Here is a 55,127-nt window from a genome sequence, read left to right on the forward strand (position 1 = left end):
AGAACGATTATTGAGTCATCCTTTTATAACGACGCAAAGAACGTGGTATTAGTTGGGAATTCAGGTACAGGTAAAACGCATTTAGCGATAGCGATTAGCTATAGTGTCGCAATTAAACGTAATAGTGGTTGAGGTCACTCAAGCACTGCGCTACTAATTAACGAACAATAATTTTGACTAAATTTATCAAGTTTATGCCCAGCCTCAATTACCCTAATACAGGCGATGCAACTTAAAGGGCGCTGATGAACACATTTAACCCCTGCACATAAGTATTACGAGATTGGGAAAGACTTTAATGATTTTTCCCAGTCTTTTTTGTGTTTATGATGCGATTAACTAGTGGATAATAGGCACTGTGTTTTAACAAGCGCTACTCGTATTGTAGGTGATTACAACGGATGGATAGCTTATCCTATTAAGCATACCAAGGAAAAATTCGTACTCATTTACTCCTTCGTCATATCGCTAAGATATATTCTCCATAATGCACAAGGGTTTTCATGCGAAAAATGGTACTAAATTTGTTACAATAGAAATTGTGAAATAAGCGTTTACTAAGGAGGAATAAAATGGAACAAACTAAAAAATGGTGGCAAGGGGTTGTCATCTATCAAGTCTATCCAAGAAGTTTTTATGATACCGATGGTGATGGCATTGGTGATATTAATGGTATCACTGAAAAATTAGATTATTTAAACGAATTAGAGATTGGTGCGATTTGGTTATCACCAGTTTATCAATCACCTAATGATGATAATGGTTATGATATTTCGGATTATGAAGCGATTATGGAAGAATTCGGTACGATGGAAGATATGGATCGTTTAATTGCAGAAGCGAATCAACGTGATATTAAGATTGTGATGGACTTAGTAGTCAACCATACTTCAGATGAACATCGTTGGTTTATCGAAGCGAAAAAAGGTAAAGACAATCCCTACCGTGATTATTATGTTTGGGCGGATCCAAATGAAGATGGTAGTGCACCGAATGATTTACGCTCAAACTTTTCTGGCTCTGCTTGGCAATTTGATGAGGCGAGTGGTCAATATTACTTACATTTATTCAGTAAGAAACAACCGGATTTAAACTGGGAAAATGAAAAAATGCGTCAAGAAGTTTATGACATGATGAATTTCTGGATTGATAAAGGCATTGGTGGTTTCCGTATGGACGTGATTGATTTAATCGGGAAATTACCAATGGAAGGTTTAACGGTTGATGGACCAAACTTACATCCTTATTTACAAGAAATGAACCAAGTAACGTTTGGAAAACATGATTTATTAACGGTAGGAGAGACATGGAGTGCGACTCCTGAAACAGCCAAATTATATTCCGGTGCTGACCGTAATGAATTATCAATGGTCTTTCAATTTGAACATATTTTATTAGATCAACAAGACGGTAAAGAGAAATGGGATTTAGCACCCTTACAAATTAATGATTTGAAACGCGTCTTTGAAAAATGGCAAGTTGAATTAAAAGACGAAGGTTGGAATTCATTATTTTGGGAAAACCATGACTTACCGCGCGTGATTTCACGTTGGGGTAATGATGCTGAATATCGTGAGCGCAGTGCTAAATTATTTGCGATTCTCTTACATATGTTGAAAGGCACACCGTATATTTATCAAGGTGAAGAAATTGGCATGATTAATACGCCTATTAGCGATATTAGTGAAGCTGATGATATTGAATCCGTGAACTTATATCATGAACGAATTGCAGCAGGTTATGATAAGGAAGACATTTTAACGTCGATTAATACGAAAGGACGTGACAATGCTCGTCGTCCAGTTGCTTGGACCTCAGCGGACAATGGAGGCTTCACTACCGGCACACCTTGGTTAGCATTAAATCCTAACTATACTGAAATTAACGTAGAAGATACCTTAAAAGATAAAAACTCAATCTTCTATACTTATCAAAAATTAATCCAATTACGTAAAGACAATCCAATCGTCGTTTGGGGCGACTTTAAATTATTGGACACAGCGGATGATGTCTTCAGTTATTACCGTGAGTATGAAGGCAAAAAATGGTTAGTGGTAGCGAATATGAGTAATGAAGAGAACTCATTTAGTACCAACGACACTATTAAAGAAGTGATTATCCAAAATATGGAGCATGACTATACAAGTCTACAAGACCTAACCTTAGCTCCATGGGAAGCTTTTGTAGTGGAGATTGCATAATAATTGAATCGATACTAAATAACAGCCACCAGTTGGTCTCGAAAGAGAATGAACTGGGGCTGCTTTTTTAGTTATAAAAAAAGTTATGGCGGTGGGAGGGGAAGTTGAATACTAATATATTGCTTGGGATTTTTGAAACTAATAGCGAACACAGAATAGAACAGTGTTAAAATTAATGATCCATATTTGAAAAAAATTTTGAATATTTAAGAAAATTGTAATAAAAACTAAAAGCAATCTAAAAACGCTATTGATCCATAATGAAAAATGTGATCTAATTGAAGTTAAAGAATATGTTGAAGGGGTTAATACAATGGAGGAAAACTTATTTCAGTTTTCGAAGATTGATCATTTAGAAAATTTTATGTTTGATCAATCTTTAGAGGAATTTCGAAGTACTGTTGTGCAAGATGGTGGTATTTCAGAAAGAACGATTCGAGAAATTATTCAAAATTCGATGGATGCTAAAAATGACCAAATTAACGAACCGGTGATTGTTAACTTATCAATTTCAAAAGTCGCTAAAAAAGATCTTCCAGGAATAGATGAACTTTTTTCTAGAATAAAAGAATTAAAGCCAGGTAATTCTTATTCAAAAGAAACAGTAGATCACATGAAGTTACAGGAGTATCTTAAGGAAGTATTGGTTTTGACTGCCTCTGATTCCAATACCAAAGGTTTAAGTGGTGTTGACACCATTGACGGAGGCACTTACGCCATATATGCCTATAACAAAGGAGTACATGGAAAAGTTGAAAATACTCAACTAGAAGATACTCGAGGAGGTTCTCATGGAGTAGGGAAAATAGCTAACAATGCAGCTTCAGATATACACCTCATGTATTTTGCGAATACTGATGAAAAAGGTAACAAAAATATCGGAGGATCTATACAATTATTTGATCATCATTATAAAGGGGCAAATTATAGAGGCACTGGTTACTATGCCAAAATGGATCATCAAAGTAGATTTGTCCCTTATATTAATGAAGAGAGTATTGATATCTTTAAGAAACCGGATAGAGGGTTAAAAATAATTATTCCTTATCTTCGGGAAGATATTAACAATGAAGAAGATATTATTAAATCAGTATGTAATAACTTTTTTATTGCCTTATTAGAAAAAAGATTAGTTGTTTATCTCGAAATGAACAACAAATTAATCATAATTAATAATGAAACCCTCGAAGATTTGATTGCTAAGTATTATGAACAAGATGTTGCACAAATGAAAAAAGAATTTTTACCACTTTATTATCGCACCTATACTACAGTCGAACCTGAAATATTAGAGTTGACTAATAGTAATAATCAAAAAGAACCCTTTTCTTTTAAGCTTTACTTTTTTGATGAGGATGAAAATATTCCAACTGGAAGAGTGGCAATTGTGAGAAGCATGGGAATGAAGATTGAGGACAGAAAAATCCCTAATAATGTCAGACAGCCATTTAATGCTGTATTAATAGGGGGACCGAAAGAAGATAGATATTTAAAGACATTAGAAAATCAATCTCACACAGCTCTTTCTGCAGATGCTATTCGAAATATTGATGAAAGTAAAAAAGCAAAAAAATTCCTTAGAAATCTAGACAATTCGATTAAAAAAATTATTGAAGAGCGAATTAAAGAAAAGTATCAGACAGATGGTTTAGTCGATACTTCTGATTTAATAACTGATTTTCAGTGGGAATTTAATGATATAGTACAAAAGAAAAAAGGGAAAGTTCAACTAGCAGATGGAAAAAATTTATCAATTGATAATAAAATCGAAGAAAGAAAAGGTAAAAATGCAAATGGAAGTGGAAAACCAGATAAAAATGAAGGTAAACCAAGAAAACCAAGAAGACCAAGGAAAACACAACCTAAAAAGGAAAGAGAAAGTGAAATTGTTGAATATTTAATACCTTCTGATGTCGTAGATAGAATCTATATTGGAGAAAAGGAAATGGTTGAATTTAATTTTAATGAGCTTGAGGAAGGAAGAAAATGGAACAAGATAAATTTAGCGATAAAATTAATCACCGGGGATGGCGAAGAAATCGATAATGGCATAAAAATGAATGAATTTTACTATAATGTCAAAGAACTATTGACTAATACTGATAACTTGACAATTAGTGAAAATAAAATTGAGAACATCCCTGTTACGAATGGAAAATTAAGATTACTGTTAAATACAAGAAAGAATTTTAACGCAAAACTTAAATATATTTATAAAGTGGAGTTAATATCATGATATATTCTAAAGATGCTTCCTTTGCTTACCCTTTATTTGCAAATAACAACCATAGTTACAAAGACAATGGTTTTTTATTCAAATCCAAGAAGTAGTGGATTCTCAGGATTCTTATATTATTAAATATAATTTAACAATAGAATCTGAATTTATTAGTCATTTAATTCGAGAACATAAGGCTCAGTTAATATTGATTATAAAATCTAAAGACAACTCAATTTAGATGATACACAATTAGTTATTCCAAAATCAAGAATTAGTTTTTCTGAAAAAACAAATCTGCAAGTACATATTCAAGCATTACAGGATATATATTTTTATAATTGTAATGAATTGAATGATTTCTATCAGATGTTCAAAAACCAAATAATCATTCCAAAAAATAATTTAATAGGTTATTCAAATGTTTCGACCATTCGAAATACCGGAAAAAATCAAATTCAGTTATTTAAATTTGCTACTGATGAGACCTCAAAGTCTGATTTTAAAGTTGATTTTGATGAAGATTCAATTATTCTAATTTTTAAAAATGATGATTATAGACTAGAGGGAATGGTAAATAATATTAATATCATGAATGTATATTTTTATCAAGGCTTATATAGAGCGATATTTAGATTTATACAGCAAAATATAGGAATTACCGGTAATATTGAAGAAGAGAGTTTGTTTTTGAGTGATGTTGAATCTTACGAACTGGATAACTTAAACTCAGTTCTATATGATCTGTTTGAAACAAAAGGTGTTGAAGAACTAAGTTACGATACGATTGATGACATCATCCAAGCAATCTCGCCAGAAATTTTAGACAGATTCAATACAACAATTAAGAGGTTAAAGGAAAATGGAAATTAAGTTATTAAATAAAGGCTATAAAAAAAACGAACAAATTTACCATGATTTCATTAATAATCAAATTGATTTTGATGCTTCATATTTTTCAAATAAAGTAATAGAACTGCCTGAAGCACCTGATTTTCCAATCTATATGAATGTGCATAACCCACAGGAAAAAGTTTAAAGAAGCAATATTTATTTTAAAAGATTACTATATCCAAATAAATCGTGATATTCATTTCGATGGTCTTTTTTGGCATTCATTGTTATTAACCAAAAGGGATTATATTATGAATGAATATGGTGACCAAATCGATTCATATAAAAGCTTTAAAAATATTGTATTTAAAAAATTTGATTGGGAAAATTATATTTATAAATCAGTGCTGATTGCAGAATACGCATTTGATTATTTAGATGAACATGAAGGTGATGTAGAAGAATATATTGAGCTATTTGTAAATAATTTGGATTTATTTATCTATATTATTAAGTATGAGTTATTTAGAAATAGAGAATTCATCGTTAAATTTTTTGTTGCATCTGAAGAACTAGGAATTATGAATCTGTTGAAGAAAAAGGTTCCAGGCAGACCCGATTTAGGTAAGGATGAAAGATATGGAAGATTGGTTTTTAAAGAATTAAATAATATATATCCAGTTGTCATGGTTCCTTTGCTCCCGATAGAATCGTTAAAAACAGAAATAATGAATGCACTATCACTCTATGTGGATATGAATGAATATTTTTTAGCTAATAAGAATTAAGATATCTATGCTATAATTTAAGAAATATAACAGTTAATATCTTCTAGGAGGTATTCTATGTCACTTTCAATCATTCATCAAGACATCTCTCAATTATCAGTTGATGCCATTGTTAATGCAGCCAATACCGAACTCTTGGCTGGCGGTGGAGTCTGTGGTGCAATCTTTAAAGGGGCAGGGTATGATGCGATGACAGAAGCTTGTCGTCCTTTAGCACCGATTAAAACAGGTGAGGCTGTGATGACACCGGGCTTCAATTTATCGGCTAAGCACGTGATTCATGCAGTTGGCCCTATTTATAGCCAGTATACACCAGAGGAAGCAAAGCGTTTATTAGCTCAAACCTATACAGCTTCATTACAAGTGGCGGTTGATCATCAACTAAATTCAATTGCTTTTCCGTTAATTTCGAGTGGGATTTATGGTTATCCAAAAGAAGCAGCTTACCAAGTCGCAGTCGAGATTATTGAAGCTTTCTTAGCCGAGCATGAATTAGATGTTTATTTAGTTTTGTTTCCATAGCATTAACGCACCTCTTTTATGAGGTGTTTTTTTATTTAATAACTTAATTAGTATACATAACCTAATGAGTAAAAGTATTTTTAGTATAGGTTAAATAACAATATTTAGATGTTTCGAATGTCAATATTGATTGAGTATTTTAAAATGTTGTACATACAAATTTTTAAAAAACAGAAAGAAGTGTTGACAAATACCAAATAAAGTTTATAATTATATTGTAAGCGCATACCTATGAAAGAATATATTCTTCTATAAATGTTTATGTTGAAGAAGACGGCTCAATTTTTTAATGTCAGTTTTATTGTACTATTCAACAATAATTAAAATTAGAGGTGTAAAAAATGAAATTAAGTAAATTTATCAAAAAAGCAGGATTGATGATTACGGGTCTTGCATTAGTTTCTAGTTTAGCAGCGTGTAGTCCAACCTCACGTGGAGGAGAAAACGTTACAGGTTCTCTTAAGGAAGGTGATTTGATTGGTATTTCAATGCCAACAAAAGCTGACCAACGATGGAATGTTGATGGTGGAAATTTGGTTAAAGAATTAGAAGCAGCTGGTTTTAAAACTCAACTAGCATATGCAAATAATTCACCTTCTCAACAATCAACTGATATTAACAATTTAGTTTCTTCAGGTGCAAAAGCTGTAATTGTAGCTTCAGTAGACGGTACTGCAGTAGGACCAGCTGTTCAACAAGCTAAAGATGGAGGAGCAACTGTAATTGCATATGACCGTCTTATTATGAATACAGAAGCTGTAGATTATTATGTAACATTTGATCTTGAACGTACGGGTATTTTAGAAGCTCAAACAATTATCGAAAAACTTGATTTAGAAAATGGTGGAGGAAAAGATACGCCATATAATATAGCATTATTTGCAGGATCTGATGATGATAACAATGCACCTTATTTCTTTAAAGGAGCATGGGATTTACTTCAACCATACTTTGAATCAGGTCAACTTGTTGATCCATCAGGAATTGTTACAAAAGATTTTAAAGTAGAAGATTGGAAAAAAATCTCTGTTCATGCATGGGATCAAACTCAAGCACAAAAACAAATGGATGCGATTATGACGAAGCTAGGAGATCAACCTCTAGCAGCAGTTCTTTCACCGTATGATGCTATTTCACTTGGTGTTATGAAATCCATCAAAAATGCGCGTCCAGATATGTCTCCTTCGATTCCTTTTGATGCAACAAATCCTACAAACAAATCAGCATGGCCAGTGATTACAGGACAAGATGGTATGGATATTGCTATTACAAATATTTACTACGGCGCTCAAGCCCAAACGGTATATAAAAATGTATCATTACTTGCTGAGCAAACAACAAATATAATTAAAGAAATTTCAGAAGGAAAAACTCCTACTTCAGATAAGGAATCAATGAATAATGGTAAAAAAGATGTTCCAACTTGGTTAATGCAATCTGATGAATTGGTTAAAGATCCAACTGGAGACCAAAAAGGACTAGATTATGTTGTCGAAACTGGTTTTATAACAGAGGAACAATATCAAAAGAATATTAAGGCTCCGATTATTGAATAAAAATGTTTTTAGGGCTAGTTTGTATATTTTCATTGCATTCTGGCCCCTAATCTTATAATTCTGTTAAAGTTATAAGTTAGATTGACTTATAGTAAAGTAGGTGTATAAATAATGAATAAAAATGAAAATATTCAAGAATCTAATTATATTTTACAAATGCAAAATATTACCAAAACATTTGGTCCTGTTAAAGCACTTTCTGATGTAAATTTAAATATTAAACGTGGTGAAATTCATGGTATTTGTGGTGAAAATGGTGCAGGTAAATCCACTTTGATGAACGTACTGTCTGGAGTTTATCCACATGGAACGTATTCTGGAAATATCATATACGAAGGAAAAGAATGTACATTTAAAAATATAACAGATTCAGAAGAGTTAGGGATTGTAGTTATTCAACAAGAGCTAGCATTAAGTCCTTATTTATCAATTGCTGAAAATATTTTCATGGGAAATGAGAAACAACATAATGGCATTGTTGATTGGATGCGTACACGATCAGATGCAATAAAAGTGATGGGAAGAGTTGGCTTAATGGAGAGTCCAGAGACCAAAATTATGGATATTGGAGTAGGTAAGCAACAGTTGGTTGAAATTGCAAAGGCATTATCCAAAAACGTTAAATTATTAGTATTAGATGAACCAACCGCTGCTCTTAACGATGAAGACTCTGCTCATTTATTGGATATTCTTAGAGATTTACGTGACAATCATGATGTGACTTCTGTTATTATCTCTCATAAACTAAATGAAATTAAAGAAATAACTGATAATGTTACAATTATCCGTGATGGTTCGACGGTTGGTTATATGCCTAATACAGAAACTGAACCACTAAATCAAGATCGTTTAATTGCTGCAATGGTTGGCCGCGAATTAACCAATTTATATCCTGACCATATTTCAAATCTAGGAGAAGAAATTTTTAGGGTTGAAAACTGGACAGTTCATCATCCTTTAGATAAACAACGTATTATTGTTGATGATGTAAGTATCAAGGTTAGCTCAGGAGAGATTGTTGGAATTGCTGGTCTTATGGGGGCTGGCCGTACTGAATTAGCAATGAGCATTTTTGGTAAGACATATGGTTCTAATATTTCAGGTAAAGTATTTATTCATGGTAAGGAAACTGATACTTCCACAGTTGAAAAAGCGATTGCTGCTGGATTGGCCTATGCTACTGAGGATCGTAAAGGATATGGTCTCAATTTATTACAAAATATTCGAGAAAATGCTATTCTTGCTTCTCTAAAAGAACATTCTAAAAATGGTGTTATGGATTTTAATATTGAACGTGTTGTGGCTGAACGTTTTAGAAAAGAATTCCGTATAAAAACACCATCTATTGAAGAAAAAGTATCAAATTTATCAGGTGGTAATCAGCAAAAAGTAGTATTATCTAAATGGGTTATTTCTAATCCAGAGATTCTTATTTTGGATGAACCAACACGTGGAATTGATGTTGGTGCAAAGTATGAAATTTATGAAATTATTAACAAATTAGCAGATGAAGGAAAAGGAATTATTGTCATCTCATCTGAATTACCTGAATTAATTGGTATTTGTGATCGAATCTATACAGTTAGTCAAGGTGTTGTTACGGATGATGTACCAAAAGAGAAATTTACTCAAGAATATCTCATGAAAGGTATGACTAAAGAAAAACTAAAGGTGGATGCATAAAATGAGAACTAAAACAAACTCAGCTGTTGAATCAGCAAATGGACATAAAAAAGGATTTTTAGAGGCTCTATTAACAAATAGCCGTCAATATGGTATTGTGGGAGCATTAATAGTTATTATAGTAGTTTTTCAAGTGTTAACAGGTGGATTATTGCTACATCCAAATACTGTAGTACAACTAGTTCAACAAAATGCTTATGTTGTAATTTTAGCAATTGGTATGGTAATGGTAATAATAGCAACTCATATCGATTTATCTGTAGGTTCTTTAGTAGGTTTTATCGGTGGTTGTGTCGCATTATTGATGCAAGACATGCATGTAAATTGGTTTGTATCGATACTAATTGGTATTTTAATCGGTTTATTAATAGGTGTTTGGCAAGGATTTTGGGTAGCTTATGTGGGTATTCCAGGTTTTATTACGACTTTAGCAGGTATGTTGGTGTTCCGTGGATTGGCAACTACTATGATTAATGCATCAATTCCAGTGAATGATTCATCTTTTAATGCTATTGCAGCAAATTATTTGCCGAATATTTTTGGTTTTTGGGGACCGTTTGATGGTTTAACTATAGTCGTGGGAATTTTATTAATCCTATTTTATGCCTATAAGCAATTTAGAAATCGTAAAAAAGCATTTTTAGTTGGATTAGACGTAGAACCTTTATCTGCAACCTACACCAAAATTGGAATAACTGCTGTTATTATCGGGGCTTTAACTTATTTATTTGCTTCCTCAGGTAATGCTGTACAAGGTGGTATTCCTATCATGTTAGTTATTGTTGGAGTATTAGTAGTATTGTATAACTTTATTTTAAATAATACCGTTTTTGGACGTCATGTTTATGCAGTTGGTGGAAATCGTCGTGCAGCGATGTTATCAGGGATTAATACAAAGAAAGTCGATTTTCTATTGTATGTACATATGGGATTCTTATCATCAATCGCAGCTGTTGCGATGCTTTCACGTTTAAGTTCTGCTTCTGCTGCAACCGGTAACTCATTTGAAATGGATGCTATCGCAGCCTGTTTCGTAGGAGGTACTGCGGTAACAGGAGGTGTGGGGACTGTTCCAGGGGTAGTAATAGGTGCAGCTGTAATTGGTGTTATTAACCAAGGTTTGTCAATTATGGGGGTAGACTCTGCATTAATTCAAACAATTAAAGGATTGGTTCTTTTACTTGCTGTTGCAATAGATATTTATACCAAAAAGACAAAAAGCTAATCTTTTTTTACAACAAAAGGAGTGGATAAGAAATGGGAAAAGAATTAAATGAAACATCTAAAAGTCGTCTGTATGGATTGACAGCAATATTTTGTTCATTATGGCTAATACAAAGTATTTATGATACTATCCAAGCTCAACAGAAGGTATTTACATGGTTAAATATAATTTTTTATCTATCTCTTTTTTTAGTGATTGTTTATAATGCTTACTCTGCCTATGAAATAAAAAAGACTTTTAAAAAAGAAAAATAGAAGTTATCAGTTGTTAAATAGATTATTATAAATAGTATGCTAATCGTTGTCATCAATTTACTTTTTACGTTAATTGGTGATAACGATGTTTTTATTCTTGAAAAGTTTATTTAAATTGGATAATTCCCTTAAAGTTTTCGTCTAATGTAACCAACGCATTGATTATGATGAAATCACTAGAAAAAAGCTAGGCAGAAACTTTAAAAAAATCTATCTGTTACTTTTATGCGCAGTGGTTGAGTGGTCTTAACCTTGCGGGGGTGAACAGACGAAGCGAAAATTATTCAATTTTCTACTTCTGGTCAATCACTTTCTTTTATTATTGTGAAACCCACAAATTTTCTTATCCCCACTTCATTATCTTTTTTCTTTTTATTTACTTGTTAATTGCGGATCATTTTGAAACCAAAATCAGCCATGTTGAATCGATTTTCGATAATTTTTTTATTTGTATGTAAACAAAGCATAAGTGATTCAAAATTGACAGGCTAGGCACTTTATCCCTAGGAATCAGGCATTTAATGAATACAACATTAGACTCATATCATAATATTTTAATCCTCAATAAGCTAGATATGACACGCTTTAAGCACTTCACTTTTCTTTAAGAATACTTTATTCACTATGTATTCCCAATTGAATCTTTGTGACAGCACTCAAATCATTCCCATTGAGTTTATTTTGAATCATTACTTAAAGTATTGAATAAAGTCTTAAAATTAGCTACTATTAAGATATGAAAGCGATTAATATTTTATAGATGGGAGTGTTGATGATGGGGAGACAAGTATATACTTTAACGCAACAACAATTAAAAGTCGTAGATCAAGCACTACAAAATAAACAGACTGCGATTAAAGGGCCCGCCGGTAGTGGTAAGACTTTAGTGGCGATTAGTATTGCCAATCGTTTGGCTGAGGAAGATGAATTAGCACTCCCACTGGACGGCGAACGTCTACCGATTGTTTTAACAACTTTTACCAATGCCTTGGTCAATCATATCCGTCAGGATTATTATTTGGATGATATTAAAGTGATGACCGTTCACCGTGTATTGAGTGACTTTATTCGCAAAAATGGTGGGAAAGTGAAGTTTGCTTCGCGAAAGTTAAGAGCCTTTTTAGAAAGTCATCTCGATACCAATCGTTATAGTGTCAGGTTTATGGAAGCTGAATTTGCTTTTATTTATGGCAATGGCTTGAAGAAGCGTGCGGATTATTTACAAGCAGTCCGAATAGGACGCGGGCGAGGTAATCTTGACCGAGAGTATGTGTTTGACTTATTTGAACAGTACCAGGCACTACTCGCTAAAAACAATGAGTATGATTTCTCAGATATTGGTAACGTAGTTTTAGAATTTATTGCAGAAAATGAGACCTCTCCAACCGTAAAGCATCTTATTTTAGATGAGGTGCAAGATATGCCGAAGACTTGGATTCGCGCGCTACAACAGATTACCCAAGACAAAGTAGTGTATATTGGCGACGTGGCGCAATCCATTTATGGCAAACGGTTCACTTGGGTGGGCGTGGTCGGTTCTACATTTAGACCGTTAGAACTACAACGTAATTTTAGAAATACCAGACAAATATTTGAAGCAGCCGATTCGATTTTAAAATTTGAATATGTGATCAATGATGCATCACGTCAAGAATTTTCGCAAGATATAACCGAGACCCAAGATGAAGGCAATCGACCGCAACTCTTCTTATTACGCAATGAACAAAGTCAGTTGGAACATATTATTTTAAAGATTAAAGAGATTCTGTCTGATTATCCTAATGAACGGATTTGCATCGGGTTTCGCAAGACGACGCCTTTTAAATTTCGAGTATTAAAGGCATTGAGTAAAGCTGGCATTGCGTATGAAACCAATCTGAGTAAAGATACAGGGAAGACACCAGTAGTCGTTTCGAGTTTCCATTCGATGAAGGGACTCTCGTTTGATCACGTGATTTTAGCGGAGATGGATGATGCCATCTTTGCGGATGCGATTGAAGAAACGGATACTGATGTTGAGCGACGTTTAGTCTTTGTGGCGATGACGCGTGCTCGTAAGACCTTGAGTTTATTTGTTGGTAGTGACCAACCGGTTCGGTATTTAAGTGAGATTTCTCCAACTAAGATTTTACCGATTGTCTGGAATCCGACGGCTTTTGATACTTTATTTAAAGAGCAGATTCAACGATTGACTATTCGTCGTAACATTTTGCGTGAGGAGTTTCAACGCTATACGCATCGGATTGCTGAATTAGAAAGCGAGTTAGAACAAGCGCAAGCTGAATTAGCCAAAATGCTCGATCAACCGATTAGTCAGGTAGGCTTTGGTAATGAGAAAATATCAAAATTAACCGTTGATATTGAAAATGAGAAGCAACATCAATTAGCAGTTGAAGCAAAATTAATGGAAACCAAAGTGCAAGACCAATTGGCGCATAATCAATTAGATTTAGAGTTAGCGACATATTATTTTAGTGATAATGCGAAACTACTCATATTAGGTGGCGATGGAGGTTTCCGTGAGAAGCATTTACCAGGGCTCTTAAAAGAATACGGACTAGCCAGAGATGCTTATGAATGGATTCCCTATGATGAAATGAAACATTTTGATATTACCACTTGTTATTATTCAACAAAATATTCAGATTTAATCGTCGGGGCTACGCCACATAGTACAAAGGGCATTGGCAACAGTTCGAGCTTAATTCAATTTATTCGTGATCATCAAGCGGAATTACCTAAAGCACATATTTTAGAACAAAATGGCATCCCGGTTAAATTATCAAAAGAAGATTTTAGAAAGTTGCTTCCTAATACAGCCTTGTATGCTGCATTAAAAGGCATTTAATCGATTAAAGTCTCACTTGATTTGGCAATTAAGCGGTGAGGCTCAATGTATTGTTAGATAGGAATGCATGGCTTGAGGCTCAATGTATTGTTAGACAGGGACGAATCACGAGAGGTTCTATGTATTATTAGCCAGAGACGAATCCGACGATTATAATCAAAATGTCTATTTAAACAGACAATTTATATTTTGTCTATTATAACAGACAAAAAGAGGTGAGGTCATGCAATATATCTCAATGATTGGCGATGTCATTGAGTCAAAGTCCATTAAGAAACGTCATCAATCACAAGATCAATTAAATAAGATTATGAAGCAATTAAATGAACAGTATCAAACAACGATTGTTTCCAATTTTACGATTACAACCGGTGATGAAATATCCAGGATTAATAACTCAATTTTAACACCAATCCCACTTATCCTTACTTTCTTTATAGGTGCCTGGCTAGATATTTAATACTTAGTGAAGTTAATAGATACTCAAAAACCCGCCAGCAGAAATCTGCTAGCGAGTTTCTTCATTATATTTAATTAAATTCGACTGCTACTCCAAAGTGATCGCTCACGATGGGTTCTTTTTTGCCATCAAAAACAACTCGATAACTTTTAACCTCTCCCGGGTAATCCGTAAAGATATAATCGATTCTTTTTTCATCCGTATGGCCTTCCCATCCGTCAATATCACTTAAAACGGTTGCAGATCCAATCTTTTCTTCTGCCTGAACATAGGCATCTTTTAATTGAGGAGCCGTAGTTTTGATATAGTCATAGCCCTCGTCTCTAAGCTCTGCCTTATTGTTGAAATCACCCATAAAAAGGTGAGTCTTCTGACTCACTTTTTCAATATGAGGAAGCGTATTATCCCATTCATACTTGAATAAGTGATCACCTGATGGATCTAACCACCAAGAGTAGTGGCATGAAAAGACTACCCATTCTTTACCTTCAAGGCTTACATTACCTTTTAGAATTCTTCTGGTGTAGTGATTCGCATAATCCGATATTTCAGACACTAAGAAACTTTCTGGACTGAAAGGTGTTTTGGATAAAATAGCCACACCTTCATCGTACACATCATAGCCAATATGATTGGCTGTCCAACTCCAATAGTAATGAAGTCCACGCTCTTTTAGCAACTGAACGATGAGATATGCAAAGTTATCTTCCTTTATAGCAACAGGATTCATTTCTCCAGAAGCTTGGATAAATAAATCGTCCACAATTTCTTTCGCTTCCATTGTTTGATTAATTTCCTGAAGAGCGATAATTTGAAAATCTTCTTTGGCAATATAATCAACGATTTGTCTTAATTTTAATTCTGGATCCTTTTCCATCCATGAATGAGTATTCAGTGTTAAAACGTTCAATTTATTTCTCCATTCTAACCAATGTTTCTTTCATTCACTCGACCAATCTCTGTATCTTCGGAGATATCGTGCGTTTGAATGAACTCAAAGTCTTGATTTTCTGTCAAGTTCGTAAAAACAACCATGATAGTGGTTTCTTTTCCTGCTTTTTTAATCGAAGCCAAGTCCATTTCAGCTATTTTATCTCCAGCAATTACTTCTTGACCTTCTTCAACAAAGATTTCAAAACCTTCACCTTTTAATGCAACTGTATCTATTCCTAAATGAATAAGTACGTCAATTCCACTTGCTGTTTTAATACCAATTGCATGTTTGGTTGGGAAGACACTTTGAATTGTACCATCTACTGGAGAGATTACTGTATTTGTTGAAGGGTTTACTGCATAACCATCACCCATCATTTTCTGAGAAAATACTTCATCATTTACTTCAGTAATCGGAAGTACGTCACCTTTTGCTACTGGGAAAATTACTGTTGTGAGTCCTTTAGAACCTGTAGCCACTACTTCCTTTTCATCCATTTCAGGTGTTTCATCAAGTTTAGGTTCTGGAATAGCTGCATTAGAGCTCAATACATCCAAAATATCAGATTTTAAGACATCTGCTTTTGGTCCATAAACTGCTTGAACTCCATTATCTTTCTTCACAAGCCCCATTGCGCCTGCTTTTTTCCAAGCATTTTCGTCTCCAACAGAATCAACATCCTTAACAGAAACACGTAAGCGAGTCATACAAGCATCTACATCTGTAATGTTTTCTTTACCACCTAATAAGTGAATAATATCATACACTTGTTGTGTAGCATCTACAGGCTCTCCATTTTCAGATGCTACTTCTCCACCTTCGTAATTTCCATTACGTCCTGGAGTTGCAAAATTGAATTTCTTAATTAAGAAGTTTGCAATAAAGTAAGTCAATATTCCGAATAGAAGGGTTACCCAAACAAAGTTAATTAAATCCATACCTAGTCCCGCACGAATCGCTAATGGCGTACGTGTAAGCAATTCAATGTTACCAAACGAGTGAACACGTAAGTTTACGATATCAGCCATCGCAAATGCTGCTCCTTGGATTACCGCATAAACGATATACAAAGGCATAGCTGCGAACATAAACATAAACTCAAGTGGTTCTGTAACACCTGTTAAAAATACAGCTAAAGCAGCTGATACATACATTGATTTATGTGTTTTTAGTTTGTCTTTATCGACATTTTTATACATGGCATAAGATAGACCCATTAATATACCTGATGATCCAATCATTTGTCCGACTTTAAAACGAGCAGGAACTACGTTATTTAATAACCATTGGTACGTAGCAGTATCACCAGCAGCGTCTAAGTTAATTAAATCTCTTACCCATGCTAACCAAAGTGGGTCTTGACCGAATACCATAGCACCCTGTTGTGCACCAGTTAATACTTCATAGGTTCCTCCAAGAGGTGTGTAGTTAATTGGAATAGTTAATATGTGGTGTAAACCAAATGGTAATAATAAACGCTCTAATGTACCAAATAAGAATGGAGCTAAGACTGGAGCTGATTCTTGTGATTGAGCAATCCATACACCGAAACTATTAATACCACTTTGAATAAATGGCCAAACAATAGCTAATACAATTGAAGCAATTAAAGACCATAAGATAATAACAAACGGTACAAATCTTTTTCCGTTAAAGAAGGATAAAGCATCGGGTAGTTTTCTAAAATTATAATATTTATTGTAAGCAACAGCTCCCATAAATCCTGCAATAATACCGACGAAAACCCCCATATTTAAAGCTGGTGCCTCTAAAACACTAACAAAATAACCATCAATTGGTATTTCTGCTCCAAATAATGTTTGTGTTACTGCATTTGGGTCAGCTAACATTTCACTGGTTACGCCAAAAATCGCTCCTGTAATTCGGTTAATTAGAATAAAACTGAGCCCGGCAGCGAAGGCACCCCCAGCTCTATCTTTTGCCCAACTTCCACCGATTGCTAATGCAAATAAGACGTGTAAGTTTCCAATAATTGCCCAACCAATATTCTCAATCACACTTCCAACTGAAATCAAAGCTTGCATATCTGGATTAATTAGAGGAAGTGATCCACCAATACTAATCATTAATCCTGCAGCTGGCATAACAGCAATAACGCCCATTAACGCTTTCCCGAATTTTTGCCAAAATTCAAAATTAAATATTTTTTTCAATTTTCTTCTCCCTGTCTTCTTTTATTTTTATATTTCTAAAAAATTGTGAATCTGGTATTGTCACCTCCATCTTATTCATTTATTCCCATCATAATGACTACTACACTATAAACAGTAAAAACGATCTAAATTTATTATACTTTTTTAGACAACCGCTCTCATAAAATAGTTCATTTTAGTAGTAATGCATAAAACTTATAGCGTAAGATAAATGATGGGTTCTTCTTAGATCTATTCAGGATACTAATAGTTTTAATTTATCATATAACCACAATGTTGTAAAGAATGATACTATTTTGTAAACGTTTAGCAACACTCTTTATGACTTTGAAATATAAAATGTTGAGATGATGAACGCTGACTAATTTAAACTTGAAATTTATCAAACCAAAGTCCAAGACCAATTGGCTCACAATCAATTAGATTTAGCACAACCAACGTATTATTTTAGTGATAATGCGAAATTACTCATCTTGGGAGGCGATGGCGGTTTCTGTGAGAAGCATTTACCAGGACTCTTAAAAGTATATGGATTGGTGAGAGATGCTTATGAATGGATCCTTTATGATGAAATGAAGAATTTTGATATTTCCACTTGTTATTATTCAACGAAATATTTAGACTTAATCGTTGGTGCTACGCCACTTAGTACAAAAGGCATTGGTAATAGTTCTAGCTTGATTCAGTTTATTTGTGAGCATCAATCCGAACTACCCAAAGTGTATATTTTAGAAAAAGCTGGTATACCGGTTAAAATTACCATAGAAGATTTTAGAAAGGTGCTTCCTAATACAGCCCTGTATGCTGCTATGAAAGGCATTTAAACTTTTATAGTCTCTCCTGAGATTGAGATAAAGCGGGTGAGGCTCACTGTTTTTGTTAGAGAGAGACGAATCACTTTGGTGTAATCAAAAAATGTCTATTATAATAGAAAAAAAGGGGTGAGGTTATGCAATATATCGCAATGATTGGCGATGTCATTGAGTCAAAATCAATTAAGGAACGTCAACAATCACAAGAACAATTCAATAAGATTATGAAGCAAATGAATGAGCATTATCAAGCGTATATCGTCTCAAATTTCACCATTACAACAGGTGATGAATTTCAAGCCTTACTGACATCTAATGCACCATTTTTAAGGATTATGGATGAAATTTTAATGGCTTTTCGACCTAATCGGGTGCGCTTTGGCTTTGGTTTAGGCGAGATGATAACTGAAATCAATAATGAAATCAGTATCGGGGCAGATGGGCCTGCTTATTGGCATGCGCGCGCCGCTATAGAATATATTCACGAAAAAAATGACTATGGCATGACGCAAGCACGAATTGGTCATGAGAACACTGAAGTGGTCGAAAGTTTAAATCATTATCTAGCGTTAACCGAATATATTCGTAGTAGTTGGGTGACGACTCAAAATGATTTATTAGCAGTTTTATTAGCTAACGATATTTATCAAGAAGACTTTGAGCATCAAATCATTGCTGGACAACTTAATATTAACCCCAGTGCCCTTAGTAAGCGATTAAAGGGGAGTGGCATTAAAGTCTATTTAAGAGGACGCAATACCATTACTGACGCGGTGCATCAATTATTAAAGGAGGAAAAATAAACGATGGTGGTACCAGGATTCAATGCTTATTTTAATCAAAATCCTCTGTTAGTATTGTACTTAGTTGTTCATTTTCTAGTCGATTTTCATTTTCAATCACCGACAATGGCGAACAAAAAAAAGACAGATATCCGTTATGTTAGTTATCATTTGCTGGTGGTAACACTTGGCTTTGGTGCTCTATTGGTTTTCTGGCCAACATTATTGTCTAGTGTGCTATTAATTATTATTGCTCATGCTCTAATTGATATGACAAAGTAGTTTTTTACACATCGTTTAAACTTAACCAATAATCAAAACTTAAGTCTTTTTGTAGGTGATCAATTACTTCACATATTGAGTATGGTAAAGATTAACGCGGTAGCAGGGAGCACGGTAACGTTAACGATGCCGACGCCTTTTTTATTATTATTCTTATTTTGTGTGTTAGTAACAAAGCCGGTTAATATATTATTCAAATTAGCATTTAGTCGGTTCCAATCACCGGCCGTTAGTTCAGAAGAAACGGTTACAGGCGCAGGCGCGATGGTAGGAAACCTAGAACGCATTGCAATGGGGATCTTGATGTTACTAGGCCAATTTGCTTCGGTTGGCTTAGTATTTACGGCCAAGTCGATTGCCCGCTATAATAAAATTTCCGATAGCCCTTCGTTTGCGGAGTACTATTTAATAGGTTCACTATATAGTATTATTGCGGTCTTAATTTGTTATTGGTTATTATTTTACTAAGCGGAATTGGGTGTTAAAAGTCAGAGAAACAACCAAATAAAATTCCAGTATCTTTAATCAGTCGGCAATGAATTATCCGATGAAACTACTCAACTGTTATGGGTGGGCTGACGAAGCGAAAATCATTCATTTTCTATATCTATCCCACACTATTATGTTACTCCCGTTTTCTTTGATAGAATAAATTAGTCTGACTTTTTATACATCTTTCATTCTTTTCGAAAATCAATCACAACACCCCTTATTTTTGAAATGTTTCAAAAATATTTTTATCATCTCAAAAGGCTCTAAAACCTTATGATAGCAAGGTTTTAAAACCCTATTCCTTTTATCGTTTTTCATACAAAATCAGGCGATTTTTAACTTCATCATTCACAAATTTATCATAATTGATTATAATGATGGTAAATGGATGTCATGGGTTAGTTCGATCAATGAAAACTGGTTGGAGGCAACAATTGAAATTTTCAGTAATATTGTGAACTAACCTCGACATTCAAAAATCGATGAGGAGTGATACCATGTATGGTGCATTAGAAGCAGGTGGCACAAAATGCGTTTGTGCTATGTTTGATAACGAAGGACAAATTATTGAGCGAGTTAGTATTCCTACTGAAACGCCCGATATTTCTGTACCAAAAATGATTGCTTTCTTTAAAAAATATCCTGAAATGAAAGCGTTAGGGATTGGTTCATTCGGTCCTTTAGGTGATAATGAAGAGTTGCCTTCTTACGGTTATATTACCACTACTCCTAAAAAAGGCTGGAATAACTATAATTTCTTAGGTGCTTTTAAAGCAGAATTTAATGTACCCATGGCGTGGACTACCGATGTGAATGCGGCGGCTTATGGTGAAATGAAAAAAGGTGCAGCCAAAGGATTGGATAATGTTATTTATTTAACTGTTGGAACAGGTGTTGGCGGCGGTGTCGTCGTAGATGGTCATGTCGTCAGTGGTTATGGACACCCTGAAACAGGGCATATATTAGTAAGACGTCATCCAGAAGACCATTATGAAGGTAAGTGTCCTTATCACGGGGACTGTTTAGAAGGGATGGCTGCTGGTCCAGCAATTGAAGAACGTTGGGGCCAAAAAGGTTTTGATTTAGGTGAAGATCACCAAGCTTGGGAAATGGAAGCTTATTATATTGCGCAAGGATTATATAATTACTATACTGTTTTAGGCTGCGAGCGATTCATTTTAGGTGGAGGCGTGATGAAACAACGTCAATTATTCCCATTAATTCGTGAGAATTTCAAAAAGTTCAATAATGGTTATTTAGAAACACCAGAATTAGAAGGCTTTATCGTGCCACCAGCATTAGAAGACGATGCCGGTATTACAGGATGTTATGAATTAGCGCGTGAATTATTATCTTAATATCGTGTGCACGTTAAATTCTGTGAATGAGTTGAGTCATGTAATCGACAATGAATTCAAATAAAAATGAGTGGTCATGACGAGGCGGGAAGATTAACTTGTATTTCGTCTGCCACTCTCAATATTAACGATGGCTAGCGGATGCCTTAATTTGATAGTCATCGTAATTAAATTTTAAGTAAAGTGAGGTGAAATAAATGGCAACAATGAAAGATGTCGCAGAATTAGCGGGTGTTAGTTTAGGGACCGTCTCAAGAGTCATTAATAAAGCACAAGGCATTAAGCCCCAAACACTTGAAAAAGTGAATGCAGCGATTGAAAAATTAAATTATGTACCTGACCAATATGCGCGTGGTATGAAATTAAATCGTACCAATACCGTTGCTTTAATCGTGCCGACGATATGGCATCCGTTTTTCGGTGAATTTGCTTATCATGTCGAGCAAGAATTGAGTCGATTAGATTATAAGATGCTTCTATGTAACAGCGCTGGTCCGGAAAAGGAAGCAGAATATATTAAAATGTTACAACAAAATAAAGTAGATGGGATTATTGCGATTACCTATAGTTCGATTGAGGAGTTTTTATCTTCAGGCATCCCCTTTGTCAGTTTTGACCGTGTCTTTCCAGGTATGGATATTGCTTATGTTGCGTCTGATAACAAGGTAGGTGCTGAAATAGCGGCGAAGACACTCATTGAGAAAGGGTGTACGCATTTTGGCTTTGTTGGAGCGCATAATGAGACGGAGAACGAGACGAAAAAGCGCCGTCAATATTTTGAAAAAGCCATTATAGAAGCAGGATATCAACTTTCAATTTTAGATGAAGTGGAGCCTGTTCCTAACTTAAAGGAAAAGATTCGCGAGTTTTTAATTGAAAATCCTACAATTAATGGTATCTTTACGATTAATGACTTTGCTGCGCTTGATGTTATTGAAGTTGCGGAAGATTTGGGAATTAAAGTTCCAGAGGATCTACAAATAATTGGCTATGATGGAATAAGAATGGCAATTGAGCGACAATATGTCGTGTCAACAATTAAACAACCATTGGAAGAAATGTCAAAAAAAGCTGTGGAACTAATTTTAGATATTATTGATGATAAAGAACATACACGTCAATATTTAATTCCGGGATACTATGTTGAAGGAAAAACTACTAAAAAATAAAAAAAGAAAAAATACCTATTGACAAAAAACGCTTTCTTTTATAAACTAAGATTGTAGTTAGTTACGAAGTATTTTTTTTATATTATTATTGAAACGTTTCAATATAAATAAAAATTAAAACAAAATCAGAATGTGCTGTTAAGCAAAGCAGCACTGATTATTTCTAAAAGTTTTGAAACGTTTCAAAAAGGAGGAGGAAATAGATGTCAACTGTCATAAAGAAAGAGTTGAGTACATGGGAGAAAATAAAAAAACAAAAAGTATTATTTTTAATGTTAATTCCGGGTTTATTACTGACGTTCGTATTTAAATATATTCCGATGTATGGTGTATTAATTGCCTTTAAAGATTACAATCCATTACGAGGAATATTAGGAAGTGATTGGGTTGGTTTTAAGGAATTTGCGAAGTTTTTATCGGCACCGAATTTGGGATTATTAGTCGGGAACACCTTAAAGTTGAGTGTTTATGGATTATTATGGGGGTTTTTGCCACCGATTATTTTAGCCATCATGTTAAATCAATTAGCAAGTCCAAGGTTAAAAAGACAAATTCAGTTAATCTTATATGCTCCTAATTTTATTTCTGTCGTTGTTATTGTCGGTATGATTTTTTTATTTTTCTCTATTGAAGGACCAGTCAACCGCATTTTAGAGTTCATGGGCATGAATGTTAATTTTATGACCAACCCTAATTATTTTAGAACTTTATATATCGGTAGTGGTATTTGGCAAGGAATGGGTTGGGCTTCTACCTTGTATACAGCCACCTTGGTTAACGTCGATCCGTCGTTAGTTGAAGCAGCAAAATTGGATGGTGCTAATATTTTACAAAGAATATGGCATATTGACTTACCGACCTTAAAACCTGTGATGGTCATTCAATTCATCTTAGCAGCGGGTAACATTATGAGCGTCGGTTATGAGAAAGCCTACTTAATGCAAACATCTTTAAACTTAACCGCGTCTGAGATTATTTCGACCTATGTTTATAAACAAGGTTTAGTTTCGGGTAATTATTCATATTCAACAGCTGTTGGTTTAATCAATACCGTGATTAACGTGGTATTACTAATAATAGTTAATAAAACAGTAAAACACTTAAATGATGGCGAAGGATTATAGGAGGTAAATAATGAATTCAGCAATGCAAACAGATTTTGACCGTCGAATTTTATTGATTAATAAAATCATGATTGGTCTGATTGTTTTAATTACATTTGTACCACTTGTCTATATTTTAATTGCATCCTTCATGGATCCAACGACTTTACTAGCAAAAGGAATTAGTTTTAATCCTAAAGACTGGACATTACAAGGCTACCAACGAGTATTTGCTGATTCTTCGATTGTTAGAGGGTTTATTAATTCAATCTTTTATTCACTCACTTTTTCAGTTATTACAGTTGCAGTGTCAATGTTAACCGCTTATCCATTATCTAGAAAAGATTTGGTAGGTAGAAAATGGATTAATATAATGTTGCTGATTACCATGTTCTTTGGTGGCGGTTTAGTACCAACTTATTTATTGGTTAAGCAACTAGGAATGTTAAATACTGTATGGTCAATCTTAATACCAGGAGCAGTCAATGTTTGGAATATCATTTTAATTCGTACGTATTGTCAAAATTTACCTGAAGAATTAATTGAAGCAGCTGTTATTGATGGCGCCAATGATTTTCAAATTTTTGTCAAAATTATTGTGCCATTATGCAAGCCAATTTTATTTGTACTGTTCTTATATGCTTTTGTAGGTCAATGGAATTCATATTTTGATGCGATGATTTATTTAAAAGATCCAAAATTAGAACCCTTACAATTGGTTTTACGAAAAATCTTAATTCAAAATCAACCTAATCAAGAAATGATTGGAACAAATACCGCAATGATTGATATTCAACGTATTGCCGAAATGATTAAATACGCTACTATTGTTGTCTCAAGTTTACCATTGATGATTATGTACCCATTCTTCCAAAAATACTTTGATAAAGGTATTTTGGTTGGTTCAATTAAAGGATAAAAAAATATTTTTTGGAGGGAAAAAAATGAAAAAAGCAAAAATGTTTGGATTGTTAATGTCCAGTGGTTTAATTTTAACGGCATGTAGTGGGGGTGGTGGGACCTCAAGTCCTGATTACGGTTTGAAGGATGTACAATTTCCGTTAGAAAAGCAAGTGACTTTAAAAGTGACGACCGGTAGTTCACCTTTGGCGCCAGAAGACCCTAATGACAAATTAATTGTCAAAAGATTAGAAGAAGATACAAATGTGCATATTGAATGGATTAATTACAATACTGATTATGCTGAAAAACGTAACTTAGATATTTCCAGCGGTGATTTACCAGATGTCTTCCATAATGCTGCGGCTTCAGATGTGGATTTAATTAAATGGGCTAAAAATGGGGTTATTGTTCCTGTTGAAGATTTAATCGATCAGTATATGCCTAATTTTAAGAAAATACTAGATGAAAATCCAGAATATCGCGCGATGATTACAGCACCTGATGGTCATATTTATTCATTCCCTTGGATTGAAGAATTAGGATCTGATAAAGAATCGATTCACTCTGTTAATGATATCGCATGGATTAACGTAGAATGGTTAGATAATTTAGGTTTAGACATGCCAGAAACAACTGATGATTTAATTGAAGTCTTAGAAGCATTTAAAACTGAAGACCCTAATGGTAATGGTGAAGCGGATGAAATCCCAATGGCCTTTATTAATAATGGAGGTAATGAAGACTTTAAAATCTTAATGGGAGCCTTTGGAATCGGTGATACGGATGATCACGTTGTTGTCTCAAACGATAAAACAGTTGACTTTACAGCTGATAACGAAGAGTACAAAGAAGGAATCAAGTTCATGCGTGATTTATATGAACGTGGTTTATTAGACACTGAAGCCTTTGAACAAGATTGGAACACTTATATTGCGAAAGGGTCAGAACATCGTTATGGTGTCTACTTTACATGGGATAAAGCCAATGTAACAGGGATGAACGATAGTTATGATATTTTACCAGCATTAGCAGGACCAGATGGTAAAAAACATATTGCACGTACTAATAACTTTGGTTTTTCTCGTGACCGTGCCGTTATTACTTCAGCTAATAAAAACTTAGAGTTAACGGCCAAATGGCTTGATAGGATGTACGAACCAGTACAATCTGTTCAAAATAACTGGGGAACCTATGGTGATGATACCCAACAAAATATCTTTGAATTTGATGAAGCAACACAAACTTTAAAACACTTACCATTAGAAGGGACAGCTCCAGGAGAATTACGTCAAAAGACGGAATTGGGTGGACCTTTAGCAATCTTGGATGAATACTATGGTACTGTGACGACGATGCCAGATGATGCGAAATGGCGTTTAGATTTATTACACGAACATTATGTGCCATATATGAATAATGATTATAATTATCCGCGTATATTTATGACAGTTGAAGACTTAGAAAAGATTGAAACAATCGAAGCAGACTTAATGGAATATGTTAACCGTAAACGTTCAGAATGGATTGTTAACGGTAATATTGATGAAGAATGGGATGCATATTTAGCAGAATTGGATAGATTTAGATTACCAGAATGGTTAGAAATTAAACAAAAATATTTTGATGAATATTTAGCTAACCAAGAATAGTAGGAGGCGTATCAATGACTCAATTTACAATCGAGCGAGCAAATCAATTTATTAAAGAAAACAAACATTTAGTCAATCCACAATACCGACCTCAGGTGCATTTTACGGCACCTATCGGGTGGATTAATGATCCAAATGGCTTTATCTTCTATCAGGGAGAGTACCATTTGTTTTATCAACATTATCCTTATGATGCGATTTGGGGGCCGATGCATTGGGGACATGCTAAGTCAAAAGATTTAATCCATTGGGAACATTTACCTGTAGCGTTAGCACCAGATAAGAATTATGACCTTGGTGGATGCTTTTCAGGTAGTGCCATTGAAAAAGATGGCAAATTATGGTTAATGTATACAGGGAATATTCAAAATGAACAAGGCGAACCGCGTCAAATACAAAATATCGCCGTCTCAGAAGATGGAGTTCATTTTGAAAAAATTGCTCAAAACCCGGTATTAACCGAAGCGGATTTACCTGAAGGAATAGTGCCAGCTGATTTTCGTGATCCAAAGGTTTTTGAAAAAAATGGCAAATATTATGCGGTGATTGTGGCTCGTCATGAAGACGGTGTAGGTTGTGTCTTATTATATAGTTCCGATGATTTAATTGAGTGGCAATATGAGTCGATCTTCCTTAAAGGAACGAAGGAACAAGGTGAAATGTGGGAATGTCCAGATTACTTTAATCTTGATGGCGTTGATACACTATTAATGTCACCAATGCGTTTTGACCGCGATGATTTAAGTCATCATAACATAAATACCACAGTGGTTGTTAAAGGGAAAGTTGATTGGGAGAAAAAAGAATTTATCCCTGAACAATGGGCAGAATTAGATCATGGACATGATTTCTATGCGCCTCAAACATTAGAAGATGACGAAGGTCGTCGTATTATGATTGCTTGGATGAATACTTGGGGACGTCATAATGTGACCAAAGAGTTAGACCATCAGTGGGCTTTCGGGATGACTATGCCACGTGTATTACACTGGCGAGATAACAAATTTACGCAAACTCCTGTATTGACTGAAGCACATTTAGCAATAGAAACGACGGATGATTTTTCGATGAATCAAGCGAAATTATTAGTCTTACGACCTAGGGAGCAAGCCGATTTTGAATTGCGAGTGGGGAGTGCCAATGACTATGTCAGCATTCGTTATGAAAAGGATGGCAATGCCGTTTATTTAGACCGAGAAAATCTAAGAATTGATTTATCAGGTGAAGAAAAAGAACCTGTTACTAAACGTGGTTTCAGAGTAAAAGAAGACCAATTAACTAGACTGGAAATTATCTTAGATACGAATTCCATCGAACTAATTGCCAATGATGGCACAGCGACTTTATCGTCTAATATTTATTTAGAAGAAGGAATTGAGCCGGCTGTGACCTTATGTAATGGAGAAGTTGAAATTTCAAGTTATGTCATTCAATAATTGTTTGATTATTGTTTGTTGAGGCTTTAGGTCATGACCTCCTGAAGTGTCTTTGTATATATTTGATGAAACAGCAGGTCATGCCATCTAATAATACCTCATTGATATTTGATGAAACAGCAGGCCGTGCCATCTAATAATACCTCATTGATATTGATGATATTCACGACAGGACGTCTAGTAAAATTTTCAGTGATTGATAGATGATTATTTAAAACAAACTAATAGGGAATGGACCAATCAAAGGTAATCAAGGGATTACTAATGATTGGTCCTTTTTTGTTGGAGTAAAATAAGCCTTCAATTATTAACAATCGAATCATAGGATTGTTCATGCTATTTCCTGTTGGTGCTGTAACAAAAAACGAGTCCACAAACATTAAGAAAATGTAAAAATTACTTTTTATTGCAAAAAACGCTTGACTTAATAATAGATAATTATTACAATTTAAAACGTTGAATTTATAAATTGAAAGGTTGAGAGAAATGAAAAAAATATGGCGAGCTTGCTTTTTAATCATGTTATTATGCTGTACGTCCCTTATTCAACGTCCTGTCATGATTGCGAAAGCGAATGAACCAACAGAATTAAATATTGTCACAAGTTTTTATCCAATGTACGCTATCACCAAAGAAATTGTCGGTGATTTGCACGAAGTTCGCGTTCTTAATTCTAGAAATGGTATCCATGGTTTTGAACCTTCAGCCAATGATATAGCGGCTATTTATGATGCCGATATTTTCATTTATCATTCTAATATTTTAGAATCTTGGACTAAAAATATTGCGGTTAATTTACAGAATTCATCCGTTATTTTAGTTGAGGCCTCAAGAGGAATGGCCATGCAGAAGGTTACCGGTTTAGAAGATATTGAAGAAATCGAAGGGATGGATAATGCGGCGTTGTATGACCCACACACTTGGTTAGATCCGATTGAAGCTGGTGTTGAAGCGCAATTGATTGCGGATCGTTTATCGGAATTAGACTCAGACAACCAAGAGACTTATCAAGCGAATGCAAAACAATTTGTTGAACAAGCAGAACAACTTGTTGCTAAATATCAACCGATTTTTGAACAATTGAAACAGAAAACCTTTGTTACCCAACATACGGCTTTTTCATATTTAGCCCACCGCTTTAATTTGAAACAGTTAGGAATTGCAGGGGTATCTTCCGATATTGAGCCGTCATCAAAGAAAATTGCCGAAGTACAAAAATTTGTTAATGAGTACCAAGTGAAGACAATCTTTGTTGAACCCAATGTCTCTGACCGTGCCGCTAAAGTGATTGCGGATGCGACCGGCACAACCATTGTGGAATTGAGTCCACTAGAAGGCGATCCACTTAATACTGATCCATTTTTAGTGAATTTAGAAAAAGTATTAGAAACATTAAGCAGTCATTTACAACAGGAGGAATAGTATGAATTTCAAAAAATCATTATTAGTTACGTTATTAGCCAGTGGAGTATTCTTAAATCAAAATATAGTCTTAGCCGAAGAAAACAGTTCATCAGGTATGAATTATGTCGATGGCACTGAAGAAACTAGCTCATCAGGAATGGATTATGTTGATGGAGCTGAAGAAAACCAAACTGACAGTAATCATTCAATGACCGAATCACGCTCACAAGAAGAAGTTAATTTAGATGAAGGCATTGCCGCAGAACAAATTATTGTAAAAATTACCGAAGAAGGTTATGTTACTTCTCATGGAGACCATTATCATTATTACAATGGTGAAGTACCTGAGGATTCTATTTTCTTAGAAAGCATAGTGACTGAAGAGGACCTAGAGTCTTTTGAAAAAGTGAGTGAAATTGCGAATGGGTGGATTGTCAAAAAAGACGATCAATATTATGTTTGGTTAGAAGAGGGCAAAAAAGCATCGACTGTACGTTCAACCGATGAATTGTTATTACAAGCGAATGGTCTTAATCCGAAAGATGCTAAGGCAATCGTGGAATTGAGAAAAGATTATCACTTAACTGACGAGAGCTTAATTATGCCGGTTGTAGATAAAACGCCTGAAGAAGTATTAAAAGACTTAGACTTTGAAGGACAACCGATTGTCGTTTATATTACTGAAAAAGAATATGTACTGTTAGTTGGCATTGATTTATATGTATTCAGTGGCGAAGTAGCAGAAGAAGCTTATTTTAGTGAATTATTATTAGCACCTAGCGATTATCAATTACAAGAAGCAGATGTTAAACAAGCGATTAAAGACGGTTTTATCGTAAAAATTGATGACCAATATAAAGTCTATCAAGAAAAAAATAATGACCATATTATGGATATCGACACGATTCTTCAACAAGTTAAAAAATCATTTGCTGAATTTCAAGAACAAGATGCATCACAACGTGATAAACGAGAAAAAGTGAATCATGTAAAAGAAGGCGAATTGTTGGGTGGATCAGGTTCAAGAGATGCTAGTGGTAGCTATGTGACCAGTGATGGTTATGTGTTCAGTCCCTATGATGTTATTCAAGACTTAGGCGATGGCTTTATCGTACCGCATGGTAATCATTTTCATTTTATACCAAAATCTGACCTTACTGCTGCAGAGTTACAAATTGCGTTAGCTGTATTAGGTAAGAATGGTAACACTAAACCTTCGACATCTGATAATAGCGGTCAACTTGGTAACAATCATCAAAATAACCAAAATAACCACGGTAATCAAAATGGTCACACTAATGACAATACGATAACGGTTAAACCTACCGATTCTAACAAACCTTATACAACGAGTGATGGGTATGTCTTTTCCGTTGAATCCATTACGAAAGTAGAACGCCAAGGGATTATTGCTAAACATGGTAGTCATTATCACTGGGTTCCTTTTACTGATTTAAATAAAAAAGAACTACAAGCTGCTAAAACATACATTAAAAAACATTTCGGTATTGATTTAGTTTTAGTCAATGAAAATGATCAAAAGGATAAAAACGAAGCGTCATCACCGCAAGAAATACCATTTAATGCTAAGGCGGTGTTAAGAAAAGAAACTCAAAATGGCCAAGTTGGTTATGTCTTTTTAGCAAATAAAAAAGAAGTCTTCAAACCAATAAGCGAATTAGATTATCAAGCCATTTCATTTGCAGAACAACAACTTAATTTAAATTCAGATTTAAAATATAAATTCGAAGTTGCGAAAGCGAATGAAGGTGAATTAGAACCTGGTTTATATGTTCCACTTAGTCAATTACCAATGCATGCGGGTAGCGCAACATACGATACTGGCGATTCCTTTATTATTCCACATATCGATCATATTCATATTGTGTATTATAGTGATTTAACCAAAGAACAAATCGCGACGGTTAAATATTTAATGCAACATCCTGAATATCGTCCAGTACCATGGACCGATGAAGGCCATGAAGACACTGTATCGAATGAGATTACTTATGTGCCTAATGTGACACCAAAATCTGAACGTGCTGGATTGAAAAACTGGCAAATCGTTCACAGTGTCGAAGAAGTAAATGCTGCCTTAGCAAAAGGAATCTTTGCGAATGACGAAGGTTATATCTTTAGTCCAGAAGACTTAAAAGACAGTGCTACTTTTGTTTGGGATAATGGTACTGTGTCAATTCCTAAAAAAGGTGGAAGTGAATATTTCACTTTAGATACCAACCAATTACCAGAAACATTGAAAGCACAAGCTCAAGATATTATTAAAGAAAGACAAAATAAAAAACAAGAAGATTCAGAGGAAGCAGACAATCAACCAGAAGAAGAAATTTTAAATTCTACCTTGATTGAATTTTTAGAAAAACATTATAATCTACCGCCGTTCTCAGTTTATTATCAATTTGAACCAGAAGGCTTTAAAGTCTATTATTCAGATGATGACTTTATTGTCATTGATAAAGCAGATGTACTTGCTGCGTATCAAGAAAAAGGCACATTACCTGAATTACCTAAGGCTGTTGAAGCAGAATCCACGACTTCAGAAGTGAATGCTGAAACAACAGAAATGGACCAAAACGAAAGTGCTGTGGAAGAAACGACGACCACTGAAGCCGTTGATGGTGTTGTCGAATCAACTACTGAAGTTATGCCTGAAGCTAATGTTGAAACAACGGTTGAAACCAGTGTCGAAGCACCTGTTGAAGAGACGAGTACTACAATGGAAGTCCCAACCACTATTGAAGCAGTAGAGTAATTACCTTCTGGTCCACTCCCAACTGTGTGGAGTGCTCAGACAAAGCGACAATGATTTATGTTGTTATATTGTGCCCATTCTTTAATCTAGGCCAATAAATTAACACTTTAATTTAAAACGTACTATTAAATCAATCGGGTTCAATGGTACCAAACAGAAATAAGAAAAAGCGTTGAAGTCCTAGTAAGGAACCTCAACGCTTTTTTAGGATGTAAAATCGTAAGCAAAAAAGTCGTATAAATATCAAGCGGCATCTCGAAAAGTTGAGCTATAGCTTGGTTTTATGTTTGAACTGTGTGGCGGCCTCTCGTAAGTGAAAATGATCTAAAACATCAAGATTTCTTTTCCTCAATCTATGTAAAACATTATGTGAAACATTCTTAAAAGAGGTTTTATTCGCTAGCTTTTTTTTTTTTTGACAGTGAAGACATCGTGATGTGGTGTATCACTCGATGGACGACGGTTCTATTCGCTAGCTTTTTTGACAGTGTAGATACTGTGCAAATGGCTAGCCGATAAAAATAATCGAACGGTTTTATATTTTAACTTGTTAAACAATTAGTCTTTCAATGCTTCGAATTTTGCGCGCATGGTGGGATTATTACGCGTTAATTTTTTTACCGTTAAATCATCCGCTTTATTATTTGCTAGACGCAAGTTATTTTCAGAAGATAATAAAGCAGCTTTAGTTTTTTCCAAATGTGTGATAGTTTTATCAATTTCATCAATGGCTGTTTGGAATTTTCGGCTGGCCAGGTCATAATTACGTGCGAAAGCTGATTTAAATTCTTCTAAATCTTCTTCAAAGTGTGCAATATCAATATTCTGTTCTCGAGTTAAAGCTAACTCTTGTTTATATTGTAGTGAGTTCATTGCGGCATTTCTAAGTAGACTAATAATCGGAATAAAGAACTGCGGGCGAATGACATACATCTTTTCATAAGCATAGGAAACATCAACAATTCCATTATTATATAATTCATTATCCGCTTCTAGTAAGCTGACTAAGATGGCATATTCACATTTCTTTTCAGTACGATCTTTATCTAATTCTTTAAAGAAATGTTCATTTTTCTTTTTAGTGGCGGTTTCGTCATTTTCATTTTTCATTTCAAACATAATTGAAATGATTTCAGTACCGTGTTCATCATATTCTCGATAAATATAATCGCCTTTACTTCCTGAACGAGCATCATTATCTTTCCCGAATTGTGCACGGGGAAAGGCAGTAGCGCGAATCTCATTAAATTGAATTTCGCAATGTTGCTCGAGACTTTCACCTACCATTTTAGTGGATTGTTTAGCTTTAAAGTCTTTATAGAAAGCAATGGTTTCATCTTTTTGCATTAATTGAATTTCATAGCGTTCTTTTAAGTTTTTTTGCTCAATTAAAGTTTCTTTTTCTTGTAATTGCAAACGATTGGTTAATTCATTAATTTCTTTATCTTTGGCTGTTACCAGTTCCATCGAGGAAATCTTATGCGTATTCTCGATTTGATTTAATTGAGCTTCCAAGTCGGCAATTTGTTTGTCGCGTTGGGTTAATTGTTCGGTTAAATCAGCTTTAATTTGCGTTTCTTTTTCAACTAAGGAAGCAGCAGTTTTTTCTTTTTGTAAATCAATTTTTGCTTGTAACTTCGCTAATGCCTGTTCTTTTTCAGCGATTAATTTGGTTAAAGCTTGCTCTTTGTCATTCTTTAGTTGGGTAATTTCACGTTCTTTTTCTACTGTTAATTGAGAAATAACCTGATCTTTTTCGACCGCTAGTTGTGCTAATTCTTTTTCTTTATCATTTAGTTGTTCAGTTAATAGTTTACTGAATTTTTCTTCAGCAAGGGCAATATCTTTTTGATGTTCTTCATTAATTTGTACTAAGCGATTATGTAGTTCTTGATCAAATTCTGAAGTTCTAACTTGGCTCGCGATATTCGCATAACTGGTCTTATCAATTTGAAAAGTTTCACCACAATGTGGACATTTAATTTGGTGCATTTACTCAACTCCTTTGTTTGTCAATAGTATTGTATCATAGGGTGAGGTCAAGTTTCATCTTTGTATTAAATACGTAAATTGGCTGACAATTAGTTCTTTAACAGTTATCCCGGTTAAACCAATAAAACTTTAATTGTAATAAATTTATCTATCAAAAAATCCGGGCTCAGTCGAATACAAAGCCCAGATTATGATGAGTCGCAATTGTAAAACACTTCTCTAATAGATAAGTTGTCTAATAAGATTCAACCTTTGTAACAGAAAATGCATCCATTTTTTGCATCAATAACAGACTAAATATAATTAATAGTTCTGAATGGCCGTATACGTTTTACGAGAAGTATTGGTTGCAAATTTTATTTTCTGAAAGGTGTTATATCGTTTTACAAACAGAAATATTGGTTGAAATTTCTCTATTTTTAAATGGCCGTATATCGTTTTTCAACAGCAATACTGCTTGAACATCACGATTCGGATTTCACCGAAAATGTTGTCGATTAAATGACAGTTCGATTTAAGACGGCTTTTGCTTCTTGATAAATATCTTCAATAATGGTGTGAACCGGCTTAATTTCATTGATCATCCCGGAAATTTGGCCAGCCATTAGTGAACCATTCTCAAGGTCGCCGTCTTTAACTGCTTTGGCTAATGAACCAAGTGTCAAGCTTTCTAATTCATCCCGACTGGCATCATTATTTTCCAGTTCAATAAATTTCTCAGTCATTTGATTACGAAGACAACGGACTGGTGCGCCAGCTCGTGTACCGGTGACGACCGTATCGGTATCGATTGCTTTAAGTATAGCTTCTTTATAGCCTCTGGCAATCGGACATTCTTCACTCGCTAAGAATACGGTTCCTAATTGAACCCCTTGCGCGCCTAAAGTGTAAGCAGCGGCCATGCCACGACCATCCGCAATTCCACCGGCCGCAATGACGGGGATTTTAACGGCATCAACGATTTGGGGAATCAGTGCCATAGTGGTGGTGTTACCAATATGACCACCTGCTTCTGTTCCTTCTGCAATAATCGCATCTACTCCTAATTCTGCCATCTTAATGGCATGTTTTACGCTCGCAACTACAGGAACGACTTTAATCCCGGCTTCTGTTAGATAGGGCATGACATGCTTGGGTGTGCCGGCACCGGTCGTGACGATTGGCACTTGTTCATCAATAATCACTTGGACTAATTCCGGAATATTTTCCATCATCAACATCAAGTTTACGGCAAAAGGACGATCGGTAATTTTTCTTAACTCGCGAATTTCATGACGTAAAGTTTCAGCGGACATGCCACCTGAAGCAATAATACCAAGTCCACCAGCTTGTGAAACGGCAGCGGCTAGGGGGTAGCGTGCAATTTGCGCCATCGCTCCTTGAAAGATGGGATATTGAATTTTAAAAAGTTGTGTAATGGTCATAGGGCATCCTCCTAAAAGTTTGATTTGTATTTCACAAGTTAATCGTATCATAAAATTTATCACTTTAATAGATTTCGCTGGATAATTTTATGATGGAGTGAGCCTGAAGAAAAATAGATGGTTTTCTTTCTATCTATCGACCGCCGCCACAGTTGAGACTTGGCACGAAGTAGACAGTCGGATGCTTTTTGATGCGTCTGTCTAAAACTGTTGGGAGTGGACCAGAAGTAGGAAATCGAATGATTGAATTTGACCAAGTTGAGGCCTCATCTTTTTAAGACGCAGTTTGATGCTTTTCAACACACAGTTGAACATTAGCGAGTAATTCTTTGACTAGATTAATCAATTTGATACTTAGTCTCTATAACCATTGTTTTATGTCGCTTAGCCATTGTGCATGTCATTAAACAAATTTACCAAGTTTATACTAGCCAAGAGAAGGACAGCCGCTTATAAAATCAGAAGGATTAAATTTTCATAAAAATCGCTCAGTGGTACTAAGTGGAGAATGAGAATGCGAAAGAAGGAGTATTAATTTAAAATTGGGAAATCATCCCAAAACATTGTCTGTTTAATTAAATAAATTATCAAAAGTGGGGCGATGGTCGTTTTCGAAGTGCGATAATAAATTAGCATGCCCATGCATTATTAGAGAGCGTTCTTTAGATAGCGCTCACTTTGTGCAATATGATATAATATAAGTATGAGAAAATGAATAAAGTGAGGTTAACTAATGATGAATATTGCCTTAATTGCCCATGATCAAAAGAAACCTATCATGATTGAATTAACTAAAAAATACTTAGATGTGTTGAGTCAACATACGATTTATACTACGGGAACTACCGGTAAAGTAATCAATGAAAAAACAGGGTTAGTCGTCAATCGTTTAAACTCAGGTCCATTAGGTGGCGACCAACAAATTGGTGCGATGATTTCCGAACAAAAAATTGAATTGGTTATCTTTTTACGTGATCCATTGGCAGCACAACCGCATGAACCGGATGTCAATGCGTTAATTCGTTTGTGTGATGTCTATAATATTCCTTTGGCCACGAACATTGGAACGGCCGAAGTATTACTAAATGCGTTACCATTAGTAGAAGCAGTCGAAGAAGGCGCCTTATAATGATAAAAGGTGGTATTGATTATAGAAGGTGACCTTTAAGAATATAAATCGCCCTTTAAAGTATAGAAGGCGGTATCGGATTATAAAAAAATAACGGCAAATGGGTATTCCAATTAAGGAATGCCATTTCCGTTAAGCCTGTTGTTTTATAGTGTGTATCTATCATAAAGGAAGGACTAATTCATCATCTTCGGGTTCACCTAGGACTTCGATAATTAAGCCATGTGGTAAGCAAATTGCAGTTTGACCGGGGCGTTTTATCCAACCGGTCATAACACCGATTTGGTCAGGAGAATTATCTTCTTTAATGCGAATGTGGTCACCCTCACGTTCGATAATATTGTATTGGTTATCGCCTGGATAATAAGTCTTTTGAACGTTTTCGGCTCCTTCATATAATTCGAAACGATCGACTTCTTTTCCATGTATTTTGACAATGGCATAATTGGTCACTTCTGGTTGCATTGAATATTGAATCGCAGTGACAATGGTTGGTAAAAAGGAGAGAAATAAAGCGAAGGCAATTAAGATATAATCCCATGGTTTTAGAAAAGTAATTATTTTTTTCATTCTATCACTCCTTTCATTGATCTTACTTGTTTATTGTATACAAAAGAAACATTTTTTGCTAGCCTTTTGATGAAAATTTTGGTATCATATTGTGTGTGCAACTATTAGCGCTATTAAATTAGGAATAGTAAGGAGATTATATTTATATGAATTTAAAAGCAGAATTAAGAACAACTACCGGAACTTCAGCTTCTCGCAAAGCACGTCAAGAAGGTAAAATTCCAGTAGCAATGTATTCAAAAGGGGAAGAAACCCAATCTTTATTAATCGATCGTCGTGAATTCGAAAACATCTTGAAAAAAGAAGGTGTTAACGCGGTATTTAATGTTGACATCGATGGTAAAACACAACAAGTTTTAATCAAAGACTTTGTTAAAGCTTCATTAAAAGATGAGTTCTACTCAGTAGACTTACAAGCTGTTTCAGCAGATGATAAATTACAAGTTGAAATTCCAGTGGTATTAGTTAACGAAGAAACTGTTAAAGAAGGTATCGTGGACTTATCATTAACAACTGTTTTAGTTGAAACAACACCAGCAAACATTCCTTCATCATTTGAAATTGATGTTACAGGTATGGAAATTGGTGACGTTAAATATGCTTCTGATTTAGAAATGCCAGCTAATGTTGAATTAGTTACAGATGCAGAAGAATCATTAGTGTCAGTCGTAGCTCCAACTGAAGAGCCAGAAGAAACAACTGACGAAGATGAAGTGGCGGAACCAGAAGTAATCGGTGAAAAAGAAGAAACAGAAGAATAATTTCTAGTAGGAAATGGAGGTTGGGGCGCAAGTCTCAACCTTTTTTATTGAAAGGGGGATGGTGATGGTAACAGCAAGTGCTCAGTTAAAAGAAGAAATCATTGCGGCCGCAAAAGAAATTGGCATCGATAAAATAGGTTTTTCAACAGCTGAACCTTTTGCTCATCTGAAAGCCTCACTTGAGGAGCAAAAAGCTAAAGGTCATACTTCAGGTTTTGAACATCCTAATATCGATGAAAGACTTTACCCAGAATTAATTTTTGACGGACCAAAGTCGATTATATCGATTGCTTTAGCTTATCCGAGTCGGATTAAAAATCCTTACCCTCAAGATCGTGAAAATCGCCGAGGAATGTTTGCCAGAGCATCATGGGGAACGGATTATCACCATATTTTACAAGATCGTTTGGATAAGTTAATTGCCTTCATTAAGACCAAGACCGAAACGGCTAATTTTAAACCAATGGTTGATACCGGCGAATTAATTGATGTGGCAGCTGCTCAAAGAGCGGGTCTAGGATTTATTGGTAAAAATGGTCTGCTGATCACCAAAGAATTTGGTTCTTATGTCTATTTAGGTGAGATTATTACCGACATAGAGTTTGAACCGGATACCCCCGTTGAAAATGGATGTGGGGAATGTACCCGATGTATCGATGCTTGTCCAACCAATGCTCTGCTTGGTGATGGTCGAATGAATGCCCAACTTTGTCTTAGCTATCAAACGCAAACCAAAGGTTATATGCCGAAAGAATTTCGTCGGAAAATCACTCATGTTATCTATGGGTGTGACATTTGTCAAATTGTCTGTCCTTATAATCAAGGCATTGATTCACACATTCATCCAGAAATGGAGCCAAATCCTGACCAAGTTCAACCCTTGTTGAAACCGATGTTAACAATGTCGAATAAAGAATTTAATGCTAAATTTGGTGAAATGGCCGGTTCTTGGCGTGGGAAGAAACCATTACAAAGAAATGCGATTATTGCATTAGCTAATTATCGTGACCGTACCGCTTTACCATTATTATTAGAAATAATGGAACAAGATCCAAGACCGATGATAAGAGGTACAGCCGCTTGGGCGATTGCACAAATTCAACGTTATTACAATGTTTCAATGATACAATGCGTGGCGGATCAATTGGAGAAGGAAACCGACCCCGAAACAATACAAGAAATGACTGAGGCTTTACAAACATTAAAGAATAAACGGATGCCTCGAGATGAGAAGAAAGTAGAGTAATCAATGAAAAATCATATCGCCTTATTTGAACCTTTAATGCCAGCCAATACCGGTAATATTGCCCGTACATGTGCGGCGACGAACACGGCCTTACATTTAATCGAGCCTTTAGGTTTTAGTACCGATGATAAAATGTTAAAACGTGCTGGGTTAGATTATTGGCACAATGTTGAAATTTATTATCATAAAAATTTAGATTCTTTCATGGAATGGTTAGGTGAACGTCGATTATATTTAATCACAAAGTTTACCCCTCATGTCTATAGTGAGGTGAATCTAGCCGATGAAAGTATTGAAGAACAAGTGTTTATCTTTGGTAAAGAAACAACGGGTTTACCAATCGAGTTTATGGAAGCACATCAAGATCAGTGTTTGCGGATTCCGATGAATGATGAACATGTGCGTTCTTTAAATCTATCTAACACCGCTAATATTATTATTTTTGAGGCTTTACGCCAACAACAATTTAAAGGGTTGGAGAAAGTTCACCATTATCGTGATACTGAAAAAGCACGCCAACTAGAGTGGTAATACAAAGAGTGAGGAAAAGAAATTGCAGAACAATTGTTTTTGCATCTTGTCCACACTCTTTTATTATGTAACGGAAGCGGCTATATCATTATGCGACGAAACGAATCTACAATTGTGTAACGAAAATGAGTCTTTAATGTTGCAACGAAAACGAGTCTTTAATGTTGCAACGGAAGCGAGTCTATTAATATAAGACGGAATGGAGTCTATCATTAAGTGATGGAATCGAGCCTTTTTATTAAGCGAGTGAAGCGAATTTTTATTAAGCGAGTGAAGCGAATCTATCATTATACATTGTAAGCGAGTCTATCATGATGAGATAGAGCAGAAGAATTGAAAATCATCTGATTTTCTGCTACTTGTTCACTTTTATGTTATTGTTCTTCTTGTAGCAATATGGTATGATAGCAGTAATCGGTTCCTTAGCTCAGCTGGGAGAGCACTACCTCGACAAGGTAGGGGTCGCTGGTTCGAACCCAGTAGGGACCATAAAAGTAACTTGTTTATACAGTTCAATAAGTTCTCAACGAAAATTCCTGATTCTTCGTTGAGGGCTTTTTTGTGTTATGTGTTGGTGGAATTTAAACTTAAATTTTCTGCCTAAATAATATCGAATCTATCTGAATTTTATGTGCAAAACATTAAACTTGTTTTTAAAAGAGCTTTAATCTACAAGTTATCTCGATTCACTACGATTGAGATCAATATTCAAAAACGATTAGAACAAAGTGCACTGTGAAGAAGCCACACACCATAAGCCAACCAAACATCATTATACAAAATGAACCGGAACTTGACTTTCATTAGTAGATGATTATAATTAAAGTAACAGATTCGAGTAGTAACTAAGGTATTTGTCTAGAGACGTGATGGTAGGTGCAAATCACGCAAATTAATTAGTGAATCCACGAATCGATATGCCTATGAAAACAATTTATTGAGTAAGTAGTGCCGGTAATCCCGTTAACGATTTGATTTGAGAGCAAGTATGATTATCATATTTGAAATCGGGTGGTACCGCGAACAGAGCCTTCGTCCCAGATAGTGGATAAGGCTCTGTATTTTTTTATACCTAAAGAGGAGGAAGCGATATGTTAGATCGTAAAGTATTAAGAGATAAGTTTGAAGAAGTAGCAGCTAAACTTGCTACCCGTGGTGTAGCTCGTGAGACTTTGGATGAGTATCGTGAATTAGATATTCAACGCCGTGAATTATTAGTAGAAGTAGAACATTTAAAGCAAACGCGTAATGCTGTATCAGGCGAAATTGCCCAATTGAAACGCAATAAAGAAAATGCTGATGGAAAAATTGCTGAAATGAAAACATTAGGAGAAATCATTAAAGAAAAAGATGAAACTTTAACGGCTATTGATGAAAAGTTAGAGTATATTGAACATCGATTACCAAACATTCCTCATGACAGTGTACCTGTTGGGGAAGATGAAGAAGATAATGTGGAAATTCGTCGTTGGGGTGAACCTACCCAATTTGATTTTGAACCATTGAATCATTGGGATATTGCGGAAAAACTTGGTATCTTAGATTTTGAACGTGCCGCAAAAGTAACCGGTAGCCGCTTTGTTTTCTATAAAGGATTAGGTGCTCGTTTAGAACGTGCAGTCTATAATTTTATGTTAGATACTCATACTGAAAAAAATGGTTATACTGAAATGATTCCGCCTTATATGGTCAATGATCAATCAATGTTTGGAACTGGCCAATATCCTAAATTTGTTGAAGATACATTCCAATTAACTGATGAGCGTGGTTTTACTTTAATTCCAACAGCTGAAGTGCCATTAACGAACTATGTTGCGAATGAAATTTTATCGGAAGACCAATTACCAATGAAAATGACAGCCATGTCACCTTCTTTCCGTTCTGAAGCGGGCAGTGCGGGTCGTGATACTCGTGGTTTAATTCGTCTACACCAATTTCATAAAGTAGAGCTTGTTAAAATTGCTCATCCTGACCATTCTTATGAAGAATTAGAGGCCATGACTGCCAATGCAGAAGGTATTTTACAAGCGTTGAATATTCCGTACCGTGTGTTAACTTTATCAACTGGCGACATGGGCTTTTCAGCAGCGAAAACTTATGATATTGAAGCGTGGATTCCAGGACAAGATACTTACCGTGAGATTAGTTCATGTTCAAACTGTGAGGCTTTCCAAGCGAGACGTGCTAAAATTCGTTTCCGCGATTCAGAAGATCATGTAGTATTAGCTCATACTTTAAATGGATCTGGCTTAGCTGTTGGACGTACAGTGGTAGCTATTTTAGAAAATTACCAACAAGCAGACGGTAGTGTGAAAATTCCAGAGGTGCTTGTTCCATATATGGGCGGGGTTACTGAAATTAGATAAAAATGTAATAAAACAAGCCTTTGTATCAATGTTTTACAGAAGCTTGTTTTTATTATTGGTCTTAATTTGGTCTTAAAAGATTATTCTTCTCTATCAATTATGGGTATTAACTAGCTTCAATCGCTTGTTACCAAATTGATAGAGTTTTTATTTGTGATAATTTTGATTGGAATGTAAATTATTTAAAAAAGGTTAAATTTTAAATTTTTCATTTGTAATATACCATAGATGATTTATAATAGGCTTATAAGATAGTATGGGAGGGTTTGCAATGAATCGAGGACTGAAGCTTTTAAGGAAAGTCAAAGGCGCATGGGTTGCAGTGGCAATGATATCTGGGTTTGTGGGAGCCGGCCAAATTGTATCAGCCGAAGAAACTGTATCAGAACCAACTGCAGTGTTAGAAGAAAACAATATTGATGAAGATCTACGAGAATCGGTTGAAGCCGAAGTTATCGTTCAATCAGAGATAGGCGTGGTTGAAGCTGAAGTAGCGGAGACAACCGAAGCAGAAGTAGCGGACACGACTGAAGCACTAGTAGCGGAGCCGACTGAAGCAACAGTTGAGGAGACGCCCGAAGTAGAAGTAACGGAGCCGACTGAAGCACTAATTGAAGACACAACTGAAATAGTAGCCGAGGACACAACTGAAGAACCGGCTGAGGACATAACCGAAGCAGAAGTAGAGGAAACGTCCGAATCACCAACCGAGGATACAATCGAAGAAACAAAAGAAGATAAGATTGCTGACTTAGATGAAAAAATCAAAGAAAAAGAAGTGGAATGTCAGACATGTGAAATTCAAATGGTTGAATTGAAAGCTGAGATTACAATAAAGGAACGTGAAATCGCAGAACTTGAAACAGCAATCAAACAAGTTGAAGAGCAACAAGTAATCGATGAAGCACACCTTACTGAATTAAAAGAACGTTTAGCCAATGTTGAACAAATCCGTGGTGAACTAGTTGCGAAGCAATCAGAATTGACTACTGAAGTGGCAAAGACAGCATCCGATTTAGATGCGAAAAAAGAAGAACGGGCTTTATCGGAAGAACAAAAAAAACAAGCTGAGGCAGATAAAGAAACAACAACAGCAGAATTAGCGGCCGCTAATAAGAATTTAGCTGACAAAAGAGCTACTTTAGATCGTTTAACCAGTCAAGGCGTCGCTACTGAAATTAAAGCCTTAGAAACTGAAAAAGCAAAATTAGGACAAGAAATTGAATCCCTTAGCCAACAAATTGCAGACTTACGAGCTCAAAGTGAAAAGAATGCTGATACCGCTGCGATTGATGCGCGAATTGAAGAATTAATGGTCGCGATGGATGAATGGAAACGGGTCGCTGATGCACTACAAGCACAAAAGGATCAATTATTAGCCCAAAAATCAGACTTGAATGATAAGATTAATCATTATCGGGATTTATTAGGCACTCCACCTGTAGTAGGCGAAAATCGTATTTTAATACCCGCTGAATTTACGATGGAAAATATTTACAAATTATATACGGGTGAAATGTCTGGAGCTGAATTTGATGCGATAACCAAACCTTATTCACAATTAGAAGGATCTAAAAATCAATTTGTGATGAATCCTGGTGATCGAGAACGTATTGTTCCAGATATTAATAAGGTTAGCGATCAATTAATTCAAGAATTAACGTTCTATTCATTGGATCTCATTAATCAAATTCGCCAAGCAGTTGGTATTTCTCCTTTAGTGGCCAATTATAGTACCATTAAATTTGCTGATGATATTGCCAAACGCTATGTTAATGATGCCTATACATTTGCGCAAAGTCGTCAAGATATTGAGAATGGAATTAGTGCTGCTGGACATTATGATAAGGCCATTTCTGAAGAAGCTGGTAATAATGGTTTAGATGATACTTATGGCAACTTTTATGAGAATCTAGGCTGGGGTTACATGGAATATGAAGGTCAACATACAGAGACCGGCGGTGGCGAATTGACGGAAGATGGCTATGTGAATGTTCCAGTGTCAAATATTAAGCGTGCCATTTATTCAAGTATTTTAAATATGTTTTTTGACGATGGTGGCGAACCGAATTATGGTCATTTATATTCATTGATTGGATTAAATGAGTATCTAACATATAAAGACTTCGAAGCCGTAAATGGTCATTATAAAGAGAGTGAACCTGAATGGTATAATGAACAATTAGCCAATATTGCGAATGATGCAAAAGGGCACTTTGGTTTCTCCATGGGGAATGTTAAAGAGGATAACTATTATCAAACACGTCATCATTTTATTACGGTAACCAAACCACAAGTTAGAGATGAAAAGCTATTTGATCTTAATGCTGATTTTACATTAGATTCTGTTGGTCAAGAAAATGAAGAAGTTGAACAGCTTTTAAATGAAACTTTAGCTGAATATGAGAAAGTAAATACAGAGCTTACACAAAATGACAATAAAATAGAAGCCAACAATGCACATGGCGCACAAGTAAAAGCTGAGCGTGATGCTTTAGCTGAACAAAAGGCTCGAAAAGAAGAACTAGCAGCAGCACAATCAGCGCAAGCGGATCAACTAGCAACAACCCAAGCGTCAAAAGAACAACGATTGGCAGAAGTAAATACTTTATTAGAGTCATTGTCAGAAGAAAATGCTAACTTATCACAAGCGATTGCAGAGGCACAAGAAGCAATAGAAGAGGCAAAAAATAATCAAGCGTTACAAGAGTCTAATTTAACAATAATCAATGATTTTATTGAGCATTTGAATGTTAAAATTACTGATTTAACTGCAACAATTAAAGAATTAGAAGCAACACATACCTTGATTACGACTCAGGTGGCTGATGTGGAAACAGAAATAAAAGTTTTGGCTGATTTACCTGCATTAATCGAACAACAACAACAAACGTTACAGGCTCATGCATTTCATTTAGCTGCATTATCAAAACAATTGAATGACAAAGAAGCTGAACTCGCTCCATTAAAAGAGGAATTAACAGCTTTAGAAAAAAATTGTGAAGAACTAGCGGATAATTTAGCTGAATTGAAAGAAAAACGTAAACAATTAGTGGCTTCAATAAAATCTAAAGAAACTGACAAAGAGCAAAAAGGAACTCAAACATCTGTTAAGAAGAGTGCTGTCTTACCTGAAACAGGGGAAAAAGACCATAATGTTTTACCGGCAGTTACTATTTTATTAACAACAGGATTAGGTTTCATTACCTTATCTAAACGTAAAGAAGACGCATAATATAAAAAAACGATTGGCCGAGGGTCAATCGTTTTTTATAGTTAGGGATAAATTGCAGTCATTCCTGACATTCTTTCTTGTAGGCGAAAGGACGCCACTATCACGATAATTGATTTTATTTCTTTGAGAAGCTCTTTCTTGTAGGTTAAAAGACGCCACAATATTTTTGTGGTTAAACTTTCAACTGCTGAATAACAAGCAAAATAATAAGGATGACTATAATAATAAACCGTGCACCAATTCGATTTCATCAGCATTTAAGCCCAACGAAACAAAGTAGTCTGCCACATCAGGATATTTAGCGGTAAATAATTGATCCAAGCCTTCCATAATCTCCGGATAAGAATGATAAATATTTTGCTGATGCCCTTCTTTAATAATACGTTCATCATATTTAATGTAACCATAACTTACCTGATAATCCGCCACGATTTCTTCAATTGGGACGCCCGCCATTTTTAATAACAAATAACTGATGACACCAGTTCGGTCCTTACCCGCACTACAATGAACTACCGCAGGTAAACTATCTGGCTGAATCAATTGTCTAAACAATTTCGCAATTTCATCTTTAGCTTCTTCTAAATATTCCATATACCGAAATTTCATAAAGTAAGGATCATCGGTTGTTTTACTCATTTCTAGTGAACGCCCAGCATCGGCTCCACCGCTTAAATTAATCGTTAAATAGTGGGGGACTAACTTTTTAAACTGATTGGGATGGCGTTCAATCTCTTTTGGCGAACGCAAGTCGAATATTGTTTGAATCTCCAAGTCTTTCATTTTTTCGACATCGGCTGCTTCATCAGCAAATAACATACTGGAACGATAGATGCGTCCATTCTGTGTTAATTGACCCTTCATCGTATTAAAATCTCCTAATTCACGAAAATTGACAATTCCTTTAAATTTAATTCTTTTTCCCATCTAATTTCACCTCCATAACAGAATACCATATGAAAATTACTTATAAAACTATTTACATGATTTTTACATAGATTTACAAAACACTTACAGGAACTTTATTTTAAATTGTCCTGGATTCGATAAAATAGTCTTATCAAATCATTTTGGAGGATTATCATGTTTAAACTTAACAAATTAGTTTCACTTTTTGGTTCAACGATTGCTTTAACGGCTTTAGGTTCTAATTTATTAATGAATCCAGTGGTAGCGGGCGCGGAAGATTTAGCTGGAGAATTTACTTTATATACCTCACAACCTGAAGAAGATGTGGCAAAATTAGTGGAAGCTTTTAATGCAGAATATCCTGATGTGAAAGTGAATGTTTTCCGTTCAGGAACAGAAGAAGTGATTTCAAAATTACAAGCTGAAAAAGAAACGGATAATGTATTAGCAGATGTCTTATTAGTTTCTGATAGCTTTACATTTGATAATTTAGTAGAACAAGATTTATTGCAAGCCTACGAATCACCAGAATTAGCGGAGATTGATCCAACGTATGTGGATGATGAACACTACTATACGGGTACTAAAATTATCGTAACAGGTATCGCAGTTAATACCGATATGGCAGACGCTGAAACGATTAAAGGATTCTCTTCTTTAACGGATGAATCATTAAAGGGTCAAGTGATGATTCCGAGTCCATTATATTCAGGCGCAGCATCATTAAACTTATCTATCCAAGTACAACAAGACAATATTGGTTGGGCTTTCTATGAAGGCTTAAAAGCGAATGATGTCTTTGTAGGGAAAGGAAATGGAACGGTTCGCGATGCGTTATTAAATGGTGAAAAAGCGGTTGGTCTTTTAGTTGACTATATGGCTAACCGTGCAAAAAATGATGGCGCACCAATTGAATTCATTTATCCAGAAGAAGGAGCTTTATATGTTACCGAACCCATTGGCTTAATTAAAGATACACCAAATCAAGCAGTAGCAGAAAAATTCATTGACTTTGTTTTATCTGAAGCCGGTCAAAAAGTAGCTTCAGAAATGGGGTATACACCGGTACGTAATGGGGTGGAAGCACCAGCAGGATTGAAAGGTGCGGATGAGATTTCTCCGATTGAATTTGATGCAGCAAAAGTCATCGAAACTCGTGATGCAGATAAAGAACAATTTGCTGAAATGTTCGGTGCGGGTGAATAATTTTAAAAAAAGGAAATGATAGTGGATGAATAAAATAAATAAGTCAATCCAATCGTTCTTAATTGGAGCGCTAGGGATTTTCATATTTATTATGCCATTACTGACCTTATTTGCTTTGGCGTTTGAAACTGAGGGCGGTTTTAGTCTTCAGAATTTCAACGCCATTTTTAGTTCTTCACGTAGTGGATTGGCGATAAAAAACACCCTCATCGTAGGGGGTGCTTCTACAGTATTAGCTTTTCTATTAGGTGGACTCTATGCATTTATGGTGGCATATACAAATGTGAAATATAAAAAATTATTAGAGATTTTAATTATCTTACCGTATTTAATACCGGGTTATATTGTAACATTAGCTTGGACTTCTTTGTTTTCAGGCAATGGTGTTATTAATCGCTTACTAATGCAGCTTGGTTTACCAAAAGTTAGTATGTACTCCTTGGGTGGGATTATATTTGTTTTAGGTGTTAGTAATGCCGCCCTCGTTTATTTAAATTTAGTCGATGTGTTAAGAAAAATACCACAAGAACAAGAACAAGCTTCTCAAGTGGCGGGATATGCTTTAAAAGAAACCTTAATGAAGATTAATTTAAAGAGTGTGCGAGGTCCCATTTTAAGTGCTGTAGTCTTATCGTTTTTAAGTGCTATTGATAACTTTGCTATTCCCATTACTTTAGGGACTCCCGGTGGTATTAGTGTTTTAAGTACTTATATCTATGAAAAAGCCATTGGTTTTGGGCCCACTAGTTTTAATGAAGCCTCAGCTTTAGCGATAGTGTTGTCTAGCATTTCATTAGCAGCTGTGTTGATTCAAAAAAGTTTAACCTTGCATGAAAAACCGCTTGAATCACAACTGGCTAGCTATCATCATCGCGTGACTTTAAAACCTGTGAAACGTCGGCTTTTACAGTTTGTTTTAATCGTCCTATTGATGATATTAAATATTATTCCCCTCATCTTTATGTTCTTGTCATCTTTACATAAAGGTTATGTGCGATCGATTTTTGATGTATCACATATGTCACTAGCGAATTATCAATTCATTTTAACGACACCGGGGATGTATTCAGGCTTCTTAACAAGTTTATGGTTAACCTTAAGTTCATTAGTGGTGTGTTTATTAATTAGCGTGTGGGTCATGTATATGAAGAGTCGCTATCAACTTAAATCAGTCTTTTTTGTAGAAACGGGAGCCTCTTTAACCTATTCAGTCCCAGGTATCGTGTTAGCGTTAAGTATGATTTTTTATTGGGGGAAAGTCCCTAATGTTTATGGAACCATGTTAATACTGTGGATTGCTTATGTGACTCGATATGCTTTGTTATTAATTCGTGGTAGTCAAACCGCCTTTATGACGGTTGGGCCTGAATTGGAAGAGGCAGCGATAGTTTCGGGTTCGAGTTCTATTGAAAAATGGTTTAAAATTATTTTACCTATGATTCGTCAACAACTATTATCGAGCTCTTTCTTAATGATTGTAGGAGCCTTAACCGAGTTGACCTTGTCCTCGTTATTATCAGCCGCTAATTCAAAAACCATTGGGCTAACAATTTTTGCTTTACAAACCGGCGGTGATAACGCGATTGCACAGGCTTATTCGGTATTATTAACCTTATTAATTTTAACCATTTTAATGATGCGTAGTCGTTGGGAAAGCAAGGAGGGTGAGAGCAAATGAGTCAATTAGAAATAAAAAAATTAGTGAAGCAATTTGGCAATTTTACAGCTCTTAAAGAAATTAATTTGGAGATTCAGCCGAATGAATTTATTGCGATATTAGGTCCGTCTGGGTGCGGGAAAACTACGCTATTAAGATCGGTAGCAGGGTTTGTTGAACCGACGGCTGGCTCAATTCGCTTCAATAATCAAACATTTTACCAAGATAAGCAAGTATTGTCGGTTAATGAACGTCAAATTGGCATGGTCTTTCAACAATTTGCCTTATGGCCTCATTATGATGTTTATCAGCATTTAATGTATCCCTTAAATGCTAAAGAAAATCGTCAACAACTTACTAAACAAGAAAAAGAAATGAGAGTCAAAGAAATATTAGAATTAGTGGAATTAAGTGATTTCAGTCATCGTTATCCTCATGAACTATCAGGTGGGCAAAAGCAACGAGTGGCATTAGCGCGAGCGATTGTTGCAAAACCAAAATTATTATTGATGGATGAGCCTTTATCTGCGTTGGATGCCCATCTAAAAGAAAGCATGGTACGAGAAATTAAAAAAATTCACCAAGCGTCGAATGCGACCACATTATATGTTACGCATGATCAAAAGGAGGCGATGGCCTTAGCAGATCGAGTGATAGTAATGAACCAAGGTCAAATCGAACAATTTGATACGCCATATAATTTATATCATCATCCTAAGACTGAGTTCGTTGCACGTTTTGTTGGTAAAGCTCAACTGATTAAAGGCATCTGGAAGGGCGAACAGTTTTATCCTAACCAAGCGGTCAATGGTGCCAGTTGGAGCGCTCCGCATATTGATGTGCATTTTAAACAACTTAACACATTGCCAATCTTACCCGAGCAATTTGAATTACGTGACTATCACGTTCAAGGAAAAGGCATTGTCGGCAAGTTACTTGATCAACAGTTTTTAGGACGTGAGACTCAGTATGGTATCCAATTAGAAGATGGTCAAGAATTAATTATTTCAAGTAATCAACCACAAGCTTTTAAAGTAAATCAAACTGTACTTTTAAATTTTAAAGGTGGTCAAGCATCATGAAGCTTCATTTACATGACAATCAATCCTTTCAAATTTTACAAATAACCGACTTACATTTAAAAGACTATCCATGGAATCATGCTGACGAAAAAACTTTAATTAATATTAAGGAAACTGTAGCAAGTTACCGACCAGATTTGGTTGTTTTTACTGGGGATATGATTTGGGCTACATTAAGCAACCAGCCTTTGGTCAGTTATCAGCAATTTATCACTTTTTGTCAGAGCTTAGCGGTGCCGATTGCGATTACTTATGGTAATCATGATACTAATAATCCTGATGTTAGTCGACAAATCTTACGTGAAATGGAATTGCAGATTGATTTATTAGTAGAGAAACAGCAAGTCATGATTGTTCAAGACCGTGAATCCTATATTATTCCAATATATGATGAACAAAGGAAAGCGATGAAATATGCGTTGTTTGTGCTTGATTCAGGTGGTTACAATACGCAATATGATGGACGCTATGATTGGATTTTACCGGAACAGATTCAATGGTTTAATCAATGTTCACAAGCATTATTAGAGCGGGGAGAAGTACAAGAGACATTAGTTTTTCAACATATCCCATTGCCAGAGTATTTTGAAGCCTATTATCAACAAAAGCCACGTAACGCAGTGACAGAGGATTTTTTTCGCGTCGATGCTCCTAGTTTAAATACTGGATTTTTCGCTCAATTAATCTTTGATCCATTGGCGACTACTTTATTCGTTGGACATAATCATAATAATAATTTTGATGTAAATTATCGTGATTTTCGCTTAGTTTTTGGACAAGTATCGGGTTTTGGTGCCAATGCTATGGTCAGTCGTGGAGCCCGCTTAATACGCTTAACATCCCATGGCGTTCAATCGGAAATTATTGAGTTTTAGTTTACCATCATAAGTCCTCTGTTACTGTTATTTTAAATAATGTATTGGGAAATAATTTAATAGCCGCTGATTTTTTAAGCTCCTAATGGGTTGACAGTTTGACATTAAGTCAGCATTAAATATTTTTATGTGAGAAGCAATTTGTTGTTAACTCATTAATCTAGATTGCATAACAAAAAAACTGAGCCAACGAGCTGACCCCCAAAGGTTAGATTTTTGTCTAACCTTTGGGGGTCACTGCAAATGATGAACGTTACTCAGCTTTTTTATGATTTAATTATTCATCATCGTTCATATCATCGACGTCATTATCATGATGATCATTTGCTTCATCGACGATAACTAAGCGGGTGCGTTTACGGTTATTAGTACGAACACTGTAAACAATCGTACGGATTGCACGTGCGACACGTCCTTTTTTACCAATGACACGACCGATATCTTCTGGGTTTAAATATAAGTGATATTCGTAGAATTCATCTGTATCTACTTCTTCAATTGTTAATTCTTCAGGGAATTCGATTAAAGGTTCAACAATAGTACGAATTAATTGATTAATATTTGCCATCTAAATTCTTCCTTTAAAGTTTCATTTCTTATTGAAGATACAACAAGATTTCTGTTTTATAATAGCATAGAAACCCTTTTCGGTCAAATTAAGATAGTCGACGAAATAGCGATATAATATAGTGTTTTAGAATAAAAACCATAATAAAGACAATAAAACTGACGACCGCTACCATACCCGACATGGAAACATTAAAGCGGATGGCTAACTGATAGCCAATGGCACTATTAATACAAGCAATCATCGCTCCCAAAATCAGTAATTGTGGGAAACTTTTGGCATATAATTGAGCGCTTAATGCGGGTGCAACCATTAAGGCAATAACTAAAATAGCACCGACACTTTGAAAGGCAATTACGCAGTGTAAGGCCACTAAAGTCATTAATAAAAAATTGATTAAGGAGACTTTGATATTGGTTGTTTTAGCAAAAGTACTATCAAACAAAATCAGTTTTAAAGGATGGTAAAAAAAGAATAGAAACAATAGGATGATTCCCAGTAAAATCGTATTTTGAATCAAAGCAACAGGGAAACTATGACCCAATAATTCGACTCGATTTAAAGGGGCAAAGATAATTTCTCCTAGTAAAACGGCATCGATATCCAGATGAACATTATCAAAGCATTTAGAAATTAAGATAACCGCTAAAGCAAAGAAGAAAGTATAGATTATTCCGATAGCCGCATCGATTTGAATATTAGTTTTATAGGTTAACCATTCAATCGCATACACCGTTAAGACACCAAACAAGGTTGCTCCGATAATCAGTAGTGGCGAGTCTAAATTTTGGACTATAAAATAGGCTAAAACAATCCCTAATAAGATAGTATGAGAAATAGCATCGGCTACCATGACGGTTTGCTTTTGAACTAATATATTACCTAAAAGGCTACTTGATATCCCCACTAATAATAAAATCCATAATGATTCAATCATTTGCTTCACCTCGCTTTAATAAGGTACTTTTTGGACCGATAATGAGGGAGAGAATGGTCATAATAAATAAACAGAGAACGACGGTCGGACCAGTGGCTAATTTTTCAATAGTGGTACTAAGGTAAGTGCCGCCTACCGCTGCGATAATCGAAGCAATACTGCCGATAATCAATACCTTTTCATATTGATTGCTCCATTGTAAGGCAATAATAGTAGGGGCGATTAATAAACTACTTATCAGTAAGGCACCTACTGCTTTTAGTCCAACAGCAATAATCACAATCGCTAGTAATAAATTGAGAAATTTAAAGAATGGGACATTGATGCCAATGCTAGTGGCAAAGTCTTTATCGAATAATACAATTTTTATTTTCGGATAGTGAATCAAAAAGACGATGATAGTAAAGATGGCTACAATCCCGATAGTAATCACATCATCTCTCATTAAATAGGCTGCTTGACCCATAATATAATTATTAAGACCAGCTTGTGCTGTTTTAGCAAAGTTTGGATTACCTTGAATATAACTCATTAAGACCATGCCTAATCCAAAAAAGGATGAAAGAACCAATGCGAGAATACTTTCAAAATGAAAAGCTTTTTCGCGGCTTAGCCAGTGGATAATGACGATTGAAAATAAACTAGCAACGACTGCTCCCATTAATAAAATAATGGGATGACGTTGTTGAAAAATCATATAGGCAATGATGACTCCCGGATAAGAAGAGTGACCGATTGCATCACCTAATTGACTTTGTTTTTCTAAGACCAAGGTGCTCCCAACAATTGAGCTAGCAACAGCCAGTAGACTCAGCCCGATGGCGACCACTAAATAAAGGTAATGATTATTCCATAAGATGCTCATGTTTATTCGCCTCCAGTTGTGAGTGTTTGATGCCATAGTAGGTTAAATCCAGATTGTCTTTGGTTAGCACTTCGTCAATGGGTCCTGCTGTGATTAGTTGTTGATTAATCATGACAACATAGTCGAAATAGTCTTTTAATGTTTCTAATTGATGATGCACGGTAATACTTGATTTATTTTGTTTTTGGAAATCATTTAATTGTTGCATAATCAGTTGTTCACTGGTGCGATCAATACCTGCTAGTGGTTCATCAAGAAAATAAGCCTGTGCATCTTGAGCAATGGCCCGTGCTAAAAAGACTCTTTGTTTTTGTCCACCAGAAAGTTGGTTAATTTGACGATCTTTTAAATCGGTTAATTTCATGATGGCTAACGCTTGTTCCACTTTGTCTTTCTTTTCTTTAGAGATGGGTGAAAAGATAAAGCGATTGCTGCTGACACCCATTTTAACCACATCTTCAACCGTTGTTGGAAAGTACCAATTCACATTGGAGCGTTGGGGAACATAAGCAATGTGTTGACGACTTTCTTTAATCGTTTGGTTTAGTACGCTCACTTGGCCGTCATAAGGAATTAGACCAAGACAGGCTTTGATGAAAGTGGATTTACCGGCACCGTTAGGACCGATAATGGCAATCTTTTTATTTTGCGGTAATTGTATATTGAGGTTGTTTAAAGCTTTTACTTTATCATATTGAACAGTTAAATCGACTGTTTCTAATAGAGGATTCATATAAAGCGCTCCTTTCAAGCAAGATGATGAATAATGCAAAAATAAACGAGTGGGGAGCGGGCACTAAGAGAAGTGTATGTTAAACTCTTTTGTCCACTTCCGCACTCGTTAGTTAACTAAAATCTAAAAATTATTTAGCTAAGTGTTGAATAATGACATTAATATTATGTTGATACATCGCGATATAATTATCGCCAGGTTGCCCTGCAGGTGCTAATGAGTCAGAGAATAAGGCTTCGTCTTCGTTCATTACCACTTCCACTGAACCACCTTTTGCTTTAACAGCTTCTTGTAATTTTTTCATTCTATCCGGATTAGTGGTAGACTCTACAAAGATTGCTGGTACTTTATTATCGATAATAAAATCAACAGTTTCTGAAATTTGTTGATTTGAAACTTCAGAATCGGTACTAACACCTTGTGGGGCATAGACGACAAAATCATTACTTTTGGCAAAGTAGTTAAAAGCATCATGTGGGGTAACTAAGTTACGTTGTTCAACCGGTAATTTTTCTAGTTCTGTAGCGACCCATGATTTTAATTGGTCTAGCTCATTTAAATATTGTTCGGTATTGCGTTCGAATGTTTCTTTTAATTCAGGGAATTTTTCTTGTAAAGCATTGCTAGCGGTAATAGTTGCTTGTTTATATAAATCAATATCAAACCAAAAATGCGGGTCGATTTCTTTTTGACCATCTTCTTCCATTTCTCCGATTTGATCTTCTTTAAAATCTTTCGTTACTGCCACACCATATTGTTCTAAAACATCCACCATTTTGCCTTCAAAATGCAAACCGTGATATAAAACAATGTCAGCTGTTGAAATTTTATTTAAATCTTGCGCTTTCGGTTGATATAAGTGTGGATCACTGCCAGCTGGAATTAAAAGCTCTAGCTCCACTTCATCACCCGCGATATTTTGAACCATATCTGCTAAGAAAGAAGTAGTGACCGTCACTTTTGGTTTTTCATTAGCACTGACAACTGGGCTCCATAATCCCAACCCTATGATAAACGACAAAATACTAAAAATAATTCTTTTCATTTTAAAATCTCCTTTTTAGGCATACCTAATTTATTTGTTGACTATAGTATATAATGTCATAAAAAACAAATCAATAGGTTTGCCTAATTTTTTTTAGGTTCAATCTTAGTGTAAAATAACTGTTGGTCAGCTAAAA

General features: G+C 35.3%; 45 protein-coding genes, 1 tRNA gene, 1 pseudogene and 1 other annotated feature. Of the genes and pseudogenes, 36 read left to right on the forward strand and 11 right to left on the reverse strand.

The annotated features are described in order from the left end of the window. Nucleotides 1-9: 9 nt before the first annotated feature. The 13 genes from HMPREF2811_RS11885 (at nt 10) to HMPREF2811_RS01400 (ending at nt 14,589) form a co-directional block, all read left to right on the forward strand. On the forward strand, nt 10-132 hold the full coding sequence (locus tag HMPREF2811_RS11885; RefSeq protein WP_371441395.1) for an ATP-binding protein: 123 nt from the start codon (nt 10-12) through the stop codon (nt 130-132). Between the two features lie 440 nt (nt 133-572). After that, nucleotides 573-2,201, forward strand: a complete 1,629-nt coding sequence (locus tag HMPREF2811_RS01350; protein WP_071407773.1) for a glycoside hydrolase family 13 protein — start codon at nt 573-575, stop codon at nt 2,199-2,201. A gap of 313 nt (nt 2,202-2,514) precedes the next feature. Beyond that, entirely contained in the window at nt 2,515-4,437 is a 1,923-nt protein-coding gene (locus HMPREF2811_RS01355; RefSeq protein ID WP_071407774.1) for a hypothetical protein, read from the forward strand. Nucleotides 4,438-4,788: 351 nt separating this feature from the next. Beyond that, nucleotides 4,789-5,292, forward strand: coding sequence for a hypothetical protein (locus HMPREF2811_RS01360; protein WP_071407775.1), 504 nt, complete (start codon nt 4,789-4,791; stop codon nt 5,290-5,292). Then, nucleotides 5,282-5,458: a hypothetical protein gene (locus HMPREF2811_RS11320; protein ID WP_168164926.1), complete on the forward strand. Its 177-nt coding sequence runs from the start codon at nt 5,282-5,284 to the stop codon at nt 5,456-5,458. The genes HMPREF2811_RS01360 and HMPREF2811_RS11320 overlap by 11 nt, the downstream gene beginning before the upstream one ends. Before the next feature lie 106 nt (nt 5,459-5,564). Continuing rightward, nucleotides 5,565-6,041: a hypothetical protein gene (locus HMPREF2811_RS10965; RefSeq protein WP_084801820.1), complete on the forward strand. Its 477-nt coding sequence runs from the start codon at nt 5,565-5,567 to the stop codon at nt 6,039-6,041. A gap of 57 nt (nt 6,042-6,098) precedes the next feature. Continuing rightward, the gene (locus HMPREF2811_RS01370) at nt 6,099-6,563 is read left to right on the forward strand and encodes a macro domain-containing protein (protein WP_071407776.1); all 465 of its coding nucleotides are present in this window, start codon (nt 6,099-6,101) and stop codon (nt 6,561-6,563) included. Between the two features lie 341 nt (nt 6,564-6,904). Further along, the gene (locus tag HMPREF2811_RS01375) at nt 6,905-8,119 is read left to right on the forward strand and encodes a substrate-binding domain-containing protein (protein WP_071407777.1); all 1,215 of its coding nucleotides are present in this window, start codon (nt 6,905-6,907) and stop codon (nt 8,117-8,119) included. Between the two features lie 111 nt (nt 8,120-8,230). Next, complete coding sequence (locus tag HMPREF2811_RS01380) at nt 8,231-9,802, forward strand: ATP-binding cassette domain-containing protein (RefSeq protein ID WP_210386530.1); 1,572 nt, start codon at nt 8,231-8,233, stop codon at nt 9,800-9,802. A gap of 1 nt (nt 9,803) precedes the next feature. Beyond that, the gene (gene mmsB / locus HMPREF2811_RS01385; RefSeq protein ID WP_071407778.1) at nt 9,804-11,027 is read left to right on the forward strand and encodes a multiple monosaccharide ABC transporter permease; all 1,224 of its coding nucleotides are present in this window, start codon (nt 9,804-9,806) and stop codon (nt 11,025-11,027) included. A gap of 32 nt (nt 11,028-11,059) precedes the next feature. Continuing rightward, complete coding sequence (locus HMPREF2811_RS01390; RefSeq protein ID WP_071407779.1) at nt 11,060-11,281, forward strand: hypothetical protein; 222 nt, start codon at nt 11,060-11,062, stop codon at nt 11,279-11,281. 775 nt (nt 11,282-12,056) lie between these two features. Continuing rightward, complete coding sequence (locus HMPREF2811_RS01395; RefSeq protein WP_071407780.1) at nt 12,057-14,129, forward strand: 3'-5' exonuclease; 2,073 nt, start codon at nt 12,057-12,059, stop codon at nt 14,127-14,129. A gap of 223 nt (nt 14,130-14,352) precedes the next feature. Continuing rightward, nucleotides 14,353-14,589, forward strand: a complete 237-nt coding sequence (locus HMPREF2811_RS01400; RefSeq protein ID WP_071407781.1) for a SatD family protein — start codon at nt 14,353-14,355, stop codon at nt 14,587-14,589. 70 nt (nt 14,590-14,659) lie between these two features. Here the strand turns inward: HMPREF2811_RS01400 and HMPREF2811_RS01405 are convergent, their stop codons facing one another. Together HMPREF2811_RS01405 and HMPREF2811_RS01410 are read right to left on the reverse strand one after the other, a co-directional pair. Further along, nucleotides 14,660-15,499 (reverse strand): endonuclease/exonuclease/phosphatase family protein, encoded by an 840-nt coding sequence (locus HMPREF2811_RS01405; RefSeq protein ID WP_071407782.1) that lies wholly within the window; start codon nt 15,497-15,499, stop codon nt 14,660-14,662. A gap of 14 nt (nt 15,500-15,513) precedes the next feature. Further along, nucleotides 15,514-17,697, reverse strand: coding sequence for a PTS transporter subunit IIBC (locus HMPREF2811_RS01410; RefSeq protein ID WP_071407783.1), 2,184 nt, complete (start codon nt 17,695-17,697; stop codon nt 15,514-15,516). 404 nt (nt 17,698-18,101) lie between these two features. Between HMPREF2811_RS01410 and HMPREF2811_RS01415 the strand changes: the two genes are divergently transcribed. The 12 genes and pseudogenes from HMPREF2811_RS01415 to HMPREF2811_RS01465 all read left to right on the forward strand — a co-directional run. Then, nucleotides 18,102-18,521 carry a hypothetical protein gene (locus HMPREF2811_RS01415; protein ID WP_071407784.1) on the forward strand — a complete coding sequence of 140 codons (420 nt, stop codon included), beginning with the start codon at nt 18,102-18,104 and terminating at the stop codon, nt 18,519-18,521. 125 nt (nt 18,522-18,646) lie between these two features. Continuing rightward, nucleotides 18,647-19,312, forward strand: a complete 666-nt coding sequence (locus tag HMPREF2811_RS01420; RefSeq protein WP_071407785.1) for a SatD family protein — start codon at nt 18,647-18,649, stop codon at nt 19,310-19,312. A 3-nt stretch (nt 19,313-19,315) separates the two neighbouring features. Further along, nucleotides 19,316-19,573, forward strand: coding sequence for a DUF3307 domain-containing protein (locus HMPREF2811_RS10970; protein ID WP_084801824.1), 258 nt, complete (start codon nt 19,316-19,318; stop codon nt 19,571-19,573). An 81-nt stretch (nt 19,574-19,654) separates the two neighbouring features. Further along, a complete protein-coding gene (locus tag HMPREF2811_RS10975) occupies nt 19,655-20,041 on the forward strand; it encodes a hypothetical protein (RefSeq protein WP_084801826.1) in 387 nt (128 codons plus the stop codon). Between the two features lie 521 nt (nt 20,042-20,562). Next, the gene (locus HMPREF2811_RS01430; protein ID WP_071407786.1) at nt 20,563-21,423 is read left to right on the forward strand and encodes an ROK family protein; all 861 of its coding nucleotides are present in this window, start codon (nt 20,563-20,565) and stop codon (nt 21,421-21,423) included. Nucleotides 21,424-21,620: 197 nt separating this feature from the next. Further along, nucleotides 21,621-22,592 (forward strand): LacI family DNA-binding transcriptional regulator, encoded by a 972-nt coding sequence (locus HMPREF2811_RS01435; RefSeq protein WP_071407787.1) that lies wholly within the window; start codon nt 21,621-21,623, stop codon nt 22,590-22,592. A 203-nt stretch (nt 22,593-22,795) separates the two neighbouring features. Beyond that, nucleotides 22,796-23,716: an ABC transporter permease gene (locus HMPREF2811_RS01440; protein ID WP_071407788.1), complete on the forward strand. Its 921-nt coding sequence runs from the start codon at nt 22,796-22,798 to the stop codon at nt 23,714-23,716. 10 nt (nt 23,717-23,726) lie between these two features. After that, nucleotides 23,727-24,614: a carbohydrate ABC transporter permease gene (locus HMPREF2811_RS01445; protein ID WP_071407789.1), complete on the forward strand. Its 888-nt coding sequence runs from the start codon at nt 23,727-23,729 to the stop codon at nt 24,612-24,614. A 40-nt stretch (nt 24,615-24,654) separates the two neighbouring features. Further along, entirely contained in the window at nt 24,655-26,247 is a 1,593-nt protein-coding gene (locus tag HMPREF2811_RS01450; RefSeq protein ID WP_371441396.1) for an ABC transporter substrate-binding protein, read from the forward strand. 14 nt (nt 26,248-26,261) lie between these two features. Then, nucleotides 26,262-27,683 (forward strand): glycoside hydrolase family 32 protein, encoded by a 1,422-nt coding sequence (locus HMPREF2811_RS01455; protein ID WP_071407791.1) that lies wholly within the window; start codon nt 26,262-26,264, stop codon nt 27,681-27,683. Nucleotides 27,684-28,169: 486 nt separating this feature from the next. Continuing rightward, entirely contained in the window at nt 28,170-29,105 is a 936-nt protein-coding gene (locus tag HMPREF2811_RS01460; protein WP_071407792.1) for a metal ABC transporter solute-binding protein, Zn/Mn family, read from the forward strand. 1 nt (nt 29,106) lies between these two features. Beyond that, nucleotides 29,107-31,005 (forward strand): annotated as a pseudogene (locus HMPREF2811_RS01465) (pneumococcal-type histidine triad protein); the annotation flags it as partial. A 1,413-nt stretch (nt 31,006-32,418) separates the two neighbouring features. On the opposite strand, the gene HMPREF2811_RS01470 reads toward HMPREF2811_RS01465, so the two are convergent. Both HMPREF2811_RS01470 and HMPREF2811_RS01475 read right to left on the reverse strand, forming a co-directional pair. Further along, on the reverse strand, nt 32,419-33,852 hold the full coding sequence (locus tag HMPREF2811_RS01470) for a DUF2130 domain-containing protein (protein ID WP_071407794.1): 1,434 nt from the start codon (nt 33,850-33,852) through the stop codon (nt 32,419-32,421). A 497-nt stretch (nt 33,853-34,349) separates the two neighbouring features. Beyond that, nucleotides 34,350-35,276 (reverse strand): nitronate monooxygenase, encoded by a 927-nt coding sequence (locus tag HMPREF2811_RS01475; RefSeq protein ID WP_071407795.1) that lies wholly within the window; start codon nt 35,274-35,276, stop codon nt 34,350-34,352. 736 nt (nt 35,277-36,012) lie between these two features. Between HMPREF2811_RS01475 and mgsA the strand changes: the two genes are divergently transcribed. Then, nucleotides 36,013-36,405: a methylglyoxal synthase gene (gene mgsA, locus HMPREF2811_RS01480; protein ID WP_071407810.1), complete on the forward strand. Its 393-nt coding sequence runs from the start codon at nt 36,013-36,015 to the stop codon at nt 36,403-36,405. Between the two features lie 162 nt (nt 36,406-36,567). Here the strand turns inward: mgsA and HMPREF2811_RS01485 are convergent, their stop codons facing one another. Continuing rightward, complete coding sequence (locus tag HMPREF2811_RS01485) at nt 36,568-36,975, reverse strand: NusG domain II-containing protein (protein ID WP_066124325.1); 408 nt, start codon at nt 36,973-36,975, stop codon at nt 36,568-36,570. A gap of 146 nt (nt 36,976-37,121) precedes the next feature. On the opposite strand from HMPREF2811_RS01485, the gene HMPREF2811_RS01490 reads away from it, so the two are divergent. The 6 genes from HMPREF2811_RS01490 (at nt 37,122) to HMPREF2811_RS01515 (ending at nt 45,114) form a co-directional block, all read left to right on the forward strand. Next, entirely contained in the window at nt 37,122-37,736 is a 615-nt protein-coding gene (locus HMPREF2811_RS01490) for a 50S ribosomal protein L25 (RefSeq protein WP_071407796.1), read from the forward strand. Between the two features lie 64 nt (nt 37,737-37,800). Beyond that, nucleotides 37,801-38,982, forward strand: coding sequence for a tRNA epoxyqueuosine(34) reductase QueG (queG, locus tag HMPREF2811_RS01495; protein WP_071407797.1), 1,182 nt, complete (start codon nt 37,801-37,803; stop codon nt 38,980-38,982). Nucleotides 38,983-38,985: 3 nt separating this feature from the next. Then, entirely contained in the window at nt 38,986-39,513 is a 528-nt protein-coding gene (locus HMPREF2811_RS01500) for a tRNA (cytidine(34)-2'-O)-methyltransferase (protein WP_071407798.1), read from the forward strand. Nucleotides 39,514-39,929: 416 nt separating this feature from the next. After that, a tRNA-Val gene (locus tag HMPREF2811_RS01505) sits at nt 39,930-40,002 on the forward strand. A 330-nt stretch (nt 40,003-40,332) separates the two neighbouring features. Then, nucleotides 40,333-40,556, forward strand: a binding site (T-box leader). Between the two features lie 48 nt (nt 40,557-40,604). After that, complete coding sequence (gene serS / locus HMPREF2811_RS01510) at nt 40,605-41,879, forward strand: serine--tRNA ligase (protein ID WP_071407799.1); 1,275 nt, start codon at nt 40,605-40,607, stop codon at nt 41,877-41,879. A gap of 271 nt (nt 41,880-42,150) precedes the next feature. Then, nucleotides 42,151-45,114 (forward strand): SEC10/PgrA surface exclusion domain-containing protein, encoded by a 2,964-nt coding sequence (locus tag HMPREF2811_RS01515; RefSeq protein WP_071407800.1) that lies wholly within the window; start codon nt 42,151-42,153, stop codon nt 45,112-45,114. Between the two features lie 216 nt (nt 45,115-45,330). Here HMPREF2811_RS01515 and HMPREF2811_RS01520 read toward each other — a convergent pair whose 3' ends face one another. Next, on the reverse strand, nt 45,331-46,041 hold the full coding sequence (locus HMPREF2811_RS01520; RefSeq protein ID WP_071407801.1) for a tyrosine-protein phosphatase: 711 nt from the start codon (nt 46,039-46,041) through the stop codon (nt 45,331-45,333). A gap of 156 nt (nt 46,042-46,197) precedes the next feature. On the opposite strand from HMPREF2811_RS01520, the gene HMPREF2811_RS01525 reads away from it, so the two are divergent. The 4 genes from HMPREF2811_RS01525 to HMPREF2811_RS01540 are packed head-to-tail and all read left to right on the forward strand — an operon-like array spanning nt 46,198 to nt 50,843. After that, a complete protein-coding gene (locus HMPREF2811_RS01525) occupies nt 46,198-47,229 on the forward strand; it encodes an ABC transporter substrate-binding protein (protein ID WP_071407802.1) in 1,032 nt (343 codons plus the stop codon). 25 nt (nt 47,230-47,254) lie between these two features. Then, nucleotides 47,255-48,907: an ABC transporter permease gene (locus HMPREF2811_RS01530; protein WP_071407803.1), complete on the forward strand. Its 1,653-nt coding sequence runs from the start codon at nt 47,255-47,257 to the stop codon at nt 48,905-48,907. Next, nucleotides 48,904-49,968, forward strand: a complete 1,065-nt coding sequence (locus tag HMPREF2811_RS01535) for an ABC transporter ATP-binding protein (protein ID WP_071407804.1) — start codon at nt 48,904-48,906, stop codon at nt 49,966-49,968. The genes HMPREF2811_RS01530 and HMPREF2811_RS01535 overlap by 4 nt, the downstream gene beginning before the upstream one ends. Then, entirely contained in the window at nt 49,965-50,843 is an 879-nt protein-coding gene (locus tag HMPREF2811_RS01540; RefSeq protein ID WP_071407805.1) for a metallophosphoesterase, read from the forward strand. Before HMPREF2811_RS01535 ends, HMPREF2811_RS01540 begins: the two co-directional genes overlap by 4 nt. 277 nt (nt 50,844-51,120) lie before the next feature. On the opposite strand, the gene HMPREF2811_RS01545 is transcribed toward HMPREF2811_RS01540, so the two are convergent. The 5 genes from HMPREF2811_RS01545 to HMPREF2811_RS01565 form a co-directional block, all read right to left on the reverse strand. Then, nucleotides 51,121-51,411, reverse strand: a complete 291-nt coding sequence (locus HMPREF2811_RS01545) for a KH domain-containing protein (RefSeq protein ID WP_071407806.1) — start codon at nt 51,409-51,411, stop codon at nt 51,121-51,123. A gap of 88 nt (nt 51,412-51,499) precedes the next feature. Next, a complete protein-coding gene (locus HMPREF2811_RS01550; RefSeq protein WP_071407807.1) occupies nt 51,500-52,348 on the reverse strand; it encodes a metal ABC transporter permease in 849 nt (282 codons plus the stop codon). Continuing rightward, a complete protein-coding gene (locus tag HMPREF2811_RS01555) occupies nt 52,341-53,213 on the reverse strand; it encodes a metal ABC transporter permease (RefSeq protein ID WP_071407808.1) in 873 nt (290 codons plus the stop codon). Before HMPREF2811_RS01555 ends, HMPREF2811_RS01550 begins: the two co-directional genes overlap by 8 nt. Further along, nucleotides 53,194-53,946 carry a metal ABC transporter ATP-binding protein gene (locus tag HMPREF2811_RS01560; RefSeq protein ID WP_066123620.1) on the reverse strand — a complete coding sequence of 251 codons (753 nt, stop codon included), beginning with the start codon at nt 53,944-53,946 and terminating at the stop codon, nt 53,194-53,196. The genes HMPREF2811_RS01555 and HMPREF2811_RS01560 overlap by 20 nt, the downstream gene beginning before the upstream one ends. 130 nt (nt 53,947-54,076) lie before the next feature. Next, nucleotides 54,077-54,991: a metal ABC transporter solute-binding protein, Zn/Mn family gene (locus HMPREF2811_RS01565; protein WP_066123624.1), complete on the reverse strand. Its 915-nt coding sequence runs from the start codon at nt 54,989-54,991 to the stop codon at nt 54,077-54,079. Nucleotides 54,992-55,127 lie beyond the last annotated feature (136 nt).

This window comes from Globicatella sp. HMSC072A10, assembly GCF_001811625.1.
In the GTDB taxonomy this organism is placed as follows: domain Bacteria; phylum Bacillota; class Bacilli; order Lactobacillales; family Aerococcaceae; genus Globicatella; species Globicatella sanguinis.

Excerpts from the sequence above, each read along its gene's own strand:
- HMPREF2811_RS01435 (WP_071407787.1), top strand. The coding sequence starts at position 21,621 with ATGGCAACAATGAAAGATGTCGCAGAATTAGCGGGTGTTAGTTTAGGG.
- HMPREF2811_RS01375 (WP_071407777.1), top strand. The coding sequence starts at position 6,905 with ATGAAATTAAGTAAATTTATCAAAAAAGCAGGATTGATGATTACGGGT.
- HMPREF2811_RS01520 (WP_071407801.1), bottom strand. The coding sequence starts at position 46,041 with ATGGGAAAAAGAATTAAATTTAAAGGAATTGTCAATTTTCGTGAATTA.
- HMPREF2811_RS01360 (WP_071407775.1), top strand. The coding sequence starts at position 4,789 with ATGTTCAAAAACCAAATAATCATTCCAAAAAATAATTTAATAGGTTAT.
- mmsB (WP_071407778.1), top strand. The coding sequence starts at position 9,804 with ATGAGAACTAAAACAAACTCAGCTGTTGAATCAGCAAATGGACATAAA.
- HMPREF2811_RS01540 (WP_071407805.1), top strand. The coding sequence starts at position 49,965 with ATGAAGCTTCATTTACATGACAATCAATCCTTTCAAATTTTACAAATA.
- HMPREF2811_RS01455 (WP_071407791.1), top strand. The coding sequence starts at position 26,262 with ATGACTCAATTTACAATCGAGCGAGCAAATCAATTTATTAAAGAAAAC.
- HMPREF2811_RS01500 (WP_071407798.1), top strand. The coding sequence starts at position 38,986 with ATGAAAAATCATATCGCCTTATTTGAACCTTTAATGCCAGCCAATACC.
- serS (WP_071407799.1), top strand. The coding sequence starts at position 40,605 with ATGTTAGATCGTAAAGTATTAAGAGATAAGTTTGAAGAAGTAGCAGCT.
- HMPREF2811_RS01440 (WP_071407788.1), top strand. The coding sequence starts at position 22,796 with ATGTCAACTGTCATAAAGAAAGAGTTGAGTACATGGGAGAAAATAAAA.
- HMPREF2811_RS01400 (WP_071407781.1), top strand. The coding sequence starts at position 14,353 with ATGCAATATATCTCAATGATTGGCGATGTCATTGAGTCAAAGTCCATT.
- HMPREF2811_RS01555 (WP_071407808.1), bottom strand. The coding sequence starts at position 53,213 with ATGAGCATCTTATGGAATAATCATTACCTTTATTTAGTGGTCGCCATC.
- HMPREF2811_RS01525 (WP_071407802.1), top strand. The coding sequence starts at position 46,198 with ATGTTTAAACTTAACAAATTAGTTTCACTTTTTGGTTCAACGATTGCT.
- HMPREF2811_RS10975 (WP_084801826.1), top strand. The coding sequence starts at position 19,655 with ATGGTAAAGATTAACGCGGTAGCAGGGAGCACGGTAACGTTAACGATG.
- HMPREF2811_RS01450 (WP_371441396.1), top strand. The coding sequence starts at position 24,655 with ATGTTTGGATTGTTAATGTCCAGTGGTTTAATTTTAACGGCATGTAGT.
- HMPREF2811_RS01395 (WP_071407780.1), top strand. The coding sequence starts at position 12,057 with ATGGGGAGACAAGTATATACTTTAACGCAACAACAATTAAAAGTCGTA.
- HMPREF2811_RS01430 (WP_071407786.1), top strand. The coding sequence starts at position 20,563 with ATGTATGGTGCATTAGAAGCAGGTGGCACAAAATGCGTTTGTGCTATG.
- HMPREF2811_RS01490 (WP_071407796.1), top strand. The coding sequence starts at position 37,122 with ATGAATTTAAAAGCAGAATTAAGAACAACTACCGGAACTTCAGCTTCT.
- HMPREF2811_RS01390 (WP_071407779.1), top strand. The coding sequence starts at position 11,060 with ATGGGAAAAGAATTAAATGAAACATCTAAAAGTCGTCTGTATGGATTG.
- HMPREF2811_RS01355 (WP_071407774.1), top strand. The coding sequence starts at position 2,515 with ATGGAGGAAAACTTATTTCAGTTTTCGAAGATTGATCATTTAGAAAAT.
- HMPREF2811_RS01460 (WP_071407792.1), top strand. The coding sequence starts at position 28,170 with ATGAAAAAAATATGGCGAGCTTGCTTTTTAATCATGTTATTATGCTGT.
- HMPREF2811_RS01550 (WP_071407807.1), bottom strand. The coding sequence starts at position 52,348 with ATGATTGAATCATTATGGATTTTATTATTAGTGGGGATATCAAGTAGC.
- HMPREF2811_RS01470 (WP_071407794.1), bottom strand. The coding sequence starts at position 33,852 with ATGCACCAAATTAAATGTCCACATTGTGGTGAAACTTTTCAAATTGAT.
- HMPREF2811_RS01350 (WP_071407773.1), top strand. The coding sequence starts at position 573 with ATGGAACAAACTAAAAAATGGTGGCAAGGGGTTGTCATCTATCAAGTC.
- HMPREF2811_RS01535 (WP_071407804.1), top strand. The coding sequence starts at position 48,904 with ATGAGTCAATTAGAAATAAAAAAATTAGTGAAGCAATTTGGCAATTTT.
- HMPREF2811_RS01485 (WP_066124325.1), bottom strand. The coding sequence starts at position 36,975 with ATGAAAAAAATAATTACTTTTCTAAAACCATGGGATTATATCTTAATT.
- queG (WP_071407797.1), top strand. The coding sequence starts at position 37,801 with ATGGTAACAGCAAGTGCTCAGTTAAAAGAAGAAATCATTGCGGCCGCA.
- HMPREF2811_RS01565 (WP_066123624.1), bottom strand. The coding sequence starts at position 54,991 with ATGAAAAGAATTATTTTTAGTATTTTGTCGTTTATCATAGGGTTGGGA.
- HMPREF2811_RS11320 (WP_168164926.1), top strand. The coding sequence starts at position 5,282 with ATGGAAATTAAGTTATTAAATAAAGGCTATAAAAAAAACGAACAAATT.
- HMPREF2811_RS01545 (WP_071407806.1), bottom strand. The coding sequence starts at position 51,411 with ATGGCAAATATTAATCAATTAATTCGTACTATTGTTGAACCTTTAATC.
- HMPREF2811_RS01475 (WP_071407795.1), bottom strand. The coding sequence starts at position 35,276 with ATGACCATTACACAACTTTTTAAAATTCAATATCCCATCTTTCAAGGA.
- HMPREF2811_RS01445 (WP_071407789.1), top strand. The coding sequence starts at position 23,727 with ATGAATTCAGCAATGCAAACAGATTTTGACCGTCGAATTTTATTGATT.
- HMPREF2811_RS01380 (WP_210386530.1), top strand. The coding sequence starts at position 8,231 with ATGAATAAAAATGAAAATATTCAAGAATCTAATTATATTTTACAAATG.
- HMPREF2811_RS01370 (WP_071407776.1), top strand. The coding sequence starts at position 6,099 with ATGTCACTTTCAATCATTCATCAAGACATCTCTCAATTATCAGTTGAT.
- HMPREF2811_RS01420 (WP_071407785.1), top strand. The coding sequence starts at position 18,647 with ATGCAATATATCGCAATGATTGGCGATGTCATTGAGTCAAAATCAATT.
- mgsA (WP_071407810.1), top strand. The coding sequence starts at position 36,013 with ATGAATATTGCCTTAATTGCCCATGATCAAAAGAAACCTATCATGATT.
- HMPREF2811_RS01560 (WP_066123620.1), bottom strand. The coding sequence starts at position 53,946 with ATGAATCCTCTATTAGAAACAGTCGATTTAACTGTTCAATATGATAAA.
- HMPREF2811_RS01515 (WP_071407800.1), top strand. The coding sequence starts at position 42,151 with ATGAATCGAGGACTGAAGCTTTTAAGGAAAGTCAAAGGCGCATGGGTT.
- HMPREF2811_RS01530 (WP_071407803.1), top strand. The coding sequence starts at position 47,255 with ATGAATAAAATAAATAAGTCAATCCAATCGTTCTTAATTGGAGCGCTA.
- HMPREF2811_RS10965 (WP_084801820.1), top strand. The coding sequence starts at position 5,565 with ATGAATGAATATGGTGACCAAATCGATTCATATAAAAGCTTTAAAAAT.
- HMPREF2811_RS10970 (WP_084801824.1), top strand. The coding sequence starts at position 19,316 with ATGGTGGTACCAGGATTCAATGCTTATTTTAATCAAAATCCTCTGTTA.